The sequence below is a fragment of the Microbulbifer rhizosphaerae genome, from assembly GCF_014191725.1.
Taxonomy (GTDB): Bacteria; Pseudomonadota; Gammaproteobacteria; order Pseudomonadales; family Cellvibrionaceae; genus Microbulbifer; species Microbulbifer rhizosphaerae.
On sequence record NZ_JACHWZ010000013.1, the window covers coordinates 1 to 57,671 of the forward strand.

The 57,671-nt window shown below is 58.4% G+C and carries 36 protein-coding genes and 1 pseudogene (1 of these 37 running past the window's edge); 5 read left to right on the forward strand and 32 right to left on the reverse strand.

The annotated features are described in order from the left end of the window. A pseudogene (locus FHS09_RS22570) lies at positions 1 to 299 on the forward strand (hypothetical protein); the annotation flags it as partial. Positions 300 to 598: 299 nt separating this feature from the next. On the opposite strand, the gene FHS09_RS13945 reads toward FHS09_RS22570, so the two are convergent. From FHS09_RS13945 to FHS09_RS14000, 12 genes are all read right to left on the reverse strand, one after another. Next, positions 599 to 6,424: a DUF4011 domain-containing protein gene (locus FHS09_RS13945; RefSeq protein ID WP_183460936.1), complete on the reverse strand. Its 5,826-nt coding sequence runs from the start codon at positions 6,422 to 6,424 to the stop codon at positions 599 to 601. Positions 6,425 to 7,022: 598 nt separating this feature from the next. Beyond that, the gene (locus tag FHS09_RS13950) at positions 7,023 to 7,346 is read right to left on the reverse strand and encodes a hypothetical protein (protein ID WP_221192006.1); all 324 of its coding nucleotides are present in this window, start codon (positions 7,344 to 7,346) and stop codon (positions 7,023 to 7,025) included. Positions 7,347 to 7,794: 448 nt separating this feature from the next. Then, positions 7,795 to 10,317: a glycoside hydrolase family 3 protein gene (locus tag FHS09_RS13955; RefSeq protein WP_183460940.1), complete on the reverse strand. Its 2,523-nt coding sequence runs from the start codon at positions 10,315 to 10,317 to the stop codon at positions 7,795 to 7,797. Positions 10,318 to 10,470: 153 nt separating this feature from the next. After that, positions 10,471 to 11,487 (reverse strand): glycoside hydrolase family 16 protein, encoded by a 1,017-nt coding sequence (locus FHS09_RS13960; protein WP_183460942.1) that lies wholly within the window; start codon positions 11,485 to 11,487, stop codon positions 10,471 to 10,473. Between the two features lie 369 nt (positions 11,488 to 11,856). Then, positions 11,857 to 13,962: a di-heme oxidoreductase family protein gene (locus FHS09_RS13965; protein WP_246395036.1), complete on the reverse strand. Its 2,106-nt coding sequence runs from the start codon at positions 13,960 to 13,962 to the stop codon at positions 11,857 to 11,859. A 49-nt stretch (positions 13,963 to 14,011) separates the two neighbouring features. After that, entirely contained in the window at positions 14,012 to 15,505 is a 1,494-nt protein-coding gene (locus FHS09_RS13970; RefSeq protein ID WP_183460944.1) for a tryptophan halogenase family protein, read from the reverse strand. A gap of 241 nt (positions 15,506 to 15,746) precedes the next feature. Beyond that, complete coding sequence (locus FHS09_RS13975; RefSeq protein ID WP_183460946.1) at positions 15,747 to 16,754, reverse strand: cupin-like domain-containing protein; 1,008 nt, start codon at positions 16,752 to 16,754, stop codon at positions 15,747 to 15,749. Between the two features lie 325 nt (positions 16,755 to 17,079). After that, complete coding sequence (locus FHS09_RS13980; protein WP_183460948.1) at positions 17,080 to 20,013, reverse strand: TonB-dependent receptor; 2,934 nt, start codon at positions 20,011 to 20,013, stop codon at positions 17,080 to 17,082. Between the two features lie 616 nt (positions 20,014 to 20,629). Next, positions 20,630 to 22,141, reverse strand: a complete 1,512-nt coding sequence (locus FHS09_RS13985; protein WP_183460951.1) for a tryptophan halogenase family protein — start codon at positions 22,139 to 22,141, stop codon at positions 20,630 to 20,632. A gap of 29 nt (positions 22,142 to 22,170) precedes the next feature. Beyond that, positions 22,171 to 23,670 (reverse strand): tryptophan halogenase family protein, encoded by a 1,500-nt coding sequence (locus FHS09_RS13990; protein ID WP_183460953.1) that lies wholly within the window; start codon positions 23,668 to 23,670, stop codon positions 22,171 to 22,173. Positions 23,671 to 23,679: 9 nt separating this feature from the next. Beyond that, complete coding sequence (locus tag FHS09_RS13995; protein ID WP_183460955.1) at positions 23,680 to 25,182, reverse strand: tryptophan halogenase family protein; 1,503 nt, start codon at positions 25,180 to 25,182, stop codon at positions 23,680 to 23,682. Between the two features lie 179 nt (positions 25,183 to 25,361). After that, positions 25,362 to 28,631, reverse strand: a complete 3,270-nt coding sequence (locus FHS09_RS14000; RefSeq protein ID WP_183460957.1) for a TonB-dependent receptor — start codon at positions 28,629 to 28,631, stop codon at positions 25,362 to 25,364. Between the two features lie 433 nt (positions 28,632 to 29,064). Between FHS09_RS14000 and FHS09_RS14005 the strand changes: the two genes are divergently transcribed. Then, positions 29,065 to 30,405 (forward strand): glycoside hydrolase 5 family protein, encoded by a 1,341-nt coding sequence (locus FHS09_RS14005; RefSeq protein WP_183460959.1) that lies wholly within the window; start codon positions 29,065 to 29,067, stop codon positions 30,403 to 30,405. Between the two features lie 300 nt (positions 30,406 to 30,705). Here FHS09_RS14005 and FHS09_RS14010 read toward each other — a convergent pair whose 3' ends face one another. Genes FHS09_RS14010 through FHS09_RS14025 form a run of 4 tightly spaced genes read right to left on the reverse strand, consistent with a single transcriptional unit; the run spans position 30,706 to position 36,697 of the window. Then, entirely contained in the window at positions 30,706 to 32,313 is a 1,608-nt protein-coding gene (locus FHS09_RS14010; RefSeq protein ID WP_183460961.1) for a glycoside hydrolase 5 family protein, read from the reverse strand. After that, positions 32,297 to 33,604, reverse strand: coding sequence for an AGE family epimerase/isomerase (locus FHS09_RS14015; protein WP_183460963.1), 1,308 nt, complete (start codon positions 33,602 to 33,604; stop codon positions 32,297 to 32,299). The genes FHS09_RS14010 and FHS09_RS14015 overlap by 17 nt, the downstream gene beginning before the upstream one ends. Before the next feature lie 2 nt (positions 33,605 to 33,606). Then, a complete protein-coding gene (locus tag FHS09_RS14020; protein WP_183460965.1) occupies positions 33,607 to 34,788 on the reverse strand; it encodes a glycoside hydrolase family 130 protein in 1,182 nt (393 codons plus the stop codon). A gap of 40 nt (positions 34,789 to 34,828) precedes the next feature. Next, positions 34,829 to 36,697, reverse strand: coding sequence for a sodium:solute symporter family protein (locus FHS09_RS14025; RefSeq protein WP_183460968.1), 1,869 nt, complete (start codon positions 36,695 to 36,697; stop codon positions 34,829 to 34,831). Positions 36,698 to 36,924: 227 nt separating this feature from the next. Here FHS09_RS14025 and FHS09_RS14030 point away from each other — a divergent pair, with 227 nt between their 5' ends. Further along, positions 36,925 to 37,917, forward strand: coding sequence for a LacI family DNA-binding transcriptional regulator (locus FHS09_RS14030; RefSeq protein WP_183460969.1), 993 nt, complete (start codon positions 36,925 to 36,927; stop codon positions 37,915 to 37,917). Between the two features lie 99 nt (positions 37,918 to 38,016). Here FHS09_RS14030 and FHS09_RS14035 read toward each other — a convergent pair whose 3' ends face one another. Together FHS09_RS14035 and FHS09_RS14040 are read right to left on the reverse strand one after the other, a co-directional pair. Further along, a complete protein-coding gene (locus FHS09_RS14035) occupies positions 38,017 to 38,514 on the reverse strand; it encodes an NUDIX domain-containing protein (protein WP_183460971.1) in 498 nt (165 codons plus the stop codon). Positions 38,515 to 38,576: 62 nt separating this feature from the next. Next, entirely contained in the window at positions 38,577 to 38,891 is a 315-nt protein-coding gene (locus tag FHS09_RS14040; protein WP_183461172.1) for an ABC transporter permease subunit, read from the reverse strand. Positions 38,892 to 38,956: 65 nt separating this feature from the next. Between FHS09_RS14040 and FHS09_RS14045 the strand changes: the two genes are divergently transcribed. Further along, positions 38,957 to 39,286, forward strand: coding sequence for a hypothetical protein (locus FHS09_RS14045; protein WP_183460973.1), 330 nt, complete (start codon positions 38,957 to 38,959; stop codon positions 39,284 to 39,286). After that, positions 39,283 to 40,581 (forward strand): amidohydrolase, encoded by a 1,299-nt coding sequence (locus FHS09_RS14050; RefSeq protein ID WP_183460975.1) that lies wholly within the window; start codon positions 39,283 to 39,285, stop codon positions 40,579 to 40,581. Before FHS09_RS14045 ends, FHS09_RS14050 begins: the two co-directional genes overlap by 4 nt. A 66-nt stretch (positions 40,582 to 40,647) precedes the next feature. Here the strand turns inward: FHS09_RS14050 and FHS09_RS14055 are convergent, their stop codons facing one another. From FHS09_RS14055 to parE, 14 genes are all read right to left on the reverse strand, one after another. Further along, on the reverse strand, positions 40,648 to 42,291 hold the full coding sequence (locus FHS09_RS14055) for a Glu/Leu/Phe/Val dehydrogenase dimerization domain-containing protein (protein WP_221192007.1): 1,644 nt from the start codon (positions 42,289 to 42,291) through the stop codon (positions 40,648 to 40,650). A 47-nt stretch (positions 42,292 to 42,338) separates the two neighbouring features. Then, the gene (locus FHS09_RS14060) at positions 42,339 to 42,695 is read right to left on the reverse strand and encodes an Hpt domain-containing protein (protein ID WP_183460979.1); all 357 of its coding nucleotides are present in this window, start codon (positions 42,693 to 42,695) and stop codon (positions 42,339 to 42,341) included. Between the two features lie 14 nt (positions 42,696 to 42,709). Next, on the reverse strand, positions 42,710 to 45,418 hold the full coding sequence (locus FHS09_RS14065; protein WP_221192008.1) for a response regulator: 2,709 nt from the start codon (positions 45,416 to 45,418) through the stop codon (positions 42,710 to 42,712). A gap of 413 nt (positions 45,419 to 45,831) precedes the next feature. Then, positions 45,832 to 47,145, reverse strand: a complete 1,314-nt coding sequence (locus FHS09_RS14070; protein ID WP_183460983.1) for a DEAD/DEAH box helicase — start codon at positions 47,143 to 47,145, stop codon at positions 45,832 to 45,834. 292 nt (positions 47,146 to 47,437) lie between these two features. Beyond that, on the reverse strand, positions 47,438 to 47,647 hold the full coding sequence (locus tag FHS09_RS14075) for a hypothetical protein (protein ID WP_183460985.1): 210 nt from the start codon (positions 47,645 to 47,647) through the stop codon (positions 47,438 to 47,440). A gap of 51 nt (positions 47,648 to 47,698) precedes the next feature. After that, entirely contained in the window at positions 47,699 to 48,397 is a 699-nt protein-coding gene (locus FHS09_RS14080; protein WP_183460987.1) for a response regulator, read from the reverse strand. Beyond that, entirely contained in the window at positions 48,394 to 50,052 is a 1,659-nt protein-coding gene (locus tag FHS09_RS14085; protein ID WP_183460989.1) for a sensor histidine kinase, read from the reverse strand. Before FHS09_RS14085 ends, FHS09_RS14080 begins: the two co-directional genes overlap by 4 nt. Positions 50,053 to 50,192: 140 nt before the next feature. Next, positions 50,193 to 51,707, reverse strand: a complete 1,515-nt coding sequence (locus FHS09_RS14090; protein ID WP_183460991.1) for a tripartite tricarboxylate transporter permease — start codon at positions 51,705 to 51,707, stop codon at positions 50,193 to 50,195. Beyond that, a complete protein-coding gene (locus FHS09_RS14095; protein WP_183460993.1) occupies positions 51,707 to 52,159 on the reverse strand; it encodes a tripartite tricarboxylate transporter TctB family protein in 453 nt (150 codons plus the stop codon). Before FHS09_RS14095 ends, FHS09_RS14090 begins: the two co-directional genes overlap by 1 nt. Next, positions 52,159 to 53,145: a Bug family tripartite tricarboxylate transporter substrate binding protein gene (locus FHS09_RS14100; RefSeq protein ID WP_183460994.1), complete on the reverse strand. Its 987-nt coding sequence runs from the start codon at positions 53,143 to 53,145 to the stop codon at positions 52,159 to 52,161. The genes FHS09_RS14095 and FHS09_RS14100 overlap by 1 nt, the downstream gene beginning before the upstream one ends. Before the next feature lie 57 nt (positions 53,146 to 53,202). Beyond that, on the reverse strand, positions 53,203 to 54,465 hold the full coding sequence (locus tag FHS09_RS14105; RefSeq protein ID WP_183460996.1) for an OprO/OprP family phosphate-selective porin: 1,263 nt from the start codon (positions 54,463 to 54,465) through the stop codon (positions 53,203 to 53,205). 362 nt (positions 54,466 to 54,827) lie between these two features. Further along, on the reverse strand, positions 54,828 to 55,730 hold the full coding sequence (locus tag FHS09_RS14110; protein WP_281383151.1) for a carbon-nitrogen hydrolase: 903 nt from the start codon (positions 55,728 to 55,730) through the stop codon (positions 54,828 to 54,830). Next, positions 55,727 to 56,773 (reverse strand): agmatine deiminase family protein, encoded by a 1,047-nt coding sequence (locus FHS09_RS14115; protein ID WP_183460998.1) that lies wholly within the window; start codon positions 56,771 to 56,773, stop codon positions 55,727 to 55,729. Before FHS09_RS14115 ends, FHS09_RS14110 begins: the two co-directional genes overlap by 4 nt. Before the next feature lie 359 nt (positions 56,774 to 57,132). Then, on the reverse strand, positions 57,133 to 57,671 hold the 3' portion of the coding sequence (gene parE / locus FHS09_RS14120) for a DNA topoisomerase IV subunit B (RefSeq protein WP_183461000.1). Its footprint extends 1,348 nt past the window's final position; 539 of the gene's 1,887 nt are visible here — the last part of the coding sequence; its start codon lies beyond the right edge, outside the window — the gene reads right to left on this strand; it ends in the stop codon at positions 57,133 to 57,135.

Here is a 57,671-nt window from a genome sequence, read left to right on the forward strand (position 1 = left end):
CAGAGGCGGCGAGTCTGGCTGATATTGTTCCGCGCCAGTTGAGCTTCAAGCATAGCCTGCAACTCTGGCAGGCTTACCGTCAATGCCCATTCGATGCCAGTGATAGAGAATCTCTTCTGGAGCTGTTTCACATGATAGAAGAAAAGGTCGTCGGAAACCGGCCAGGAAGAATCGAGCCAAGAGCAGTGAAACGACGACCGAAGCCTTACCCACTATTGACGAAATCACGCGATAAGGCACGGGAACTCGTTAGGAGACATGGACACCCCAAAAAGCAGAGAATGGCGACGGCTGCGTAAAAATGTTCCGCAAATTCAAACACTTGCGCTTAAGTCAGCGCCATTCAGGCCTGACCCCATGACCAGAGACAAGCGTCCCGCCTTGTGGCCTTTCTCCTCCATTTCCACACTTCGCCGCCGAGCCATTCAACGCGCTGGGCGCCTGATTCGTCCCCAAGGGCGGCTCACGCTTTCCATGAGTGCCAATAAAGCCGTCAAACGAGAGATGTTGCAAACTCTTGAGGCCTTGAATGCGGCCGCTTAGCGCTTCCTGTTCCCGGTTTTTATGCAACGCTGGGGTAAACTGTCATCTTCAAAACCTATTCTTCAGTCAGTCTTATATTATCAACCCAAGACTGAAACTGCTCCAACGTTTTTTTATGTCGACGTTTAAGCTTGAAAACATTACAAATATAATCAACTGGGTCGTTGGTTGACTCCTCTACAGCCAGTCGAGCCAAACCCTTAGCTTCTGGATAGGGAATCACGCTCCAATCACGCTCATCGCCCCAAGGATCCAAGCCTCTCCAATCCATCTCATCTACGATATCTTCTGGACGTGACCAGACCACCGGCTTATGAACACCATCGCGTTTTATCCCGGCCCAAGGCTCTATTAGTGAAGTAAGATACTGGAGCTGCTTTTTACTTGTCCTCGACAAGCCATGTAAATTAGCAATTTCCAATGCCAACTCATGGAGGGTAATCCCGTTCTTTTCTTCAAGGATTCCCTTAGCAATTGCAATAAGTGTTGGTTTATAGTCATCATCAAAATAGCAAGAATGATCATATTCGGAAGAAAGTCTATTTTGAGGATCTTTCTCGACTTCAACACCAGCAGAGGCACTTTCAGTAAGAGCGACATCTATAATACTATCCGATTTAAAAATTCCAGAGGGATCATCATTGACATCCACACTCCTTTTTTTCAATTCAGATCTATTTCTATCTTCTTCAAGGATTTCATTCAGGCGGCCATGCATCTTGGATAACGCTTCTTCAGGATCCTGGAAATAATCTGTTGACCACAGGCGAACCAATCGCCACCCTAAGTTTTCTAAGATTCCATGACGAACGCGATCCCGATCCCTAGCGGACGGAGACCCGTGATAGGTAGCGCCATCACATTCGACACCAGCCAAATATACGCCGGGATGATCGGGGTGAATTATCCCAAGGTCGACCCTGAATTTACTAACACCAATTTGGGTCTGAACATTCCAACCTTTATCGCGTAGAGCCCAAGCAACTGCCTGCTCAAAATCACTATCGAACTGATCTACTCCATACGCTGCGGTAGATTGTTCGGACAATGCAATAGGCCCTTTCTCTGCAAACTCCAAATAGTGTTTAAGATGTTCTACTGCTAGAGCTGACGTCCGACTTAGATCGATCATTGATGAATCAAAGCTCGAAAATAACAATACCTCGCTCGTTGCCCTTGTTATTGCAACATTGAGTCTTCGTTCGCCCCCTGACTTATTTAAAGGACCAAAGTTCATACTCATGGTTCGACCGCCCGACTCTGTCGGTCCATAACTCAAACTAAGGATAATGATATCTCTCTCATCGCCCTGTACAGACTCAAGATTTTTTACAAACACTTCATCGTATGTGTCCGTAGATTGAAAATATGGTTCGATCTCAGGGTGCTGTCGACGTGCATCATCAAGTAAATCTTCAATAGTTCTCTTCTGCTCAGTGTTTAGAGTGACCACGCCAATACTTTGATGCTGTCGCTCTGGATCTGTAAGACGCTTAACGATTTCTTTAACAACAGCAGCTGCCTCTATCGGGTTATTCCTCCCCTTACCCTTAGAGTAAACCCCATCAACTCTGTGCAGCGTTACAGCTGACTCCTTAGTATCTGAAGAAGGGTATGTTACCAGTGAATTTTCATAATATTTGCTATTGGAGAAAGCGATTAGGGTTTCATGCCGACTCCGATAGTGACCTTTCAATCTAAGATGAGGCAAGCGTGCTGCTAACGCCTGATCAAGAATAGACTCCAGATCCTCTTCATCCGGATCGTCAACGTCCACAGCACCACTAAAGAAACTGGTTGGAGGCATCTGTTTAGGGTCTCCTACCACAATTACATTTTTACCTCTTGCGATAGCCCCCACTGAGTCCCAAGTTGTCATCTGGGAGGCCTCATCAAAAATAACCAAATCAAATCCATTAAAATCAGAAGGTAAAAATTGGGCAACAGAAAGAGGTGACATCATCATGCAGGGGCACAAATCCATCAGGCGGGACCCCATTTCATTAAATAGCGATCGTACTGGTTTGTGGCGAGTTTTCTTCTGAAGCTCCCTAGCCAAAACGCCAAACTCTTTGGGACTATCCTTCGCGAAGGGGTCGGGAACCTTTTGCGCCGCAATAGCAGCCACATATTGGCTAGTAGTATGGGCCACATTAGCGTCTAACTCTCTAAACTCACGAATCAATTGCTCATGGCTTGACGCTTTAAACAGTCGAAGGTCATCACTTTTATCTATCAGCTGTGGCGCTATCCATCGACAGAAAGCTGTTAATGCTTGATCTTCGGCGTCGTCAGGCAAGATAGTTCGGGCCTCCAACCCTTGTGTCAACTTGCCGAGCTGATAAGCATCAATCGATTCTTTTGCTGCAAGCCATTCACTCCAAGCTTTGAATTTTGACGCGCTGGCTATTAACTCATCAATTGCAAGATCAATAGTTTCAAGGGAAGAGCTTTCATCAAATTCCAGCTGTAGACTTTTGGCTTCATCAGCCACAGCAATATAAGTGTCCCAATGCTGTTTAAACTTATTTTTCTGGGCAACAACCATGGAGCTATCGAGAAAATCACGACCATCAATAAGCTTGGACTTAACTGCGGTAAGTACTATAGAAAGATCATCTGTCAAACCTATAACTTCTGCCAGCGCCTTATGGGCAGCCTTTCCCCTTATCATTGCCGCACTTAAGCTTTCAGCGGTTGTATCCCAACCTTGCCATATTTTGTCTTCTTCAAACGGGGCCGCCAATGACACTATTGACTCTTGTAAATGAGCGGCCTTTTCTATTTCAGATAGCACACCCATGTCTTTGAATTTTTCATAACCAAGCTTTTTAGCAGAAGAATTAATTTTTAATTTCGCAAAGAAGCGTTTAAACCAGCTTTCTTTTACTCCATCATAAATATCCACCCATTCAGCAATAGGGCTATTGGCAAGTATTTCTGGTGAAACATTATGCCCAACATTGTTAAGCGCTTGATCAAACTCTCGCTTTATTACGCTCAATTTATCAAGACTTTCTAATAAATCTCTAGCCCCTTTCGCAACAAGGTAGCTTAATGGATTAGATTGAGCAGATGCAATCAATTCCGCCAAAGCATTTACACGCGTAATATTAGCTATAGTATTCTCTTTCATATCAACATTGAAATTGGATGCTAGTATTGCGGCGCAAGGATAGAGATCATTAAGTACCGATTTATAACGAGTTAGACAGTCAATGACTTGGCTCTGCCAAGCATTAGACCAACGTCTAGCCTTAAGAATTCGGAACTGAGTAGGATTAAGGTGAGATATATCGTTATACGCTAGCGCTGCCAACTTAACAGCCATAAGCATCTCATTCAGCTTTTCAGCGGAGTTAACAGGAGCCGACTCCAAACCCAGTGGCCACGTTAAGGATAAGGAATGCGTGTCCTTATAGAGAACATCGCGAGCTATAGCATCACGTGCAGACAAATCAAAAATAGATTTCTCATGTAAAGCTTGCACAAAATTGTTAAGGCGGTCTCGCTTATCTTTTAACGCTCGAACAGAATCAACCCAATCAGTACTCTGTGCCTCATCGCGCCTAACGGTCGCCACTCTAAGCTGCTCAAGAACAGCTTTTTTATTCGCCTTATTACTGTGCAGCTCTAAACATAAATGATCGAGACCAACTTTTTCCATGCGTCGGTAAACAACATGGAGCGCAGCCATTTTCTCAGCGACAAATAACACTTTTCTACCGAGAGCCATGTTATGGCATATGATGTTTGCTATTGTTTCTGACTTTCCTGTGCCTGGCGGCCCCTCTAATACAAAATCTTGCGGCCTACCCGACGCCTCTACAGCCACTAGCTGTGAACTGTCACAGTTCAGGGGCGTAAAAACCTTTTCTGGATCGATCTTTTCGTCTACTTCATCACGCAATACAAAACTGACATCCTGAACATACGCATTCTGAGGATGATCAACTAAATGCTTAACGAAAAGATTTTCCTTCAAATCGTCAATTCGATCTTTAAGGTCCTTCCACATTAAATATTTAGCAAAGGAAAAAGATGCTAGAACTAGTTCTTCCACTACCTCAAAGCCTGGTTGCTCTGCTATGGCAGACCGGACGATGCTCCATATAAGATTCACATCAATGCCAGACTCATCTTCAGGTAACGACTCACGAAACTGATTGAGGTCTATATTGTGTTCCGTGTATAGGAACTCGATCAAGGTCATATTAAAAAGGGGACTCTCATCTGGCAGTTTACGCACTTTAACCGGGGCCCTGGCGCTGCTTCTGGTAAGCTCGGCGGGTATTAGTATTAAGGGCGCACGGTAGGAACGATCATCTCCTGGATTTTCCTTCCAGCGCAACATCCCTAAAGCCAGATATAATGTGTTCGACCCGCCTTCCTCCAGGTCATTTTTGGCCTTTCGTAAAAGATTTATAGCATTCTGCTCGAGCTTTTTACTGGACATATTCGCCAGAAGAACCTGTTTGTTAAGCTGCTCTAGCGCGTACTCTTTATGTAGATCTGATCCAGCTTGTAATCTGAAAGTTTCCTCGCTGCGCTCGCTATCATTTAATGGGCTTTCTTCTGCGGATAAAAATCTAAATGAAGCACCATCTGCCAAGCTATCTTCCATAGAACCGATATCAGGGCAATACAACTTAATTGCTATCGCTCTGTCTTTAAGCGCCAGTAGTGAATTTCTTTTGGTCAAATCTAATAGCTTGCGCTGCCAAGCGTCGATACGAGTATCTGGCGTATCAGGTACAACCTGTTCCTCAGCCCGAACAGGCGGTAATGGAGGGACAACCGGCAGGCTTAATTCGTTAGTAGCATCCGGACCCTTTTCTTCTGGCTTCTCCTCAATAGTTGATATGGGCCTAATCTTACGGGCTCTAGCTTGCTTAATATCTATCACATAGACAAAGTCGTCTTCCTTATCTTCACTAATCAAGTCTCTCGCGTGTGCTTTTGCCTGCTCAAATGTCACTGGAGTGTCGTTTGTAACTAAAGTACTTTCGAATAGCACAAGATCACGTGCATCAACCCGTTTTCTTAGATCCATGGGGTCATCATTGGCTAGTACGGGAAAACGCTCATCAATTAACCAAACCCCAACAAAAGCGTGCTCCTTCCCCAAAGCAATAACGGGATTAAGCCCCATTAATTCAATACAACTAGCAAATAGGAGAGATGTATCGAGACAAGCGCCAATCTTCGATGCACTTATATCAGCAGCTAATCGAATTCGTTGACCTTTTCGAGCAAAATATTGAGGAGGATTAACATAAGCAATGCGTTGAGCGAATATGACATTCCAGAGTGCTGCGGCCATCAAAAACGGTTTTTCACGGGTATTGGACTGATACCCATCAACACTTCGCCCGTGACCGCCTTTCTCAAGCATTTCTGCTACTTGACGGACTAAAGATTCCACATAAACGCCATTAGGCTTGACGAATGCTGCCAAAAGATCCGGCTGCCGACTTTCCCCGCCCCAAAAGTTGGCAGGAAGTACTGCTATTGAGATATCTTTTTTTGTTAGTGTGGCATCGGGCTCATCAAGCGAGAATACAGCTATAGTTATCGATACCTTAATTTCTTCAGTCAGATTGAAGAGGAGATCATGAGAAACATTCAGGGGGCGCTGCTGTAATAAAATGCCCTGACCAGGGCGGATTTCATCAACTGGCCATTCTTCAGGAGAAAATATTTCAGGGTCGGAAGATAATTTAACAACCAAATGCCTAAAAGGGTACAGTTCTTCCAATAAAGCTTCATCAAAAATTGGGTAACTTAAGCTTAGATTCCGAAACAGGGGATAAGAATTTTGCTGAGAAGCCAATGAAAATGTAGAAAGATGATCGGCTTTGATTTTTAATTGTGATTTCATTTTCCTAAAATTCCTATGCTCAGAATCTATCAATACTTTACTGTCCATATTACTTATAACATTTATATAGTGGCCCTCAAGGCCACTTCGTCCCAGGCCGATATCTCCTGGTGAAATTTCACACAGAATGCCGGCAACCCCCGTCACGTCAAGGTTGTAGGGGGATTCATGCGGCGGCAGCGCGAAGCGACGCCGTCCGCTGGAACGCCTGGTTGGGCATCACTGTTTTCAGCTACACACGTTTTGCCAATGACCATTGACTTGCTTGTACTCGCATTTGGTCGTACCGAGAGGCGGGAGTTCCAGCGACGGGAGAGGTTTGAGGTCTGTGGATGGCAACGGCTTTAGTGGATCAACTTCGATAGAGGGAAGGTCCAGTGTGCTGTCACAAATCTGCCGTACTTGGCAGTTCCTGCCGTAGTCATCGCAGACCTGTGCCTTGCGACACTCTGCCCCTGCCGTAGTGATTACACAAAAAGAAGCTACAACTATGGCCAAGAACCTGTTTGTAATGCTCATGATGTACTCCTAATGTGATGCCCAACGCCGCAGTTCACGGGCGTGGCGAAGCCGCGTCCCGTGGAACTGCTGGTTGTGCCTACTTGCCAAGCAGAGCACAGTTCTTTTCGCGGTACATGTTCTGCTTTTTCATCTTCCATAGCTCCTCATCAGAGGAGAAATTCTCGTACACATCGTCCGCTCGATTCGCGTAGATCTGCCCCAGGATGAAATCCGGAGATGGGCCACTGGTCATGTTCCAAAGAATAGCCACCTTTGGCTTAAAGTCCTTCGCATACGTTTCTTGATGGGTCTGCACGTAGGCGATGAAGCCTCGCCCAACCTTTAGGCCAAGCATGAATAGGCGCTCTGCTTCCGCATCGTTAGGCGCGACCACGGCGCATTCGAATGCACTTAGGGTCAAATAGGAGTTCCGTATCTGTGTCTCCACCGCGGTGTCCGCCAAAGCGACGGCCCCGCTCATCCAAAGGAGAAGCGCGCTAAGTACCCTCATCGTCGACTCCTGTGTACAACATTTATATAGCAGCCCCCAAGACCACTCCGCCCCAGGCCGATATCTCCTGGTTAAATTTCACACAGAATGCCCGCACCCCCCCGTCACGTCAAGGTTGTAGGGGATTCATGTGTGACCGCTTTTGGCAAAGTAATCACCGCGCCTCCTATCCCATTTCCAGGGGAGAGCTGTAACCATTTGTTTCCATTGCGATTTCCGGCCTCTCTGGATTCTGCGCAGAGATATCGGCCTCGATGATCGTTTTTCAGGTAGGAAATATCCGGCAGGAAATAGAGAATCGGCACTGACTGCGGTGAAAGTAAGGAACGGCAGCCCCGGCAAAGGGCTACCGTAGCTGTCAGCCGCAACTAATATCCGCGTCGATATTTTCCACCACGCGAATATGGTGCAGGGAGATATCCAGCTCGCCGTCGCTGGACAGGTAGAAAGGAGACAACACCATATCCAGTTGTGCGCCCTCGGCGGCGAGGCATTGCAGGGCTACGGATATGGTGCGCCACTGGCCGGGTTCGGCGTTCTTCAATAATTCGTTGATGGGTTGGGTGGCGCCGCAGTCGGTGCCGCAGTTGATGCCCAGTTGCACCCGGCCCGCGGGCGGGCGGTCCACTTTTATGTCGAACACCAGGGCGCCGCGCTTTTGCAGGTAGCCGGAAAGGTCGGTACGGCGGTTGGCATAGAAGCCGGCGCTGCCGGGGGTGCGCCATTGAAGGCGGCGGCTGTCTTCCTGCATGTCGCGGTCCACGGCGCGCACGCTGATGCCGTTCAGTTTTGCCACGCTGCTGGTTACCGCGAGACGGTTGTTCTGCGCATCGGCGATTTCCAGGCTCCAGGGGTCCAGGGGGCGGCCGTCGAAGATGTCGAGTTGCTGCGCGGTGTCGCGGGGGGTGAGTCCGCTCTCTTCCGGCAGCTGTGCCAGGGCGCCTTCGTCGGCGTAGCCGAGGCCGTGCCCGAGTGTGAACAGGGCTTCCCCGCCCGCCGCCAGGGGTTGGGTGTCCTTGGGCCAGGTGAAAGGCAGGCGGCCGACGAAGTCGTATTGAATGCCGCCCTCGAGGTCGCGGAACAGTACGTCGGCCACGCCGCCGCCTTCGGTACCCGGTTGCCAGATGGCGACGAAGGCGTCGGAGGCGTTGATCTCCCGGTTGACCCACAGGGGGCGGCCGGAGATGAACAGGGATACCACGGGGATGCTCTGCGCTTTCAGTTGCCGCAGCAGTTGCAGGTCGGCTTCGGAGTCGTAGGCCAGGTTGGGAATATCTCCCTGCATTTCCGCGTAGGGGTCTTCGCCGAATACGACGATGGCGACGTCCGGGGCTGTATCGGGATCGTCCTCGAAGCTGCCGTCTTCGCTCAGCGCCGCGTGCCCGCCGGCACTCTGTACCGTTGCGGCAATGCCCTGGTAGATAGAGGTAGCGCCGGGGAAATCGCTGTTGCTGTTGCCGGTGCCCTGCCAGGAGATACTCCAGCCGCCGGATTGCTTACCGATATTGTGGGCGCCGTCGCCGGCCACCAGCACCCGGCTGTTGCGCGCAAGCGGCAGCAGCTCGCCGTTGTTTTTAAGCAATACCAGGGATTCGCGCACTGCCCGACGGGCGATGGCCCGGTGTTCCTGGGCGCCGACCACGCTGCGGTCTCCGGCCAGCGGGCGCGCGGAGGGCGGGCCGGCTTCGAACAGGCCGGCGCGCAGCTTGACGCGCAGGATGCGGCGCACGGCATCGTCCAGCCGCGCGCGGGGGATTTCACCGCTTTTCACTTGCGCGAGGGTATTCGCGTACAGTTGCTTCCAACTGGCGTCCGGGGCCATAAACATGTCCAGGCCGGCGTTGATGGACTGCGGGCAGCTCACCCGCGAGCAGCCGCTGACAAATTCGTGACCGTTCCAGTCCCCCACTACGAAGCCGTCGAAGCCCATTTTGTTCTTAAGCACTTCGGTGAGCAGGTAGCGGTGGCCGTGCAGCTTTTCGCCCTGCCAACTGCTGAAGGAGGCCATCACTGTCTGCACGCCCGCTTCGATGGCGGCGAAGTAGCCGGGGGCGTGGATTTCCAGCAGTTCCTGTTCGCTAATGGCGGCATCGCCGCGGTCTACGCCGTCCAGGGTACCGCCGTCGGCGATGAAATGTTTGGCGGTGGCGATGATGTGCCCCGCGCGCAGGAAGTCTTCACTTTTCGCCGCGCCCTGCAAACCCTCCACCGCGGCGGCGCCGAATCGGGCCACCAGTTGCGGATCTTCGCTGTAGGCTTCGTAGCTGCGGCCCCAGCGGATGTCCCGCGCCACCGCAAGGGTGGGGGAGAAGTTCCAGTCGATGCCGGTGGCCGCCACTTCACGGGCGGTGGCACGGGTGATCTCACGCACCAGTTGCGGATTGCGGGTGGCGCCGAGTCCGATGTTGTGGGGGAAGAGAGTGGCCCCGACCACGTTGTTGTGGCCGTGCACCGCGTCCGTGCCCCAGATCACCGGGATGGGCAGGCCGCCGTCGCCGGTGTCCATGGAGGCGTGGTAGAAGGTATCGGCCAGCGCCACCCAGTCTTCCACTTCGGCGTATTTGTTGTTGCCGGGGAAGGCGCCCCCGCCGTTCAGGATCGCTCCCAGGTGGTAGTTTTTGACATCTTCCGGGGTAACTTCCTTGAGCTCCGCCTGAATCAGCTGGCCCACTTTGTGCTCCGCGGTCATGCGCGCGAGCAGGGCTTCTATTCGCTGCTCCAGCGCTTCGTCGCGGGCGGCGCGGCTGGCGATCTTCGGCCAGGGGACCGGTGCCTGCCCTTGCGCCAACCGCATTTCCTGGGCCGGCTTTTCGCCGCAGCCCCCCAGGCCCGCCGCCAGCAACAGGCCGGCGCAGGCGCTCCACAATCGATTCATGGTCATCACGTAAACCCCCGCTGACTTTTATTGGTTTTCATCAGCGGGAGTCTCAACTGTCCCCTCTCATCAGTCGTCCCACTTTGATGCGGGGCGGCAAGGTGGCGCATTTCACCTTCTGCCCCGGGCGGACGGGAAATGGGACTCCCGGGGAGATCACTAAGGGGAAGCGACGCGCTTAGCTTCCAGGCCGGGGTTGTGCACGAAAGCGCCATCGGTGCTGGCGCAGCCCTTGCCGGTGGCGAAATCGATGGTGCATTGATAGACGCGCACATAGTCGATTTCGAATTGTTGCGGGAAGACGCTCTCGTCGATGCCGGTGTCGTTGACATTGCTCGGCCAGTCGCCGCCCACCGCGAAGTTCAGGATCAGGTGAAATGCCTGGTCGAAGGGTGCGTTGGAATTGCCCGGAGCCGTGGTGGAGTACCAGCCGTCGCTGGTCTGGGTGGCGTAGTGGTCGCCGTCCAGGTACCAGCGGATTTCTCCTTCTTCCCATTCGACGGCATATTCGTGAAAGCCGTCCGCGGGATTGATGCCGCCGGGCAGGCGGTAAGCTTCGCCGGAATAGACGTTGCCGGGCCAGGGACCGCCGTAGTGCAGGGTGCCGTGTATCTGATCTTCACCACCCACTTTCAGGTTGACCGCTTCCATGATGTCGATTTCGCCGGAGCCCGCCCAGCCGCCGTAGACCCATTCGCTGGGCAGCATCCAGAATGCCGGCCAGGTGCCCTGCCCCTGTGGCAGTTTTGCCCGCATTTCGAAGCGGCCGTATTTCCAGTCACCCAGTCCCTTGGTGCGCAGACGCGCGGAAGTATAGGTACCACTGGCTGAGGTGTCGTCGGGATCGTAATTCGGGTCGTCGTCCGTGACACCGGGGCCTACGGCATCCTTGCGAATGGCCTTGATGTGCAGCAGGTCGCCGGCAACCCAGGAGTTTTCCGGATCGTCCACATAGCACTGGGCTTCATTGTTGCCGCCACCCATGCAGTTGCGCTCGTGAGTCCATTTTTCGCTGTCGATGGCATCGCCGGAAAATTCGTCCTGCCACACCAGGCAGTAACCGGAACTGAGCGGGTCTTCCAGGCAGCGTTCGGGGCGGGTGTTTATCGGCGGATCTACCGGACCGGTGTCGTCGTTATCCGAGCCGCCATCACCGCCACAAGCGGCTGCAGCCATTGCTAATCCGAGTGCAGTTGTTCTGAATAGGAATCTGGACATCGCTGTATTCTCATTGCATGGTTATTGTTTTTCGATCTCTCGCGTCTCGCATCTCCCGCGCTCTTGGGAGAGCAGTTTTTTGGTAACTGCTCCCCCTGTAGGAGCCTGCTTGCAGGCGAAAAATGGTGAGCCTTGCCCCACCGGTTATTCGCCTGCAAGCAGGCTCCTACAGGGGATCATCAGGGCTCCTGGTTTCGAGGGGCGAGTAGCTACGTTTTTTTAACTGTGAAGCACAAAAATGTCGCCCCACATTGGGAAATCACTCAAGGTGGGCCGCAATTTCCAGTTTGTAGATTTGGTACAGGATGAGACGATTACAGGTAGAAATTATAGAGAGCCGAGAAAGTTCAACAGATCCTGCTTTTCGGAAGCCGACAATCCCTGATAGCCGTCATTGGCAGCTTGCCCTTCACCGCCGTGCCACAAAATGGCCTCTTCGATGGAGCGCGCGCGGCCGTCATGGAGATAGCTGTGCTCCGGCGTACAGATTTCATTCCCTTGCCCGCCGATCGGGTTTTCCACCCCACCGGTGACACAGGCGGAAAGCCCCAGCCCCCACAGCGGCGGTGTACGCCACTCGGCACCGCTGGCCTCGCCTTCACCGAGGTTATCCGCGAGTCCGGGGCCCATGTCGTGCAGCAACAGGTCAGTATACGGGTGAATGGTCTGATTGCGCAGTTCCGCCAGGGGATGGTGTTCGCTGGTCTGGTGGGTTGGTGTATGGCAGTCGGCGCAACCGACATTCGTGAATAATTGCTCACCGTTTTGCACCGAAGGACTGTCGTAATCACGCTGCGGGCGGACTCCCAGCAGAGAAATGTACTTGGTCAGATCCGCCAGATGTTGATCGGCGAGTTCCGCGCCGCTCGTACCGCAATCGTTTTGGCTGCTGCCACAATCCGGTTCGGGAAAAACGGAAGTGAGTATCCCCATATCGGTATTAAAAGCGCGAGCCAGTTGGTGTCGAATACTTGCTGTTCCGGCTTTCCAGCCGAAGCGGCCGAGTCGGGTGTCCCCGGTCTCCGGATCCAGAACGCGATTGGCCCGCCCGGAAATACCGTCCCCATCGCTGTCCTCCGGGTCTGCCTGCGCCAGAATCGCGGATTCCCGAATAGCCTCCAGCAGGCCCATGCCTACTAAATTGGGGGCAATGCGTGCGGAGAAACGCTCGGGTGTCACGCCGGTAAAGGCGTAATTCGGCGAGCGCAGTCCGTTCTGCTCGGTCCAGTAGACGATGGATACACTGCCCTCGCTGACGGCGCCGTCTCTCGCCTTGGGCTGCAGTACAGAGCCGAGGTAGGGATCGGGATTACCATTGGTATCGGCCACCTTGAACACCCACTTGTCCAGTGGCTCGCCCACGGGCGCTGCTGCCGCGCGACCGTTGCGCTCGTGGCAGCTGGCACAACTGCTGTTGATATGGTGCGGGCCGGCCAATCCCACCATTTCCGTAAACACGGGATTCTCGATCGGGCGCTCATCGTGTCGGCCATCCACTGCGGAGCTGTGCAATACGCGGCGACCGAGAACAAATGGCTGGGCATTTTCGTACCCCAGGTTGGTCGCCATCTGCATAAAGTGGTTGTCGGTCTCTCCTGACGTCAGTGCGTGAATGGTGGTATCCCCACCCAACCAGGCGCGCTCCGGAATCTTGAAGGAATCCTTGATGCCGCCAAATGGCGTTGTGCCACCGACATCCCAGGGCACCAGTCCCTCACCGACAATGTACAGGGAAGTCGTACCGTAATAATTGGCGCGCCCGTTGGGTACGCTGGGGTCCAGGAACTGGCTGAGTTCAAATTCCAGTTTGTCGCCAATCTGAATGGAACGATTCTCCCGGCAATTGAAACTGCGGACCTTGTAATAATTGAAATCGTCGATCACTTGCATGACGCCGTTGTCACAGTACTCGGCGACGGTGCCGACACCGCGGTAGAACCAGCGATTCTCCGCCTCGGTGTCACTCAATCGAAATTGAGTGCGCACATTCATTCTCACCGTGTCACCGCCTTTGGCGACTTCGTCGATAATTTCAATGGAAGCCGTTCGGTCTTCCCAGTAAAAGCTCAGGTAATGATCGTATGCCTGAAAGTGATCTTCCTTCGCATGACGGTCCCGGGCGCGATCAGAGAAGCGGGTGATCAAAGCGGTTTCGGTCTCGTACTGGATGGCCGGTTCAAGCGGTGTGCTTCCGTCGTACAGGGGAACGATATTGCCCAGATCGGGCGAGCCACCGGAAGGTGAGCTGCTGCTGGACGAACCACCTGAAGAACTGCTGGAACTACTGGAGCTGCTCGCGCCGTCGGAACTGCCAGAGCCGCTCGCCGGGGCTGGTGAAGCGGCCTGAGGCGCTTCCTGTCCCCCGGACGTCTCCTGGCGACCGCAGCCCATCGCCAGCGCGGCTATAAGCAATGCAACGGTCATTGTTTTCATTATCGATACTTCTCCGAAAGCCTTTCTTACCCGATGCAGCTCCGGATACTTATCCGGTCCGCCGTACACTGTCGGGCAACAGGCCGGCCAGATAGGCGTTATGGTCCTTGAGGCGGGCCATCTTGCTGTCCACTTCCGCCTTGACCTGGCCGATAAAATCCGCGAGCTCCCGCTCGGGCATGGTGTCCACCAGTGAGTGGTAGCGCTCGGGCATCAGTCCCTGGCCCAACATCACCTGCTGCCAGGAATCCACGAACAATTCGTTATCCGCGCGGAATACGTGGCCGGTTTCGCGGAACATATCGATTTTGGTGGCGAGGCTGTCGGGGATGCTCATCTGCCGGCAGTGGCGCCAGAAGTCGGTGTCCGTCCGCTCGGTTACCTTGTAGTGCAGGATGATGAAATCGCGGATGCGCTCCATATCGAAATCCGCCTGGCGGTTGAATTCGTCCACCTCCACCTGGCGGATCTCGGTCTGCGGAAAGAAGCGCAGGAAGCGCACTATGTTCTGCTGGATCAGGTGGATACTGGTGGATTCCAGCGGTTCCAGGAAACCGCTGGACAGGCCGACGGCGAGGCAGTTCCTGTGCCACTGTTTGCGCCGGCGGCCGGTCTGGAATTTGATCAGCAGGGGATCGGTGAGCTGGTCACCTTCAATGTTGGTCAGCAGTTGTTCGCGCGCCGATTCGTCGTTTTGATAACTGCTGGCGTAGACCAGGCCGTTGCCCACCCGGTGCTGCAGGGGAATGCGCCACTGCCAGGCGCTCTCCCGCGCGATGGAGCGGGTGAAGGGAACCGGTGGCTCAACGGCCTTGGTCTGCACCGCCACCGCGCTGTCGCAGGGCAGCCAGTGGGACCAGGATTCGAAGCCCGTGTGCAGGGCTTTTTCGATCAGCAGCGCGCGCATGCCCGTGCAGTCGATAAAAAAGTCGCCGTCCAGCTCCCGACCCGAGTCCAGTTTGAGCGCGCGGATATAGCCGGTGTCCGGGTGCAGATTTACCTCGGAGATTTTTCCCTCCACCCGCTTGACACCGAAGCCTTCACTGAATTCGCGCAGAAAAACCGCGTAGCGGCTGGCGTCCAGATGGAAGGCGTAGTTAAGGCCGTTGTTGGGCAGGTGGGAAAATTTGTGGGCCTCGGCGGCGCGCCGCTCCAGGCAATATTCACCGAAATCGCCGGCCAGCCCCAGTTGCCGCGCGCGTAGCCAGAAGTGCTGGAAACCGCAGGCCCAGCAGTCCCGGCCGGTGACGCCGAAGGCGTGCATATAGTTCTCGCCCCGATCGCGCCAGTTCTCGAAGCGAATGCCCAGCTTGTAGGTGCCCTGGGTGGCGGCGAGGAATTCCGCCTCGTCGATGCCCAGCAGCCGGTGAAAAAATACCAGGGTGGGAATGGTGGCCTCGCCGACGCCGATGGTACCGATGGACTCGGATTCCACCAGGGTGATCTCCAGTTCCCCGCCCATCAGTTTCGACAGGGCCGCGGCGGTCATCCAGCCGGCGGTGCCACCGCCGGCGATCACGATTTTTTTTATGGTTCGACTCATCGCTACTCCCCTTTCGTCATCTGGCCATTCCGTGGCTTATTACTCAAGTTTCGGGGTTCGGAGATGAGGCCGGGGGCTGGTACTTGGTAATGGGTGGCCAGCTGTGGGAGCCAGCCCTGCTGGCGAATAATGGCGTTGCCGTTTAGCACCGTCTTTTCGCCTGCGGGGCAGGCTCCCACAGCAGACACAGTGCACGACCGGACGGCATGGTGCCTCGATCTGAACCCCGAAACTTGAGTCATTACATCCGTTGCAGTTTATCTATTAATAATTTTTTCAGCCTTGCGGCCGCATCCCGGTCGAGATCGGCCAGGGGGCCGCGCCGCTCCGGCGGTATCTGCGCCGCGGCCTGCTCGCGTTTGACCACGAAGTGGTCGAACAGTTGCCCCCAGGCCTGCCTTTGCGCCTGCGGCAGGCCGCCGATGGCCAGCAGCGCGTGCATCAGCGCATCCTGCGGCAGGCCGGTCCAGGCCGGGGTGGAGCGCCACCAATAGTTCACCAGCAGGTTCAACTCGTCCAGCCCCTCCACCTGGTGCCACCACATGCTGGGCAGGTAGAGCAGGTCGCCGGGTGCCATCTCGGCCACCTGGGCCGCTTCGAGTGCCTCGCGGTAGCGCGGGAAGCGTTCGAAATCCGGCGCATGGAAGTCCACCAGGCTGACGACTTGGCCGGCGGGGGTGAAATCCAGCGGTCCCGGGTACAGGTTGGCCACCTGCTCCGGCGGGAACAGGGTGAAGCGGCGGCGCCCGGCCACCACGCAGGCCAGGTTGTTGGGCAGGTCGAAGTGCGCGGGGATCAGCGAGCGGTTGCCGAACCACAGGGATACCAGCGGCTGGCAGTCCGGCAGCTCCAGGTCGTTGTGCGCCCGCAGGCCGGGCAGGTGGTGGTCGACGGGCCTCGAGCCCACGTAGCAGTGGTCGCCGCCGGTGGCCCTGCGCTCCAGTTCTTGCAGCGTCGGCAACAGCCGGCCGGTGGTGCGCTCGAAGTTGAAGCCATCCATGGCGTCGTTGTAGAAGATGCGGCCCCGGGTTTCGACCTCGGCTCGAAATACCACCAGCGGGCGGCCCTGATCAAAGGGGGCCAGGTAGTCGCCCAGGCGCCCTGCTTTTGCCGCTTGCACCACGGGCCAGTGGGCCACGGCGCCCTTCATCAGCAAGGGTGTGGTGCGGTCGGCGATGGCGTCGGGCAGGCCGGTCTGGGTCACGTCGTCCCGGATTTCCACCGCGGGAATGAAATCCGGGTAGTTCATCCGGCCCGGTTCCGCTCGCCGGTCGGCACTGGAATTGATTTTGGTGATGAAGCCTGCTGCATTGCAGATCCTCTCTCTCAACAAATGCAAAAGGCGTGATCGCTCACGCCTTTTGCTTCCTGCAAGGTGGATGGCGGTTAACCGCAATGCTGTTGAGGTAAGGCCCGGCACCCTGTAGGAGCCTGTTTGTGACCGCCATGGATGGCGGAAATGCAGATTTTGCAGGAGCAAAAATCTGCCAAGCGAACAAGAACGGAACTCCGTAGCTGTTCGCCTGCAAGCAGGCTCCTACAAAAGAGGCCTGCGGCCAGTCCCCGACGACACCTCAGAAGCTGTAGCGCACGCCCAGATTGTACCGGGCACCGGTTTGAATGGCGCCGATCATCATATTTTCATGGCGACCGTACAAACGCTGGGTTTCGTTGGTGACGTTGATACCTTCCACGAACACGGAGAGGTCTTCGTTGACGTCGTAACTCGCGTTGAGGTCCCACTGTCCGTAGGCCTCGGTGTACACCGGGTTGCGCTCGCCGTTGCCGTCGAAGGTGCCGGTCAGGAAGTCGTCGCGCCAGTTGTAGGCGATACGCGCCTGGATGCCGTTCTTGTCGTAGAAGCCCACGACGTTGAACGAATCGCTCAGGCCCAGCAGCGCAAACTGGTTCTCGACACCTTCGCCCTTGTTGGTGTTGAAGTTGTCGTAGGCGATGTCGCCATCGACGGTGGTGAAGTTGACGATGCCCCCAAAGCCGGATTCACCGAACATGTGCTGCACGGCCACTTCAAAGCCATCGATCTTGGCGGTTTCCGCGTTGACCGGGGTGATCATGGTAAACACGGCGGCCGGGTCGCCTTCGGCCGCCGAGCCCATCACGGGCGCGCCGTACAGCTCTTCCATATATTCGCGCACCGCACCCGGATCGTCGGTGCCCAGTTCCGCGACGGCCTCCTCGTAGCGCGCCCCCTGGGCCGGGTGTGCCAGGTTGAACACCGGCTCAGTTACCGACGTGGAGCCTATGAAATTGTCCACGTCCTTCTTGTAGTAGCCCACGGACAGGTAGCTGCCCTCCGCGTAGTACCACTCCACGGACAGGTCAAAGTTGGTGGACTCGAAGGGGGCCAGGTCGGGGTTGCCCCGCGCTCCGGTGCCGCCGTTGAAGCGCAGCAGGGAATCGATGGTCTGGCCGCCCTGGATGTCCTGATAGCCGGGGCGCGTGATGGTCTCACTGAGGGAGGCGCGGGCGACCAGGTCCTCGGTCAGCGAAATATCGAAGTCGATATTGGGCAACCAGTTGCTATAGCCGCCCTCCAGCTCGGTAAATCCGGTGCCGCTGGACTGCGCCACGAATTCGTTATCGGCGACCCAGGCGATCGAATCGTATAAGGGGACCAGCGCCTTGGAATTCACCTGGGTGTCCTCGTAGCGCAGGCCCACGGCCAGGTGCATCGGCATGGCGGCCTCTTCCCAGGCCAGGTTCACCTGCGTGTAGGCTCCGGTCTGCTCCTCGACCGCGGTGCGGTCGGTGGTGAATTCGTCGCTGGCGCAGAGCACCGTCCCACAGGGGCTGATGGTCTCGCCGTTGGCCGCAGCAATGGCCGAAATGGCGTCGATCATGCCCTGGAAGTCCGCCGCGTAGTAGTAGGGCGTCATCTCCGCGCTGTCGGCGCTGTCGAACTGGTCCAGCGCGTCGGCCATGCTCTTCCGCACGAAGATGTCGTCCGGATAGTCGGCGGCGGTGCCGTAGCCACCCCAGCTATCGCGCTGGGCGTTGGCGAAGGCGGAGCGGTTTGTGGATTCCAGGTAGGCCAGGCCGAAGTCGATGCTCTTCACGGCGCCGGCATCGAACTCGAAGCTGCCGTCGAACTTCGCCTGCTCTATCTCGTGTTTCATGTAGCTGTTGCGGAAGCTGCTGCCGGAGGTGAGCATCTGCGCCGGATCGAATTCCTGGCCGTCGATAAATTCGAAACTGGTGGCGGGCAGGTCGTAACCGTAGTTCACCCGCGTGGCGGCGCGGTTGTACTGGACACCGGCGATATTGTTGTTGGTGCCGCGGCCGTCCTTCGCGCCGTTCTCCGCAGTGGAGTTGTGGTAGTCGAAGGCCAGGCTCAACCGATCGCTGGGGCGCCAGGCCAGGTTCACGCCCACGGAATTGTTCTCGTTGACGCTGCCCCACTCGCCGGCGTTGAAGGTCACGTCGGTACCCGTGCCGTCGACGTAGATCACCGGCGCCACCACGCTGCCGCTGCCGGATCCTTCGGTGAACTCGCCTTCCAAGGGCACGCCATTGAACCAGGCGCCCATGGCGTTGTACTGCTGTTCTACGTCCTGCTCGGCGTAGGTGTAGTCCACGATGGCTTCAAAATTGTCGGACGGGGCCCACTGCAGGGTCAATTGGGCATTGGTGCGCTCGCGCTGTACCTCGGTGAAGTTGTAGCCGATGCCCCGCGGCACCGAGTAGATATCGCCTTCCTGGGGCGCGTTCACGAAGTTGGGGTTGTCCGGCGCGATGGAGCCCCAGTCCCCCTGGCCGCCCTGGATGGTGTACCAGCCGGGGCCCGTCTCCGACTTGGCGAAACCGCTGTGGCGCTCGGAATAGGAGCCGGTCAGGGCCACGCCGATGGTGTCGTCGGCGAATTTGGTGCTGAAGATGCCCGACACCTCCGGGGTCCAGTCATCCCCCTCCTGATTGGAGGTATCGTGGGTGGTCTTGGCGCTCAGGTTCAGCACCAGGTCGTCCTGCTCCAGGGGGCGCGCGGTGCGGATATTGATAACCGAGCCTATGCCGCCGGTGGACAGGTCGGCCCTGCCGGTCTTGTAGATTTCCACCGCGCTGACGCTCTCGGCGGCCAGGTTGGCGAAATCGTAGGAGCGGGAGGCTGAAGCAGTGGTGGCCTCGATGTTGGCCGCCGGCATCTGCCGGCCGTTCAGGGTCACCACGTTGTAGTCGGGGCCGAAGCCGCGCACCGTGACCCGGCTGCCCTCGCCATTCTGCCGGTCTATGGATACGCCGGTGATACGCTGCAGCGACTCCGCCAGGTTGGTGTCCGGCATCTTGCCGATGTCCTCGGCGGAGATGGCATCCACCACGCCCCGGGCATCGCGCTTGACGTCCATGGCGCGCTGCAGACTGCCGCGGATACCCACCACGACTACTTCTTCCAGCGCGGTTTTCTCCTGGCCCTGCGCCAGGGGTACGCCGGAGAGGGCGCAGGCGATGGCCGCGGCTATGGATTTCTTCCTAAACCCGGTTTGATTGTTCATGAAGTTCTCTCCCCATCATCACGTCGCTATTTTTTGTTTATGCGGATGCCTCCCCCCGGGGAAGCCCGAAGGATAGCGCTATCTGGTGCCAGCTTATACTCCTCCCACGGCAGCCCGCCGTCGTCCCACCTTGGCAAATAGGCGCAAGGTGGCCCGGTCCCACCTTGCTTCCGGTGGAAACTGGAACTGAGAAAGATCAATAGAAACAATAAGTTATAGAAACAGCACAGAAATGCGCCAGCATGTCGGAACGCGGCGGTGGAAAGGAAAAAAAGCAGGCGGGGAACAGGCCCCCGCCTCAAGCTTGCACCACAAAGTTGTTTCCGATAGCGAAGGGCGAACTACCGGTCAGAGCCTCACAAATCTGTCTGGAACAGATTTGGACGCCGAAGGCGCCCCACCCGGAACTCGCGGAACCACCCTTAAAAGCTGTTGAGTCATGAGACCGCATCCCGTGGGAGCCAGCCTTGCTGGCGAATAATGGCGTTGCCATTTAGCACTGTCTTTTCGCCTGCAGGGCAGGCTCCCACAGCAGACACATGCACAAAACGCAGCGGGATCACACTGTGAGCGGGGTCCAGCGCCCGCCCGGTACTGCCTCGTTCCCCGGATTCGGTTACCGTGACACACCGCCCTGCGAAGCACAGTGCCGCGCGATAAATTCTCCGTGGGAGGGCATCATCTCAAGGCGCTTGCGAACACCGTCCCGAACTTTGACCATGCGCAGGTTGAGCTCATCGGACGTTATGGCATCGGCCACCGGGTGATACGACTGCGGCACCATCCCCTGCCCAACCAGCACAGAAAACCAACTGTTCTCCTTGAACAACTCCGTCTGCCGGACAAACACCTCGCCCCGGCTCCTGAACAGATGAAGCCGCTCCGAGAGCGCGGCGGGAATCTCCATGGAGCGGACATAGCGCCAAAACTCACTGTCCTCGCGCTCGGTTACGTAGTAATGGGCAATCAGAAAATCCTTGATGTTTTCGTACTCATCCGCCATCTCAGTATTAAACCGGCGAACGACGGCATCACATATGTGCGTTCCGGGAAACATGGCCAGCAACTTGGAAATGGCCACTTGCACAAGGTGAATACTGGTGGACTCCAGTGGCTCCAGAAACCCACCGGAAAGACCGATGGCCAAGCAGTTTTTAATCCAGCACTTTTTGCGCTTTCCGGTCACAAATTTCAGTACTTTCGGATCGGCCAGTAATTGTCCGTCCAGATTGTCCAGCAATACCTGCGTGGCCTCATCGTCGCTAATGTACTGATCACAGTACACATAGCCGTTTCCCGTTCTGTGTTGCAACGGGATGCGCCACTGCCATCCGGCCTCCAGTGCGGTTGACCGGGTATAAGGCGTTGGCTCCCTGACTTTTTCGCAGGGTGCGGCAACCGCCTTGTTGACCGGCAACCAGTGGCTCCAATCATCGTAGCCGGCCCGGTATACCCCTTCGATCAGAAGCCCTCTAAAGCCCGAGCAGTCAATGAAAAAGTCACCGCTAATAGACTCGCCGCTTTCCAGCTGCACCGAAGCGATATTGCCGGTATCAGGGTCCTGCTGAACGTGAACAATCTTGCCCTCAATACGCTCAACACCCTGTTTAATGGAGCGCTTTTTCAAGTATTCGGCATATTTTCCGGCATCGAAGTGATAGGCGTAGTTGACGTCCGGCATCAGTTTCGGCCCGGCTTCGTGCATGGTCCGCATAAACTGGTTCGATCTGGCCGCTTCGGTTTCGACATTGAAATGGGAGAAATCCAGCGTGCCCCCCTCGCACTGCCACCGCATCCAGAAATGGGAGAAGCTAATGCCATCCATATCGACCCCATAGAGGCCAAAGGGGTGAAAATAACTGTGGCCGACCTTTCTCCAATTCCTGAATTCAATACCCAGCTTGAAGGTGGCGTTGGTTTCCCTGACAAATTCGTTTTCATCGATACCCAACACGTTGTTGTAAAGAGCAATCATAGGAATGGTCGCTTCCCCTACGCCCACCGTACCGATCTGTTCTGACTCGATCAGACGGAAGCGATAGTGCTTATCGCCAAGTACGTTGCTCAGAGCAGACGCCGTCATCCAACCCGCGGTACCACCTCCAACAATAATAATATCTTTGATCATAGGGAAAGCTTCCGCGCTTTGAATAGCGTTTAAAATAAACCCTTGGAATAGCTCCCTGCGTCATGCACCTGGACAAACGTCTCCATGTCCGGCATTTGCTCCGCCCGTTCAGCGACAAAGGACAGCATACGTTGAAATTGCTGAATCTGATGATCTTCCGGTATTTTATCCACCAGCGGATCGTAGCTGTCGGGCACTATGCCACAACCCGTCAGAAGCGCATTCCAACTTTCCTCCTGGAAGGTTTCACTTTCGCTCATGGCAATAACACCCCGCGCTTTGAACAGCTCTATTTTCTCTTTTAGCGCTTCAGGCAGCTCGACCGCCGCACAAGCGCGCCAGAAGGGATCAGAATGCCGCCCATTCAAACTGTAGTGCGCCAATTGGAAATCACGTAATCTCTCTATATGACCGGACAAACGCGTATTGTAGGTGTTGCGCTCCAGATCGTAGTCCGCCGTTACAGGCAAAAGCGTCAGTAGATAGGACAATGCAGTGTGCAACACATGCAGTTGCACACCCTCCAGGCCATCCATGCGGGCGGCGGTGTTACCTACCGCAATACAATTACCCACCCAGGGCTTTGTGCGCACGCCGACTTCAAGCGCCAGGAGCTTCGGCTCCTGCACCGGCTGCCCCACCGCGGCATTCATCACCCCTAGCGCCTCATCATTGTTTATATGACGGGAGCAAAACTGCATAGTGACACCTGTGCGGGAAGCCAGTGGGTAAAGTCCCAGCCAGCCGGCGTGTACGGCCGATAACTGATTAAAGGAGGCTACGGGCCTCAACCTTTCGGCACTGGCCACAATGGCGCGGTCACATAAAAACCACTGATCCCATCGCCTAAACCCTTCATTCAACTGGCTGATTAACTCACCGTCACCACTGGCATCAATAAACAGGTCCGCCTCTAAACTCTGACCACCCTTTAGCAACACCGACTCAATGCGCTCTTCCTTGACCCGAATCCTTTCAACCTCTGCCACAATATGCTTTACACCGGCGGCCAAAGCCACCTTGGCAATGCCTTTGAGGTATGACAGCGCCGACAGGTTGTAACCATGATTCGCGTGACTGTAGGCGGACGTTTGATCATTGAGCATGATCATTTTCCCGCGTCGAGCCGCTGCCGCCGCGAGAGAGAACTCATCCAGCGCGACATTTAGTCCCCTGTGTCGGGCTTTTGTCCAGAACTGCAGAAAATCAATACCGTCAAGCGACGTGCCGGCCGTATCGTACACATGAAAAAACGCCGACGAATCCCCGGTCCAGCCGGAGTAGCGGTAACCCAGCGACTGCACGCCCCGGCCTGCCGACAACACATTGCCTTCAGACAACCCCAACAACTCGTGAAACGCACGTTGCGAGGGAATAGTCGCGTAAAAATCCTGCGCGCCAACGTTGGACGGCAGCTCCACCAGCGTAACCTCAACCGGTTGCACGGACTTTCCCAGGCTCAATTGCAGCATAAGCGCCGTCAGCCAGGCGTCTTCATCTCGTCCTACAACGGCAATGGTTTTAATCATTGACGGCACCTATGTACCGGCCGGGCAGTAGCCGGCGATAAATGCTTCATGATCCTGCATTTGCGCCACCTTCCGGTCGATGGCGGTCTTCAGGCTGGAGAGCTCGTCTCTCACTCTTTCTTCAGTCACAACACCCACCAGGGGCTCGACGTTCTCCGGCATCAACCCTTGCCCCATATAAACGCCGAGCCAGCTGGGAGGGGCGAAAAGTCCATGGCGATACTGTTCGATGTAACCGCGCCTTCCAAATAGTTCTATCTTCTCGCGCAAGCTGTCTGGCACCGCCATACGCTGGCAGTACCGCCACAGTACGGAGTCGTCCCTGCGATTCAGGTGGTAGTGGAGGATGAGGAAATCCCGTACGCGCTCGTATTCGAGATCAATCAACCGGTTATATTCGCGAATCACACGAGGATCAGCGACCTTGCCGGGCATGAGCTTAAGGAAATTGATAATGGCGATCTGTATCAGGTAGATACTGGTGGATTCCAAAGGCTCCAGAAAACCACCGGACAATCCTATCGCAATACAGTTCTTATCCCAGGCGCAGGCCCTTTTCCCCGCTTCGAACCGAAGCGTACGGGGCTCAGTGATCGCCGGCTCATCCAGCCCGGAAAGCAGCGAGACGGTGGCTTCATCATTACTGATAATGTCGCTTGAGTATACGTAACCATTTCCGGTCCTGTGCTGCAGGGGAATACGCCACTGCCAGCCGGCGCCCTTTGCCGTAGCGCGGGTACAGGGTGGGAAAAACGCTCCGCGCTCACTCGCCACGGCAACTGCACTATCACAGGCCAGCCAATGTTTCCAACTCTCAAATGCCACTCCCAGTGTTTCGCCCAGCAGTAGAGACCGGAAACCCGAGCAGTCGATAAAGTAATCGCCGCTGACTTTCTCACCCGATTCAAGAAGCAGGGAATGAACGTGTCCGCTGTCAGGGCTGGTCTGCACCTGGACGACTTTTCCCTCCAGGCGTTTTACCCCTTTTCGTTCGGAAAAATCTCTCAGGTATCGGGCGTAGAGACCGGCATCAAAATGGTAGGCATAGGAATAGGCGGCATCGATTGCTGTTTTATTCTCTGCCGGGAAATCGAACTTTCCGGCCCGGCAGGCGTTGACCGCAAAGGAGAATGCTTCGAGTGGCGGGACCTGATGTGCCCTGGCAAGCCGCAGCCAATGTTGATGAAAATCCGTGCCCGCTATGGTTTTTCCATAGGTTCCGAACGGATGAATGTAGGAAGTTCCCCTTTCTCCCCAGTCGACAAATTCAATGCCCAACTTGAAGGTGGCGTGGGTTTTTCGCATCATTTCAGGCTCGGGAATGCCCAGCCTGTCGTTAAACTCCCTGATCGCCGGGATGGTCGCCTCTCCCACCCCTACGGTGCCAATTTCCTCGGACTCTATCAGCACCACTTCGCAGACTTTGTCCGTTGCCACGCCGGCCAATGCCGCCGCGGACATCCAGCCCGCCGTACCGCCCCCTAAGACAACTATTTTTATTTTTTTTGACATAGTCTGCTTCCGCCCGAAAGGGCAGTTTTGGAAAATGCACTGCCACTCCGCAACTACTACCTTGGGGATAACAGCAACGTCGATATTTCCCTGTAGGAGCGGCCGTCGGCCTCTCCTACAGGGAAAGAGTCGTTACGCCACTCCCACAGCAGTGCATTTCCGGTCACCACAAGTGCGCATCAGAACTGGTAGCGCAGACCCAGCGTATAACGGCGATCGTTGACAAACCGGGCGTTGGGAAGGCGCAAACCACCATCGTCAGCATTGGTCACCTGCTGCTCAAGCACGGTTTCCTCACTCAAGAGGTTACTTCCCTGGAAGGTAATATCAAGATTGTCGGTCAGACTGTATTTTATGGAACCATCCAGAGACCCGTAGGGCTCGTTCCAGACCGGGTAGGCGACGCAGCAGTCGATGGCAGTAACCATATACTCGTCGCGCCAGCTGTACGCCAAACGGGCCTGCCAATCGCCTTTTTCATACATGCCGACGATGTTATAGGCGTGATCGCTCAGGCCCTCGAGCCGGTTGACGCCGATGGTATCCGGTGCCTGACCGGTGACAGTGCTGCCATCGGCTTGCTGGCTCTGAACATTGGTGTTGGTAATACCCTTGTTGTCGATATAGGTATAGTTGGCCTGCATACCCAGGCCGTTGAACGGTTCCGGCAGGAAATCGAAGAAGCGCTGGAAGGCGAATTCGAATCCCTTGATCTCGGCACCGTCGCCGTTGAGCGGCCGGCGCACCTCTACCGTACGGGTTACCCCGTTGTTGGTAAATTCAATGTTCTGGGCCCCAAACTGAATGTAATTGTCAAACTCCTTCTGGAAGACGGTGAAGGTCATAGAACCCACGTCCGCAAAATAATATTCCAATGCCAGATCAAACTGGGTTGCCTCAATCGGCTCCAGGAAGGGGTTTTGCGCCCCACTGGTGTAGCGGACATTGGCCCCGACGATCTCGCCCTGATCGTTCTTTATCCACAGCGGATCATTGGCATCTTCGATGTCCGGCAGGGTAGCCCTGATGCCGGTGTAGTTACGCAGGTTGCCGATATCCGGACGGGCTATAGCCTTGGAGGCGGCGAATCGCAACAGTACTTCGTCGGTCAGGTCGAACTTGATATTGAAGCTCGGCAGCAGATGGTGATGGGTTTTCTCGGTCTGATTGGTACGGCTGGCCCCGTTCATGAAGGCTATATCTTCCTCCGAAAGGTAGCACCCCACTGAATTGGGCACAGGCGGCTCTGGCTCTCCATCCGCAACCTCTACGGGTCTACACTCAGGATCCTGGTCCGGAGTCGGGTAGGCTATACCACCGGAGCCGGTATTGACGGTTTTTACATATCGCACACCGATATTCCCGGAGTAAGGCACCCCGAATACCTCGGCCTCCGAACCGCCGAAGTTGAACTGCACATAGGCCGCCTGGGTCTCTTCGTTGACATCCGCGATTTCCGCCGGGGTAAAACAGGTGCCGGGCACTTCTTCACTGCGATCGCCCATATTGGAACATATGGGGTCCCAGAAGACTTGGTTACCAACGATATCGAAACCGAGCGCGCTCGCACCGAGCGCGTTTGCCATACGCCGGCGGTCCTGAAGCAGGTCCATATCGGCAAATACAAACTGGTTTACGTTGATGTCGTGATAGCTGGAGGTGCCGAAATCACGTATTTCGTAAAATCCCTCCGGGTAGCCGGTGAACCCCGGCTGGGCGCCCTCGCCATTGGCCGGGTCGTGTTGATCCAGGTTGTAATAGGGCGCCTGCCCACCCGCCCAGTTGTTGGCCATGCCCGTCCAATTATAAGTGCTCCAGCGCACATTCTGGTCGCGCTCGGCCCAGCGCACGCCGGTCTTGATCGATTCCATCCAGCCGTTGTCGATATCGAACTCGAAGTCACCGCGCAGGGCAAGCTGGTCGCCTTCACTGTCCTCGACGTGATCCATGATCGAATTGATGCGGTAGTTATTGGGGTTGGACCAGTTGCCCGGGGACATATTCACGTTGGCGGGGTCCTGCAACGTCATCACCGGGCGATCGCCGCGCAGGTCCAGGTCGAGATTGGTGTAGGCGCCAAAATCCATTGTAATATCGTAGTTTTGCACTTCGGAGTCCACGTACTGGACATCGAACTGCGAGCGGATGCGATCGGTAAGTGCCCACTTCAGGTTGACCGCAAAATCCTGGGTCATGTTTTCATTGTTGTTGGAGCGGGTGGAGGTGGTCATATCCACGCCGCGCCTGCTCGGCGTACTACATCCAGCCCAGTCGTAACAGGGGTCGATAAAGGGGGCGCCGGCCGCATTGAAAGCGAATCCATCGCCCACAAAGTTGCCATTATTGGCGGTCATGACTCCGGCCTGGAACAACCCCCCTCTATTGAAGGTAAAAGGATCGGTTCCCTCTGCAGGTTGCGGGGCGCTGGCGGAATCCTCAATTTCATAGAACACACTCTGCCCGTAGGACAGATCAGCGGGAGCCACCTCTACGACGTACTCCTCCCAGGCATTCTTGTATTCCGAGCGGTTGTACTGGGTGGTGAGAACAACAGTTTCATCCGGGTTCTGGAACTGAAGCGCCAACGCTACACCGTTGCGTTCACGCTCGTAAACGTTTTCCCGCATATTGACCTTAGCGGGGATGTAATAGAGGCTGTCCTCTTCGTACACATCGCGGAACCGGTTCATCCGGTACAGCTGGGAACCCTCTGTTTTGGTTTCCACGTCCGAATGGGCAAAGTTGGCGAGAAAACCGAACTCACCCACGCCGGTTTCCCAGCGGTTGCTGTACAGACCGGACACCTCGGGGGTTACCTCTTCCGACAGGTCGCCGTAGTTGCTGTTGATCGTCAGGGCGATCATCTCGCCTTCCTGGTCGAAGGGCACGCGGGTGCGCATATTCACGGTGCCGGCAATACCGCCTTCAATCAGTTCGGCCATCTGGTTTTTGTAGGTATCCACACCGGACATCAATTCCGGAGAGACATCGCTCCAGCTAAGTCCGCGGGATGAATTGGCACTGAACGAGGTGCGGCCATTGAATTCGGTGCGCACCTGATTCAGGCCGCGCACCACCACACCCGAAGGCTCGGCCGAAAAGTGGGCGGTGTCCGACGAAGCGGCAAAACGGTTGACGGTAATACCGGCAACCCGTTGCAGCGCTTCGGCGACGGACTTATCGGGGAAAGATCCCAGATCCTTGGCGGTAATCGAATCCACCACCGTAGGGGCGTTGCGTTTAAGGTCCTGAGCGTTTTCCAGTGACTGGCGCATGCCCTGGACGACGATCTCTTCCAGGAGAGTGGCTTCCAGAATAGAACTCTCTTCCGCAGCGTCTTCGGTGGATTCAGCCTCCTGGGCCGACACAGCCGGAACTCCAAGCAGCCCATAGGCTGCAATACTGGTGGCCAGGACTGCCCGGGCAAATGGAAGTTTATTAGACAGCATATTGTTTTCCCTCAAGTAATTATTATTTGTTGTTCGGTCGCTCTCCGCAGAGCACGGCCTATTGAGGCGCTACTGCATTACCACGGCGCCCACACTGCGACGCTCCCGCCGTACCCAAAATGAATGTAACCGGTTACACACTTCAACCCAGAAACCCCGACTGAGCCTACTCCCTCCGGCGGTATCATATGGTTTACTCCGCCCACATGTAACCGGTTCCATTCCGAGATTATTACAAGCACCAGGCCAGTGCAAACTTTTTATGGCCCGGCGCCATTTTGAGGCAAAAAGGTAACGCTCAGGCCTGTAACCGGTTACAAACCTGTGGTTGAATGGTGGAGCTTCGGCGGCTCTCATGCCCCTCTACCGGCACAGACCGCTTAGAACATAAGCCCTCATCGAGTCACAAAATAAAAAACAGGGAGAAGCTGAAATGCCGAACCGCAGAGATCTCGCCATATTCCTGGCTGTCCTGATAACCGCCATTTTCGGCAGCCTCGCAGAGGCCCGGGCCCCCGCAGGCTTTGTCACCGTCGAGAATGGCCACTTCAGTATCGACGGCCAGACCTACGCCTATGCCGGAACCAATTACTGGCATGGGGCCTACCTGGGACATACTGATCCGGAAAGGCTGGTGCGGGAGCTGGATTTCCTGCGGGACAACGGGATTACCAATCTTCGGGTACTGGCGCTGTCCGAACTGAGCGAGCTGAGCCGCAGCGTGAAGCCCGCCTTTATCACCAGCCCGGGGACATACAACGAGAAGCTGCTGCACGGCCTCGACCGCCTTCTGGTGGAAATGGCCAAGCGGGACATGAAGGCGGTGCTCTACTTGACCAACTTCTGGCAGTGGTCCGGCGGTATGTCCCAATATCTGGCCTGGCACAACGGTGGGAAAATTCACGATCCGGACGTGGATGGGGAATGGAATCAGTTCATGGATAAGTCCGCGGGTTTCTATCGCTGCGCGCCCTGCCAGAAACAGTACCTGCAAGCCATCGCCGAATTGACGTCGCGCACCAATCACCTCACCGGCAAGAAGTACCGCGACGATCCGACCATCATGTCCTGGCAACTCGCCAACGAACCCCGGCCCGGCAGCGATGCCTCCTATAGCGAGAAGAGAGCGCAAAGCTATATAGGCTGGATAAACGACACCGCCAAAGCCATCAAACAGCTCGCCCCCAGGCAGCTGGTGAGCAGTGGCAGCGAGGGCATCATGGGCAGCCAGCAGCGCGCCGATCTATACACTGCGGCTCACGATACTCCTTACATCGACTACCTGACCGTACACCTGTGGATCAAGAACTGGAGCTGGTTCGACATCAAAGAGGCGGATTCCACCTATTCCGAAGCACTGCGGAAATCCCGCGACTACCTGCAACAGCATATAGAGATCGCCGGGCGTCTCGACAAACCGCTGGTGCTGGAGGAATTCGGTGTGGAACGGGATGGCGGAAGCTACTCTCCCGAGGCGAGCACTAAATACCGGGACCGCTTTCTCGGGGAGATATACGGACTGATCGAGAAGAACCGCAAAGAGAAGGGTCCGTTTAGTGGCTCGAATTTCTGGACCTTCGCCGGCTATGGCCGCGCGGCCTCTGCGGACGCGACCTGGAAGACCGGTGACCCCTTCCTCGGTGATCCACCCCAGGAGCCGCAGGGGCTCAATTCCGTCTTCGACAGCGATACGAGCACCCTGGCGATTATCAGCGGCCATGCCGACAGGATTGCGGAAATAACCACGCTGGCGCAGAAATCAAACGCCGAATAAAGCGCTTAAATGGCAGTTTCGCTCTTGTAGGGTGCGTCGTGCGCACCAGAAGGCGCCGGGGCCCGCATCAGTTCTGAAATGGTGCGCACGGCGCACCCTACCGCCCAGTACTTTGTAGGAGCCTGCTTGCAGGCGAAAAGATCAGCGCTCCGTAGCCGTTCGCCTGCAAGCAGGCTCCTACAGGTGTACCTGTAGCCGATGCGGAGTGGATTCAAGTTCGATCGCGGCCGTGGGCGGATGGCCGCCCCGCCGCTCCTACAGGGTGCCAAGTCTTCACTCAACAGTATTGATGGCCGGCAATCAGCGATCCGCCACACCACGGTTTTCGGCACACAACGTCTGTATATTGGATGGCTCCGACTTCCCGGATTCGTTCACAGCCACCAGGCGATAACTGAAACAGCCGTTTTTCGGCGGCTGGGGTTCACGATAAAGGGACCGGCTCTGCGGATTCCAGAAATTCTCCCCGTCCACAAGATCATCGGCCTGTAATTTCCAGCTTGCCCCACCGTCTTCCGAGCGGTAGAGCCGATAGTGCTCACCCGCGGGAGCCCCCATCCAGTTTATCTCCCCATTGGCTTTTACCGGGTGCAGCCAGGGCGCTTCCGGAGCCGGTAGTTTTCGCGCAAACCCGATCGCCCGGGGATCACTGGATATTTCCGCCTGGGTTCGGCGCAAAAGATCAACGACCCGGCGCTCGTTGTTGTCGTCATTGACGGAAAAACCCGGCAGGTGGTAGCTCAAGTGCCCATCGAACTCCCTGTGCCAGTAAAAGCCGCCGGCCTCGCGGTGTCCGCGAAAGCCCCAGAGTAAAGCGCCGGCGATGGCGGGCTCCTCCGCCAGGGCCCGGGTAACCTCCTCTATGCGCGCAAACGGTTGCAGGCCGTATTCGCCGACGAACAGTGGTTTGTTGTATTTCCGGGCCAGTTTCGCCTGATGCCTGACCACCTCCGGGTCCATATAAGAGCCGTAGAAATGGTTCGACTGAATGTCCACGTTTTTATCCAACAAGCCGAGGAACTCTCCGTTCCCCACCTCTTCCTGCCGACCGCTGCTGACATTGTCGGCCTGCTGATCCCCATCCACCACCAATTGGTTGGGGGCCAGCCGCTTGATCAATGCCGCCGTCTCGGCCAGAAAACGTTTGTTGGTTCCACGCAGCTCATTGCCGGTCTCCCACGCCATTATCGCTTTTTCTTCGCGGTACTCCCGGCCGGTGCAGCTGTTTTTGTGGCTCAGCAGCTGCTCGATAATACCCCGGTAGGCGGCATAGGTTTTGCTGTCCACATCGTACAGGGGGCCCAATTCCTTGGTCTCCAGATGGCCCTCGCCAACCATGATGGCCAGCTCCCGCTTGCCACCCCACCAGCTCCAGTGGTCGATCACCGGCACGATCAGGCGCAGGCCGTGCAGGTCAGCGAGATACACCATCCGGTCGAACACCTGCATGGCGTCGGGGTTCAATTCCACCCTGCCGGTGGACGGGTTCTTGACCACATGGGCGGGCATGTTTTCCCCGACCGCATCGGGAAGCGACATATCGTCGACGGAAAGCGTGTATATCCTGCTAACGGAGTGCCCGCTTCTTACAAGCGCCTTTATCCAATTCTCCTGCTCCCGGGCACTGGGCCAGCGAAAATGGTCCGCCTTGCCGATCTCGCTGTTTTTCGAGGCCACGTCATCCTCTATCCGATGCAACTCGGTGGCGTGCAGGCCGATAAAGCGCAGCGGCCTGTCGCCGTCAAATAATCTATAGCCGTCCCTGGTAACAAAATTGTGAAACCCCGAAAAATCACTTTCCCCGCCCGGAACAGTACAGTGATCCGGCAGGTCGGCCTTCGCGTACGAACAACCCAGCAGCACGGTATTCAGAGCTGCCAGAAGAAGAGTATTAATCAGCGATTTCATAATTCCGATCCGCTCTGTTTTTATTCCCGTATAAGCTCAGACTTTTTATTCGCCGGCACACTTCCATCATCGCACGGCCATTGTGATAAGGCCCTTTCCAAAACCCCGCCTTGTAATTCTGATCTTCTTCCCGGCGATCCAGTGTTGAATGGTAGAGCCATTCCCCATCTTCCCAGTCTATCTGGTGGTCCTTGACAAATTGCCACACCCTCAGGAAGGCCTTCCAGTAACGCTCTTCTCCAGTTGATTGCCAGGCGTTCAAAAATCCAACCAAGGCCTCGGCCTGAACCCACCACTCCGAATCCGTGTGGCGTGTTTGCAGTGAAAAGTCATAGGTATCCAGAACCTGGCCGTACTCTCCAATTCCTTCGCGCAAACAGCTACCTGAAAGTGTGTGTATGCAGGGAGAAAACTCAGACTCAAGATGCGGATTTCCCAGGTTCTCCAGGGCCTCCGCCAGCAACCAGCTGGCTTCGATATCGTGACCGTATGAGAAACTTGTGGAAATATCCGTCCAATCCCTGTTTAGGAACAGGCGTAGGTGTCCGCTTTTCTTATCAAGAATCTTTTCACAGAACCATTGGATACTTTTTGTTAACGCGCCTTTCACCTCCCGCTTCTTGCTTGTCCTGTATAACCCTGTATAAGCCTCCATGACGTGCAGGTGATTATTCATGGTTTTGGGAGCATTCATATCCTTATCACTAAGGCGCACGTCTTCAATAGGAAGCCAGTCTCTCCCCACCGCCTCCCAATAGCCGCCCAACTCCCTGTCAACACAGTTTTTCTCTATTAACTCAAAATAGGAAAGCGCCTTATCCAGGGCCAGTCTGTCCTTGCTAAGACGGTAATAACTCGACAAGGCATAAATGGAAAATGCCTGGGCGTAGGTCTTTTTTGTCCCATCGACTATCTTTCCCTGATAGTCTACAGACCAGACAGCGCCACCGTGCACTTTGTCATCGAAGCGTTCCACGAAATAGCGAAATGCCCGGTCGGCAAGGTGGCGGTACTTTGCTATATATTCGGGGCTTTCCAGGTACAGGCACAGTTCGCTGAAGAACCAGAGTATTCTCGCATTGAGGACAACCCCCTTATCCGCCTGCAAATCCGGGGTCCCGCGGACGGAAACTTCACCAAAGAACCCCCCAAGATTTCTATCAAGCGCATTCTCCAGCCACCAATCGGCAATAGACAGCAGTTGCCGGCTGAATTCCTCCTGCAGCTCAGCGCAGAAAGCCGGGCCCGGTAATCGCGCGGCCGAGCCGTCCTTTATTGGCAGAATATCCATATTCAAAGATCCCGCAAAACCGCTGCATTGCGTTCGATCAGGTCAATTCTGCTGGTGACCGATGTGGCGGAGCGCAAACCATCGCCAGGCGTGTTGATACAGTAGTCAATCAACTGATCAACGGTACTGGTGGCGACATGCAGGCGGGTATCGGAAGAGGCGTAGTAGATAAACACCTCTCCGCTGTCGTCGGCTATCCAACCATTGCTGAATAGCACGTTGGATACATCCCCCAGCCGCTCGCCGCCTTCCGGCGCCAGCAGGTGTCCGGCGGGGCGGTGGATGACCTCCCAGGGGCGCTCCAGGTCCGTCATGAACATGTACAGAACATAGCGAAGCCCCGCAGCGGTGTTGCGCACGCCGTGGGCCAGGTGCAGCCAGCCTTGGGCTGTCTTTATCGGTGCGGGGCCCAGGCCGTTTTTTACTTCCTTGATGGTGTGGTACACCTTGGTATCAACCAATACCTCTTCGGTGACTTCCGCAGACTCCATGCTATCGGTCAGCCCCCAACCGATACCACCTCCACTGCCAACGCTGATGAAACCGTCCTGTGGTCGGGTATATAGGGCGTATTTTCCGTCGACAAACTCCGGGTGGAGCACCACATTGCGCTGCTGGCCCGAATAGGTGACCAGATCCGGGAGCCGCTCCCAGCTGCGCAGGTCCCTGGTACGGGCTATGCCGCACTGGGCTTCGGCTGCGCTGATATCCTGCGGGCGGCTTTCGTCCTTGCGTTCCGTACAGAAAAGGCCATAGATCCAGCCATCCTGATGCCTGGTGAGGCGCATATCGTAGACATTGGTGTCCGGCCGCTCGGTTTCCGGCATGACGATCGGCTTATCCCAGAAACGGAAACCGTCCACACCATTGCCGCTCTCTGCAATCGCAAAGAATGATTTTCTGTCGACTCCCTCGACACGAACAGCCACAAGGTATTTGTCATCGAATTTTATCGCGCCCGCATTGAACGTGGCGTTGATCCCCTGCCGCTCCATCAGCCACGGATTGCTGGACTCGTTGAAGTCATAACGCCAGGAAACCGGCACATGGTGACGGCTGACAACGGGATTCTTCCACCGTTGAAATATCCCATTACCAGTGCCGCTATCAGGCTCGTTTTTTCTGGAAAGAAAACCTTCCTGCTGCGCGACAAGTGCCCGCACCTTTCCAATAAAATCACTCATAGATCACTCTTATAATCCATATAACTCGTACATATAAATATCAGGCGGACGTCAAAGCTCTTCGACCACCTTCAGATGCCTCCGCATCTTCCACTGCCGCATCCGGGTCATTGCGCATCAGGACATACCAGTTGCGCCACAGAAACAGGCTGGTAACCACAACCACTGCCGTGGCTACAAAGAATTCAGGCCAGCGGCGAATCACAAGAAATATAGGTGCGGCGGTCAAAGCCGTATGCCAGAAAATACCAACAGTGCAGTTGACCATATCCCGAAGGCAGTCCCCGTTCCTGCGCAGGCCAGGATGGCTCTCTTCCAGGGCCTCGTGTACCGGACGCCAGAATCCCCAGGGGCGTGTTTTGAAATAAAACCTCTTTAGAGTCTCCATATCATCCGGCTTGGTGAGCAGCGAGCCCGCGATACTGGCCACTACACAGAGTCCAAACAGTGCCGGAAAGGCGTAGAGGGGGGACAGGTCGGTGAACATCAGCGGAATGGCGACCAGCAGCCCGGCGAGCATTCCATAGAAATAGCCGAATCCGTTCATCCGCCACCAATACCACTTGAGGATGTTGGCCGCGGTATAGCCGCCATAAAGCGCACTGACAATCCACAGGATGATGTCGTTCAGGGAAGGGGCAAATAAACCGATCGCAGTTCCAAGCACCACAAATGTCACGGAGACCAGGTAGCTCATGCGCACGTAGGTTTTCTGCGACCCGTTGGGGTTGAAATAGCGTTTGTAGATATCATTCACCACATAGGCGGGCGCCGAGTTGGTGGTCGCGGCGAACGTGGACATAAAGGTGGCCAGCAGGCCAGCAATCACCAGGCCAAGAAGGCCCGCAGGCACATAATTGGCCAGCGCAAAAGGCAATATCTGCTCGAAGTCGACAGCCGCACCCATCGCACGCAGATCGCCCATAAAGAACACCAACGCCAGTATGGTGAGGCCGGTGATCATCATGTAGCGCGGGAACAGCAAGACCAGGCTTACCAGCCAGCTCATCTTGGCTGCCTCCACCGGCGTGCGCGCCGAGAGGATGCGCTGCATGTCATAGTTCGGCGCCGGACCGGCAATACTCTGCAGAATTCCCTTGAGCAGCACCAACATAAAAAACACGGAAAACAGCGACCAGCCGTCCTCGACAATACGCTGGTTGGCACTTTCCAGAATTCCACTCCAGTCCAGTGCCAAAGTCCGGCCAAAACCCATACTGAACCAGCCCTCAGGAACTGCGGCTTCGAGCATCTCCGGCGACACCTGCACCATGGCGATGACACCGATCGCAATGCAGGCCACGGTCATGATGACGAACTGCATCACCTCCGTAAGCACCACACCGAACATACCGCCCTTCACCACATAGACAGCGGTGACCGCGGTCAGAATCAGCCCATAGAGGATCTCGTTGGTATGTACATCCGCCGAGAGCTGCCAGGGCATAAACGCCGCCGCAAACTTACCGATGCCGACAAATCCGTAGGCCAGGTAGCCGAGTACCACCAGTAACGCAAAGGCCACGATCACCAGGTGGGACAGCTCCGCCCCGCGCCCCTCGCCAAAACGAAAGCGTATCCACTCCGCCCCGGTCATCACGCCGGAGCGGCGCAGCCAGATAGACAGGAAGACCATCAGAAAAACCTGGTTGAAGGCGGGCCACAGCCAGGGGATATAGACGCTCTTCAAGCCGTAGATGAAGAGCAGATAGACCATCCACATGGTCCCCGAGATGTCGAACTGCCCGGAAGCATTGGATAGTCCCAGGTAGTACCAGGGCAGCTTGTTACCTCCCAGAAAATAACTCTGAATATTCTGCGAGGCCTTTCTGGAGACCCAGAAGCCGATAAACAGCGAGGCAGACAGGTAGAGACCGATCACCAGCAAGTCGACGGGGGCGAGGTTCATGCAACACTCTCTCATCATTATCAGCGCCTGCCGCGTTTGCGCTGCGGCGCTTATTATCGTTTTGGCATCCGGAGTCGGACTCAAACCCCTACCCATAGAGGGGTCCAGTCGGTATAATGTAACCGGTTACACTCAAATTTGCTAGAGCTTCTCAACAATTTGCGGTAAGTTGCCTTCGCTTTAACGCAGGCACCAGCCGTGCCACCCAGCTTGTTACGGTCGCCATAATGTCGAATATCAGGGAAGTGTCACGAGTTGCCGGGGTTTCAATTGCCACGGTATCCCGGGCGCTCAGCCATCCGGAAAAAGTCTCGAAAGAGGCGCTGGCCAAGGTCAACGCTGCGATCGAGAAGGTAAAGTACCGGCCCAACATGATGGCCCGTAACTTTCGTGCCGTACGCGCCTACTCGATCGTTGTCCTGGTGCCCAATATCTCCAACCTGTTTTTCGCCACCGTTATCCGGGGAATAGAGGACGCCGCCCAGCAAAAGGGCTATAGCGTCCTGCTGGGAGACACCAGGGACTCCATCGCCCGCGAGCGCGATTACACCAAACTGGTGGAGACCCGCCAGGCGGACGGCATACTGCAGTTACGCCCCCATGTTCCCGGCGAGTCCCTGGAGCCAGAGGCGGACATCCCCATGGTTTCGACCTGCGGCTGCGAGGATACTCCCTACCCGTCGGTGCGCATCGATAACGCCGGCGCCGCAGGCGAGATCGTTCAATATTTAATCGGACAAGGCCACCGCAGGATCGGCGTCCTCGCCGGCCTGCGCGACAACCCCCACTCCCGCGACCGCCTGCGCGGTTATCGGGAGGCCCTGCACAAGGCAGATATCCCCTATGACCCCGACCTGCTGGTCAATGGCGATTTCACCATGGGGTCGGGACTGATGGCGGCCAGCCATTTTGCCCGCATGAAAAACCGCCCCACGGCCATATTCTCGATGAACGATGAAATGGCCATCGGCTGTATCCAGGGCCTCAAGTCCGCGGGTATTCGCGTACCGGAGGATATGTCCATCACCGGTTTCGACGATATCGAGTTCGCCCGCTACAGCGACCCGCCCCTGACGACGGTTGCCCAACCCGCCGAAGAGCTGGGCCGCATCGGGTTCAATACCCTGCTGGAACTGATCGAAGGCCAGGAGTTGCAGCAGACCGAAACGGTCCTGCCCTACGAATTTATAGTACGCAAAAGCACCCCAGCCCTCTCCTGAGCCAGGCTTCCCAATGGTCCGAGCGGCTGCCGAGCTGGATGATGGACTCCGCCATCTCCTATGGATCAGCGGGGGATTTGATTCCGCCACCGGCAGCGCCTAAGCCTTTTCGAGGCCATATTCCAGGACTTCAATATATTCCTGCTCGTCGCCCACACCGCCACCGCCGGAGACCCGCATTTCATCCGAATACTCGGCAGTAAAAAAATGCAAAATCTCAGTAACCGAGCCTGGAGACATATAAGCTTCAAATACTTTTTTCACCTCCCCCACCCGGTAACCCGTCTCCTCCTCAATTTCACGAAGTATGCAGACATACGGGTCATCCCCATCCAAAGCCCCTGCGCAGGCTTCAACCAGCATTCCATTGCTGTTTCCATTCAGGAAAGTCGGCAGGCGAAACTGGCGGGTTAAGATTACCGTCCCCCTGCGGGGACTGAACAACAACACGGCAGCGCCATCTCCGCGATCATAGACTTCCCTTTGCTGGGTCTCCCAAGCGCCGTCCTCCCTGCGGAAATCAAATGTATATTTTTCGAGCCTCGACCACGACTGGTAGAGAGATTCCTTTTTGATGTTTTTGATAAATTTGGTCACACAATCTTCCTTATACACTTCCAAGCAATTCGCCAAAAGATAGGCCATGCAGCGGTATTTTTCTAACCTTTGACCGCTCCGGAAGAAAGTCCCAAAACCAGAAAACGCTGCAGCACAATAAATAACGCAATCACCGGCAGGGAAACCAGTATGGAGCCGGCGGCGAAGAAGTCCCACTCGGAGGCGTAGTCGTTGACGAAGAAGCGCAGTCCTACCGGCACCGTGTACAGGGATTCGTCGTCCATAAAAATGGAGGCGAGGATAAATTCGTTCCAGGCGGTCATAAATGAGAACAGCCCGGTCACGGCGATGGCCGGGCGCGCCAGGGGCAGGATGATTTTGCGGAAAATCTGCGGGCGCGATGTCCCCTCCAGCAGCGCGGACTTGTTGGCCGGAAAATGCCAGGCTCACAACCCATAAGCAGGGGTAAATTACAATCGCGGTGGCGAACAACAACATCGCAAAGCGCCAGGAAAAGATATCCCGCAAGATTTTTCCCGCACGGCTCGTAGAATGGGCAAAGGAGCGCGGCGACGTGCCCATCACTTCGGACCTGATGGGCACGCTGCGCTTTGCTCAGGGCTTTGGAGAAACGCATCTGCCACAGGGTATAGCAGAACAGCAGCGCCAGGTTGATAACGCCGAACTGGGGGTGAAACATGCCCTTCCACACCAGCGCGGTGATGTGTTGGGAAAGGCCAATTGCCGGACTGGCGTGAAAACTGCGTTAGAATCCAGCGACAATCACGAAAAACAAGGAACACCACCGTGAAAAGAGTATTCCTGCCTTTCGCCCTGGGGACGGCCCTGCTGGGCGCCGGACCGGCGACAGCCGCCGACGCGGACCAGTTGCTGAACAAAACTGAATCCAAAGTCATCGAATGGCGCCGCCATATCCACCGCAACCCGGAACTGGGCAACCGCGAGTTCGAAACCGCCAAGTACATCGCCAGCCACCTGAAATCCTTGGGCATGCAGGTGGAGACCGGCGTGGCCCATACCGGCGTGGTCGCCCTGCTCAAGGGCGGCAAACCCGGCCCCACGGTGGCCCTGCGCGCGGATATGGATGCGCTGCCGGTGTCCGAGCGGGTGGACGTGCCATTCGCCTCCAAGGTGAAGACCACCTACAACGGCGAGGAAGTGGGCGTGATGCACGCCTGCGGCCACGACACCCATGTGGCCATGCTGATGGGTGCGGCGGAGATACTCGCCGGCATGCGCGAGCAATTGCATGGCAATGTGCTGTTCGTGTTCCAACCCGCCGAGGAGGGCGCACCGGACGGCGAGGAGGGCGGCGCCGCGCTGATGCTGAAAGAGGGGCTGTTCAAGAAATACAAGCCGGACGTGGCCTTCGGCCAGCATGTCACCTCCAACCTGCCCGCCGGCGTGATCGGCTATCGCACCGGCCCGCTGATGGCCAGCTCCGACGAGTTCCGCATCACCGTGCACGGCCGCCAGACCCACGGCTCCCGCCCCTGGGGCGGCGTGGACCCGATTACCACCGCCGCGCAGATCGTGCTCGGCACCCAGACCATCATCAGCCGCCAGATCGATATCACCAGGGAACCGGCGGTGGTGTCCTTTGGCAAGATCGACGGCGGGGTGCGCAACAACATCATCCCCGATTCGGTGTTTTTGAACGGCACCATCCGCAACTTCGATATGGACAACCGCCGGCAGATCTTCGAGAAGCTGCAGACCACGGTGAAACATATCGCCGAGAGCGCCGGCGCCAGGGCGGAAGTGGAGATCCTCGAAGGTTACCCGGTCACCGTCAACGATCCGGCGCTGACCCAGGCGGTACTACCGACCCTGCGGGCCGCCGCCGGCGAGAAGCGCGTGATTGAAGTGCCCAAGATCACCGGCGCCGAGGATTTCTCCTATTTCGCCAACGAGGTGCCCGGCTTCTACTATTTCCTGGGCGTAACCCCCGCGGGCGAAGACCCGGCCACCGCCGCCAGCAATCACTCACCGGAGTTCTATGTGGACGAGAGCGCACTCAAGGTGGGCACCAGGGCGATCACCCAACTGGCGCTGGACTATATGGACAACCACAAAACCCTGTAACCTCGGGATCATTATCAGGCGCGGGATAGTTGTTGCCCTTCTTCTTATTGAGCACAGGCATTTCCTTCAAGGGAACAGTCCCCGCAACAGTTCCGCCTGCCTGACCCGGTCGAGCGCCTCGATGAGCGCGGCAGTGCGCATGTCCGTGCCTTCCCTTTCCGCCCGGGTCAGGGTGCGACGGAAGGCGTCGGTCATAATTGCGTGGAGCCGGGTATTGACCTCCTCCAGCGTCCACATGAAGTTCTGCATGCCCTGCACCCATTCAAAGTAGGAAACGGTGACGCCACCCGCGTTGGCGAGGATGTCCGGCAGCACGAAGATGCCCTTTTCACTCAGTACTTCGTCGGCTTCCAGGGTGGTGGGGCCGTTGGCGCCCTCGGCGAGGATCTTGCAATTGATGCGCTGCACATTGTCGATGGTGACCTGATTTTGCAGGGCCGCCAGCGCGAGAATGTCGCAGGGCAGTTCCAGCAGTTCGCTGTTGGTGATGTGCTCGCCACCGGGGTAGCCTTCCAGAAAGCGGCGCTTGGCGACGTGGGCCTCCAGGTCGTCGATGTCGAGCCCTCCCGGATTGTGTACCGCAGTGCTCACATCGCTGACGGCGATCACCTTGACGCCGTTTTCCTCCAAGAAACGGGCGGTGTGGGCGCCGACGTTGCCAAAACCCTGGACCGCCGCGGTGCACTGCCTGAGATCGAGCCCGAGGTGGCGGGCGGCTTCGACGATGCAGTACATCAGGCCGCGCCCGGTGGCTTCGGTGCGCCCCTGGGAGCCGCCGAGCACCACCGGTTTACCAGTGACCACCGCGGGCACGGTGTAACCGACGCGCCGGCTGTAGGTGTCCATGATCCAGGCCATCACCTGTTCGTTGGTGCCCATGTCGGGGGCCGGGATATCCATGTCCGGGCCGATAATGTCGATAAACGAGAGGGTGTAGCGCCGTGTCAGGCGCTGCAACTCGGTGCGCGACAGATCCAGCGGGTTGATGCGGATGCCACCCTTGGCGCCGCCGAAGGGCAGCCGCATCAGGGCGCACTTCCAGGTCATCCACATCGCCAGTGCCGCGACCTCGCCCAGATCAACCCCCTGATGATAGCGGATCCCCCCCTTGGTGGGCCCCATGGCCAGCACGTGCTGCACCCGGTAGCCGAACACGGTTTCCACCTGGCCGTGTTGGTCGCGCCGGAAGGACAGGGCCGCCACCTGGGCCCGCTCTGGAAACAGCAGTCGCTGGCGCACGTTGTCATCGAGTTCGACGATGTAGGCGGCCTTGAGGAACTGCTGTTGGGCGAGGTGGAACATACCGGAGGCCCACTCCGCGCTGCGGGCCCGCATCCGCTCCACCGCGTAGCGGATCGAGCGCACCAGGCCAACCCGCCCGATGCGGTCCTTGATCAGGTAATCCTGGGCGCCGCCCTCCACCGCCTTCGAGGCCAGGGTGACGTCGTCGAATCCCGTCTGGATGACGATGGCGGTGTCCGGCGCCCGGCCGCGCAGGCGGAAGAAGGTTTCGTGGGGCTCGCTGTCCGGCAGCAGGAGATCGAGCAGCACCACGTCGAACGCCTGCCGGTCGAGGCTGTCGAACGCGGCCGACAAGCGGTCGACGGAGGTGACGTCGAAAGAGGGGTATTGGCTGCCGGCGAGCAGCTTTTCGATCAGGCGCCGGTAAACCGGGTTGTCTTCCACCAGCAATACCCTGAGCGGGCGCATCTCCAAGGTCTGTTCCTCCCGTGTCGGGCCCGGCCAGCTGTCGGGGGTCAGCTGGCCGGGGGGGGTTCGTTTTGCAGGTGATTCCCGAGTTCCCTGCACAGACGGCCGACTTCCTCTTCCAGCTTAGCCAGGGCCCGGTCCGCGCCCTGGAAGTTGGCGTCGCGACCCAGCGTTTCCAGATGAAAGGCGGCGGCGGCGGCGGCATCTGCGTGAAACACGCGCACCGCGCCCTTCAGGCTGTGGGCGGAGCGGCGCAGTTCGGCTGCGTGCTGCCACTCCACAGCGTTGCGGACGGCATCCGTCATGGCATCGGCTTCAGCGAGAAAGACCTCCGCCAGATCGCGCAGGATCTCCTCGTCGCCGTCCAGGTCGGCCAGCGCTTTGTGCCATTCGAAAGTGCTCATGGTGCCCTCCTGTTTCACTGTGGTTCCCCCGGTTCGGGCCCTTCGGGGGAGCCGGCGGCGCCGGGTATCACCCTGGCGATTTCCTCCTCCAATACCCGGATCCGCAGCGGCTTGGCGACGTAGCCGTCCATGCCCGCCTTCAGGCAGCGCTCCCGGTCCCCCGCCAGGGCATGGGCAGTCATGGCAATGATGGGAATGTGGCTGTCCGTATCCTGTTCCCTTGCGCGGATCTCGCGGGTGGCGTCCAGTCCGTCAATTTCAGGCATTTCCACGTCCATCAGGATCAGATCGAAACCGCCGGATTCCCAGGCGGTCACGGCCTGTTGGCCGTCGTCCACCAGCACCACCCGGTGACCCTGTTTGCCGAGGCTCTTGCTGGCGACGGCCTGGTTGACCTTATTGTCCTCGGCCACCAGGATGCGCAGCGGCCGGAGGCGAGGGGCTTCCGCGCCAGTCGGGGCCGCCTCGGGCTCTTCCCGGCCCGCCAGCCCCATGACCTCGACGATGGCATTCAACAGGGCCGACTGGCGCACCGGCTTGGTGAGCCAGGCCGCTACCTGTCCGCCGGCGTCCAGGTAGCGGCCCCCGCCGGTGTCGGCGGAGGACAGCAGGATGACCCCGGGCAGGTGGGGCAGGCCGAGCTGGCCGATATGGCGTGCCAGTTCGACGCCGTCCATTTCCGGCATCCGCAGATCACTGATCACCAGAGCAATGTCCTCGCCGGACCGGCGCAGTACCTCCAGGGCCTCTTCGCCATCGGCCACCGCCGTGGGCGCCATTTGCCAGCTTTGCAGTATCTCTTCGAGAACGGTGCGGTTGGTCTGGTTGTCGTCGACCACCAGCACCCCCAGGTCGTGCAGGTGCACCGGTTCCCGTTCGATGCCGCTGTCCGCTCGGTCCGCCGCCAACGGGAAAGGCAGGCTGAAATGGAAATTGGCCCCCTTGCCCTCCTCGCTTTCCAGGGCGATCTCGCCGCCCATCAGGTGGACGAGTTGGGCCGCTATGCTGAGACCGAGACCGCTGCCGCCGTAGCGCCGTGAGACACCGACACCGGCCTGCTCGAAGACTTCGAAGATGGATTTCTGGAATTCCCGGGGGATGCCCGGCCCGGTGTCGCACACGGAAAAGCGGAGGCGCACCCACGCGTTGTCCTGGGACTCGACGGAAATGTCCACGACCACTTCGCCGTGCTCGGTGAATTTGATGGCATTGCCCACAAGGTTCAGCAGCACCTGCCGCAACCGACCCGGATCACCCAGCAGCCGGTCCGGCACCTCGGGCGGTATGTGGTAGACCAGCTCCAGGTCCTTGATGGCGGCCTTCACCGCCAGGGTTTGCAGCATGTCCACCAGGGTGTCGCGCAGCGCGAAGGGCATGGACTCCAGCTCGATCTTGCCGGCTTCGATCTTGGAGAAATCCAGGATCTCGTTGATGACCCGCAGCAGCAAGTCCGCCGACTGGTCGATAACCCGCAGGTAATCCCGCTGTTGGGGCGTCAGCTTGGTGTCCATCATCAGTTCGGCCATGCCGATGATGCCGTTCATGGGGGTGCGGATTTCGTGGCTCATGTTGGCCAGAAACTGACTCTTAGCCTGCGTTGCCGCCTCCGCCTGTTCCTTGGCGGTTTTCAGGTTGTCCCCCATCTCGAGCAGATCGACGGTCTGCTGTTCAAGCCGCTGGTTGGCGGACTGGAGGTCGGCCGTGCGCTCTTTAACGAGCTGCTCCACCCGGCTGGTCTGTCGCATCAGCAGCATCAGGTAGGCGACGATCAGACCGGTGCTCAGCAGACCTACGGCGAGGGCGATATCGGGGGCCCGGATCCAACCGGGCTCGAAGGGTTCCAGCGCGTTTACCTCAACCAGCCAGGGGTGTCCCGCAACGGTCAGCAAACGGGTATAGCTGAGCGATCCCCGATGGTCTTTTGGGGCGGTTTCCTGGGGAACACGCCTGTACACCGGGATTGACAGGGAGCCACTGGCGTCCAAGAGGACGATCTCGAACTCCCAGTCGGGAAGGTAGGCCAATGCCCTCTCGACAATCTCATCGAGACGCAGAATGGCGACGACGAACCCGATCAGGTCCTGTCGGCGTTCGTCCACGGAATCCGTGGCGGAAGGTCTCCCGTAAATGGGCAGGACGGCCAGGATGCGCGGTGTTGCCGCGTCTTTCAGGCCGGGCAAGGCGACCGGGGGCGTAGTAGCAGGCCTGCCGGTATCACGGGCTCGGATCATGGCCTGGCGAACCAGCGGCAGGGATGCCAGGTCCAGGCCCAGCAAGCCCCTGAATTCCGGCTGCGCGGCCTCCAGAAAGAATACCGGAAAGTGGGACTGAAGCCCGTTTTGCGAAGCGCCGTTTTCCCCGGGGGGGGGCTGCCAGATCCGGTACTGGTCATTCAGTTCCTGCCGGCCGAGCGTTTCATGGGCTGCCCGCCCGTCCGCCTCCGTTCTGGGGGCCCAAAACACCGACTCCAGGCTGGGAAAGGTATCGATAAAAGGGACGGCGAAATCGGCGAATTCGTGCCGTTCGACCAGCTCCGATGCCCGGTAGAACCCCCCGAAAAATTCGAGAATAGCGAGGCGGGTTTCGAAACTACGGCCGATGTCGTCGATGAGTACTTCGCTGGACAGCTCGAATCGAGTCCGTGCAATGGTCTGCTCAGTGGTGTAGAGCCAGTACCAGACCCCAAAGGTGAGCAGCAGACACAGCAGACCCACTGCCAGCACGGCCCACGCCCTTGGGTGCAGACCGAGCAGCGCCGGGTGGCGTCGCCTTTTCTTTGACCTGGGGGATCTTTGATCATCGCCGGCATCGACCATGGGTGGGCCTCGCACAGGGCGTTGCTTCCCTATCACTGAGAGTGATAAAGGGCTCACAACCTGTTAACGAGGATAGCTTATTTTCTCAGGGTGCAGCCGGTGGGGAGACTGCGTGAGTGATCTGGAGGAGGCCCTGGAAAGGGCCTGGACAGGCGCAGCATGGGCCGCCCTAAAACTTGCTTTTGTCGTTCCAGCGCAGGAAAGTCATGCCGGACTTGATCCGGTACCGGAACCCAGTACCACTACGCTGGATACCGGCTTGCGCCGGTACGACAAGTCAGTAAGAGCTTGATTCGAGACAGAGTATCTGCAATGGGTTCTTATGCGGATTCCGTGCGCGCCGGCCGCCTTCTGCGCCGTTGCGGACGCTGTGCATCGCCGCGCGGCTGCCCGTCGCGTCGCTGCCCATTATTGCCGTTCCCACGCCCCGGTCCGGCGCCCTGCCTGCCTCGCCCGCCGTCACCGTGGCCGCGGTTTGCCGCGCCGGAAGCCGGCAGCGAGTGACCCGGCTCAAAGCCATCGATCTCTTCCCGCGGAATCGGTTTCTTGATCAGCCGCTCGATATCCTTCAACTGCTTGATTTCATCCGCGCTCACCAGGGATACCGCCTGCCCGCGGGCGCCAGCGCGGCCGGTGCGGCCGATGCGGTGCACATAGTCCTCGGGCACATTGGGTAAATCGAAATTCACCACCTGGGGCAGCTGGTCGATATCGATACCCCGCGCGGCGATATCCGTGGCCACCAGTATCTGCACCCTGCCGGCCTTGAAATCCGCCAGGGCCTTGGTGCGCTGATTCTGGCTCTTGTTGCCGTGGATCGCCGCGGCGCGGATACGGTCCGCCTCCAGCTGTTTGACCAGCTTGTTGGCGCCGTGCTTGGTGCGGCTGAACACCAGCGCCTGGTGCCAGCCGTTCTCGCGGATCAGGTGGCTGAGCAGCGCCGACTTGCGGGTCTTGTCCACCGGGTGCAGCTTCTGCTGCACAGTTTCCGTGGCGGTATTGCGCGGGCTCACATCGATCTCCACCGGGTCCTGCACCAGGCCCTTGGCCAGTTGGCGGATTTCCGGGGAAAAGGTCGCGGAGAACATCAGGTTCTGGCGGTTTTTCGGCAGGCGCGCGAGGATCTTTTTGATATCGTGGATAAAGCCCATATCCAGCATACGGTCGGCTTCATCCAGTACCAGCACTTCCAGTTTTTCAAAATTGATCGCGCGCTGGTTGTACAGATCCAACAGGCGACCCGGCGTAGCAACCAACAGGTCCACGCCGCCGCGCAACTTCATCATCTGCGGATTGATCTTCACTCCGCCGAATACCACTGCAGAACGCAGCGGCAGGAACTTGCCGTAACCCTGCACATTGTCGTGCACCTGGGCCGCCAGCTCGCGGGTGGGGGTCAGCACCAGCGCGCGCACTTCGTTATTGCGCGCCGGCTTGCCGCCCTTCAGTCGGTGTAGCAGCGGCAGGGTAAAACCGGCGGTCTTGCCGGTACCGGTCTGCGCCGCAGCCATCACGTCGCCGCCGCGCATTACCACGGGGATGGCCTGGGCCTGGATAGGCGTGGGTTTGTCGTAGCCCTGTTCAGCTACCGCACGGGCCAGCTCCGGAGCCAGTCCTAAATCTTCAAATAACATAAAGTATGTCCCAACCGCCCGAGGGCAGCAGTGTAAATTTCGCAGGGGTCAATTTGCCGCTGTCGTAACATGCCGGCGCAGTTCTTGACTGCACGGGCCCGGTGCGGCATTCAGTAGGGGAATTCAGAGGAAGCTCGGAAGAGTTCCGGAAAGGTGCCGACGGCTCGCCGGCCTACAGATGACGCAGCTGGCGTTGCCACCAGCCGCGGCACTATAACACACCTGCAGTGACTGGGTAGTTTTATTTCCCGGCAGTGGGCAGGCCTCTATTTAAGCCTCTACTCAAGCGAACTTAAACCAGCCCATTGAAGAACAGTATTTTATCAACATGCCCGTGCACATCAGCACGACCAAGCCCCTTAAATACAAAAGATTGATTCTGTATAAAAAATGAGAGCCCACAGCACCGGCAAAAGCGGAAAAAATCAGCGGCCGGTTTTCCTTCAGGTTTATTTTCTTTTTTCTCACCAACATAAATGTCGAGGTAACGGTACCAGCGCATCTGCTGTTACTGGTGCTGCCGGGCCTCTGGTCCTTCCTTGAGACCAGGAGGCTAGCCGGGCACCGGCCGGTAGCGGCGCTCGGGTCGGCCGATGCTGCCGTAGGCGTGGTCGGCCTCCAGTTCATGGCGCTGCAACAGATATTCCAGGTAGCGACGGGCGGTGGAGCGGCTGACACCGGCGCGCTGGCCGACTTCCTGGGCACTGAGGAAATCCCGCGGCGATTCGGCCAGCGCTTCGCGCAGCCGGGACAGGGTGAGGGCATCGATGCCCTTGGGCAGGCGTGCCTGCCTGGGGGCGGCGGCCTCCCCCGAATCTCCCTCCCGGGAAAACAGGGCGTCGGCGACGGACTGGGTCACCGACGGCGCCTGGCGCAGGCGGTGTTGGCGTTGCAGGAAGGTATTCAAGGCACGGTCCAGGCGCTGCAACAGCACCGGCTTGACCAGGAAATCGAAGGCTCCCAGTTGCAGCGCACGCTCCAGGGACGCCACCTCGGAGGCGGCGGTGATCATCATGACCTCGCAGCCGTGGCCGGCGGCGCGCAGCTCCGCCAGCAGGTCCAGGCCGCTGCCGTCGGGCAGGTAGACGTCCAGCAATAGCAAATCCGGCTGGTATCGCTCAAGCAGCGCGCGACCGCCGGCCAGATCCCCCACCACGGCGGTGACCCGGAAATCGTCGCCGCGCTGCAGGTATTCCGCCAGCAGGCTCGCCACCTCGTTTTCGTCTTCGACGATCACCACCGAATAGGTCATGGCGCTGTCTCCTCATCCTCCGGCGGGCGGGGCAGGTAAACGGTAAAACGGGCGCCGCCCAGATCCGCCTGACCCACTTCCAGGGTGCCCTCGAGAGCACTCACGTAGGTTTTCACCAGATAGAGTCCGACCCCGTGCTCGCGCCCGGATTTGGAGGAATAGTCCGGGCGGAACAGAGCCTCAAGCCGCTCCGGATGCAGACCGGTGCCGCTGTCCTCCACGTCGAAGACCAGATTATCCCCCAGGTCGTCGAAGGTTACCCGTACCCGGGGTGGTCGCCGCGGCCCGCTGCGCGCCGCCTCTATGGCATTGTCGATCAGGTTGCCGAGGATGGACACCAGGCGGTCCAGCAGGACCTCGGGCAAAGCCCCGTCCAGTGTGCTCTCCTCGGCCACCTCGAACACCACGCCCTGCTCCTTGGCCTTGTGGTATTTGCCCAGCAGCAGCCCCGCCAGCAGCGGCTCGCCGGCGCTTTCCAGCAGTTGGTTGACCACCGCCTGGTGCCCCCGGCTCTCCAGGCCGATCAGATCCACCGCCTTGTCGTAGGCGCCCATCTGGACCAGGGCGCCCAGAGTATTGAGTTTGTTGGAGTAGTCATGGGTCTGCACCCGCAGGAGTTCGGCGAACGCTTCCACCTGGGCCAGCTGCCGACTCACCTGAGCCACCTCGTCCTTGGGGCGGAAGCTCAGGAAGAGGCCGCGCACCTCGCCGGCCACCCGCAGCGGCCGGCGGAACAGCACCAGCTCCTGGCCGGCGGCGTAGACCTCCACGCCGTCCAGCACCTGCTCCCGGTTCTCGAGCAGGAATTCCGACTGGTCGGGGAACAGGTCGCGCAGGTGCAGGCCGCCCGCCGCGGGCGCCTTCACCTCCAGCAGCTCTCGCGCCCGGCGGTTGCTCTTCTGCACCCAGCCGTCCGGGTCCAGGGCGACGATACCCGAGCGCACCGTATCGAGAATGGCATTCTGTTCGGCGAACAGGCGGGCGATTTCGTGGGGCTGCCAGCCAAACAGGGCAGCGCGCAGCCGCCGGGCCATCCACAGGGAGGACAGCACGCCCACCAGAAGCACCGCCAGCACCGCGGGCAGCCACTGCAGGTAGCGGCCGGCGAGCACGGATTCCACCGAGCGGTCGAGAAAACCCACGGACACCAGGCCGATTACCCTGCCGTCGGCATCGCGCACCGGCGCCTTGCCGCGCACCGAAAAGCCCAGGGAACCCCGGGCGGAGGAAATAATGGAACGGCCGGCGAGCACTTCCTGGCTGTCGCCGCCCTGCATGGTCTTGCCCAGGCGATCGGGCTTCGGGTGGGCCAAGCGCCGCAGCCGGGTGTCGCCGACGACGATAAAGTCCGCGTCCGTCTGCCGCCGCAATCCCTCGATGAAACCCGCCAGGGCATCGCCGCGGCTCGAGCCCACCCCGGCCTCCAGGGCCTCGCGCACCTGCGGCAACTCGGCCACCAGTTGCGCCAGGTTCAGCGCCTTGCGCCCGGCCTCCTCGCGCACGCTGCGCTCGAGCAGGTACTGGCCGGCGCCGGCAAAGAGCAGCACCTGCAGCAGGCTGAACAGCAGCACCCACAGGATCAGCCGGGATTCCAGCCGCTGAATACGCCAGCGACCCAGCCTCCCGACAACCGGGGTTGGGAAATCTCTGATCATCACCATATTGCGCTGCCCTTCTGGGCGGGGCTCGAAACGGACATCTGTCGCATTCTAAGTCCTGCTCAATATTTGTGCAGCAGCGTTATTGAGCGCCCGTTTGAAGCCTTCATAAATTCAACCTCGGTGCGGGCCCAGCATCATGCGGCGACGCCCACCTGCTGACGCATTCGGCGACGCAGGATGGGGCCGACGATAGTCGGCAGGAGCAACCCCACGATAGCGAAGGTCCACAGGCCGATGGCCAGGCCGCTGCTCCACAGCACCGTCCAGTCGCCGTCGGAGATCTCCAAGGCATGTCCCAGGTTCTTTTCCATCTCCGGCCCCAACAGCAGGCCGAGGATAATCGGCACCAAGGGGATCTCCAGCTTGCGGAACACATAGCCGGCCACCCCGAAGGCCACCATGAAGTACAGGTCGAAGGTGGTGTTACTGATCGAGTAGATGCCGACGAAGGCGACCATGGTCACGATCGGCAGCAAATACATCGGCGGCACCGACAGCAGCCGGACGAAGATCCCCACCAGCGGGATGTTGAGCACCAGCAACAGGAAGTTGCCGACCAGCAGTGCCGCAATCACGCCCCACACGATATCCGCATTCTGGGTGAACATCAGCGGCCCCGGTGTAATGTTCAATGAGATCAACAGCGCCAGCAACACGGCGGTGGTCCCGCTGCCCGGCACGCCGAGCGTCAGCATGGGCACCAGGGCCCCGCTGGAGGCCCCATTGTTGCCCGCTTCGGGAGCGGCGACACCACGCGGATCGCCCTCGCCGAAGTTGCCCTTGCGCCCCAGCACCCGCTTCTCCAGGGTATAACTGATGAAACTGCCCAATGAGGCGCCCGCGCCCGGCAGCACCCCGGCGATGAAGCCAAGGACCCCACCGCGGATACTCGAGGGCATGATGTCGCGGATGTCCTTCCACGACAGCTTCAGCTTGTTGACGACCATCTTCGCCTTGCCGCCGCCGGCCCGCTCCTCGATGAAGAACAGCAGCTCAGAGACCGCGAACAGGCCGACGATAGCGATGATGAAGTCCACCCCCTCGTAGAGCTCCAGGATTTCGAAGGTGAAGCGCTGGACGCCGGTGTTATCGATGCCGACGGTGGCGATCATCAGGCCGATGGCCGCGGCGACCACCGTCTTCATGGGATTCTTGCCAGTGATCCCGCCCAGGGTGGCGAAGGCCAGCAGGAAGAGCGCGAAATACTCCGCCGGCCCGAAGGTCAGCGCGAACCTGGCCAACAGCGGCGCCAGCAGAATCAAGCCGACCGTGGCAATCAAGCTGCCCATGAACGAGGCGACCGCGGAGATCGCCAGGGCCTCGGCGGCCTTGCCCTTCTGCGCCATGGGATAACCGTCCAGACAGGTCATCATGGCCGGCTCGTCACCGGGGATGTTCAACAGGATCGACGAAATGCGTCCGCCATACATGGCACCGGCATAAACCGCGGTGAGCATGATCAGCGCGGTCTCCGGCGCCAGGCCCAGGCTGAACGCCAGCGGAATCAGGATCGCCACGCCATTGGCCGGCCCCAGCCCCGGAAGCCCCCCGATCAGGGTGCCGAGGAAGGCCCCCAGCAGGGCGAACATCAGATTGTGCGGGGCCAGCGCCACGCCGAACCCGTCGATCAGAAAGCTCATGGTTTCCATCAGCTCACCTCCAGGAACGCGAGCAGACCCAACGGCAGCGACAGGTCGAGCGCGAAATTAAACAGCAGGAACACCACCACGCCGGCGACGGCTCCGGCGACATACGACTTGGCCGGACGCGCCCCCATACGCCAGCACAGCGTGCCTACCGCCAGGGTGGTACTGAGGATAAAGCCCAACGGCTGCAGCAGCATGGCGTAGAGCACCAGCACCACCACGGCGATGATCAGCTCCAGCCCGGTGCGGCTCCACGGCCAGGCATTATCCGGATCGGGGCGCACGACCATATACAGGCTCGAGAGCGCCAGTACCACCGCCAATAGCCTGGGAAAGGTATCGGGACCGACGGCTTCGCTCCCGCCGAAGGGCTCCGGGAATTGACTGGCGCCCCAGCCGTATGCGACGGCCAGGACGATCATCAGGACCCCGAAGATGCGGTCGTTGATTGCCATTACCGAATCAACCCTATGTCTTTGGACAGGTCTTCGATGGATTGAATCTGCGACTTGACGAAGTTCTCGAACTCGTCAGCGCTCATATGGAAGGGCATCAATCCGTTCCGGGTCATGACGCTCTGCCACTCCTCGCTGTCGTAGACGGTATCCATGGCATCGATCCAGTACTGCTTGGCCTCATCCGAGACATCCGCCGGCATGTAGAAGCCACGCCAGTTGGGGCCCAGCGCATCGATCCCTTGCTCGCGGGCGGTGGGGATGTCGGAGAAATCGCCGGGCAGGCGCTTTTCGGAGAGTACGGCCAGCACACGCAAATCGCCGGATTTCATGAAGCCTTGGGCCTCGGAGATGTCGCCGGTAAAGGCATCCACATGGCCGCCGACCACCTGGGTCATGGCCTCACCGCCGTTGTTGTACGACAGGTAGGAAATACGCGGCAGCTTCTCGACGCCCGCCGCCTTGGCGGCAATCAGCACCTTGAGGTGATCCCAGCCACCCTTGGCGCTGCCACCGGCAAACTTGACGCTGCGCGGGTCTTTCTTGAGTGCATCCATCAGTGCCGGCAGGTCCCGGTACTTGGAATCCTTAGACACAGCGATGATCCCGTAATCGGCTCCCACGGCGCCGATCCAGTTGACCATGTCGGCGTTCATCCCGTGGAACTGCCCCTGGGCAAGACGCGTGGTGGTCGCGGTGGAGGCGGCGACCAGCAGTTGCTCGTCACCGGCCCGCTTGCTCACAGTGTGGGCATAGGCGACCCCGCCACCGGCCCCCGCCATGTTGATGGTCTGGACATTGCGCGGCACCAGATGGAGATCCTCAAGCACCTTGCCGATACTGCGACACGTGAAATCCCAGCCGCCACCGGGATCGGCGGGCGCCAGACATTCGACCTTGCCCTGCGGCTCAAAGGCCATGGCCATGCTGGAAACCAGCGTCAGGGCCGCAGCGGCGAACAGCTTGAGTGGCATTCTTATCGGCATTGTTGTTTTCCCGTTAATGGTCCTTGCCGGACTCGGAAATAAAATCATGACTGCCTCCTAGAACAGATACTGGGCGCGCAGCACCAGGGAATTGCCATCGCGCTCGTCGCCCACCAGCGCGAATGCGCCGGGGCCGCTGACCCGGGAGCGCACCAGGTTGAGCGCGAATTTGATACTGGGGTCGTAGTAGTAGGAAACGCCCAGGGTGTGGGTGGTGACGTCGGTCCCCTGGGTGGCACTGCTGGCGTTTACCCGCGAACTGCGGGTCGCCAGCTCCCAGGCATTGCGCACCCCGGCGGGCTGCTTGAAGACGCCCTGACCCGCGCTGTATTCCCGGCTCTCGCCGGTGAGGAAGTGGCTCAGGGTCAGGGAGTAGCCGTCGAAGTCCTCTCCATCCAGCGGCGATGACCTGTCGGTGGTATTCAGCTCGCGGCGGCCGTACTCCGCCTGCAACAGCGTGCCCTGCCACTGGGCCGCCAGTTCCAGGCCCTGCTGGGTCAGGTGATCCACTGCCACGGGGGTGCCGCCAGCGGCGTAATCCACCAGCCGCACCGGCGTCTCGCGCACCTCGCCCCTGGCCCAGGCGGGACTCAGTTCGTCGCCGGACATTTCCCGGTAGGAGCCCCAGAGTCCCAGGTGCAGCACCCTGCCCGGATCGCGCCAGGGCGCCCAGGTCAGGCGGCCGCTGCCGGCGTAGTCGAGGTCTTCGTAGTCGTCCTCGCCGCTGCCGCCGAAGGCGTCGTTCTTGTACACGCCGAAGGAATAGCGCAGGCCGCTGGAAGGGAAATACTGGTAGGCCGAGGCGCCCCAGCGGAAATAGGGGGACACGGTGTTTGCCAGACTGTTGCGCTCGATCATCACCAGGTACTTGCTGCTGGACAGGGCCTCCAGGGAGATGTCCTCGCGCAGCTTGCCGAGCTGGATTGTGGGGCCGCCATCGAAGCCGCTGTAGCGCAGCCGCGCCATAACGACCTCCGCCTCTTCGGCGAAGTCCATCAGCAGCTTGTAGTCCCAGTCGCCCTGCTCGGATTCGATATAAGCCCGCACCCGCCGGGGGAAGAGATTGGAACCGGTACGGCCCTCGTTAGTGGCGTTATAGGCGCCGTCGAATTGGTTGTAATCCAATTGCACGCGGCCGCCCATTTCCAGGTTTTCCCAGAACGCGGGCACGGCTTCGCCCTGGCTGGGCACTTCGGCCTTGCTATTGAATTCACTGTTTGGTTGGTTGAGCTGGTTCTGGTTATCGTCGCTGGCTTGCGCACTGCTGGCCAGCCACAGGCTGGCACAGACCAGCCCCACGGAGGTGGAGATTCTCATCATATTCGCCTTTTTATAGTTTTAGGTGTACGCGCCGCAGCGCGCCGGTCAGCTGGCGGAAGCTACTTGCACCGGCTATCCGGACAACAGAAGTTAACCCCCAACCGCGGGGTGGGAAATGTAAAGGCGATATTGATCGTTTTGTTCATATTGATCACGGGGCCTAAGACAGAGCCCCTATTCGCTAGCGGTTGTAAACTCTGCGCATAGGTGATGATTCTCCGGTGTTCAGGCAAGGCCTTCTACACCGACACCAAGACAGTGGCCGCTTGCTGGTTCGATACAGATATCCGGTTGTGGCGCTGGCAGCAGTTGCAAAGGCTCGGGCACCCTCGCTGTCTGCCCCCACAACGCCCGCAAACCGATTAATCGCGATAGCGCTTGGTCAGATCCCCATAGGCCTCGATCCGCCGGTCGCGCAGGAAGGGCCACCAGCGCCGCACATTCTCGCTGCGCGCCAGATCCACATCCGCCACCAGCACTTGCGCGCTCTCGTCGGCAGTCGCGATAAATTCGCCCTGGGGACCGGCGACAAAGCTGTGGCCCCAGAACTGCGAACCCTGGGTCTGCGTCGATGGGTCCGCCTCGAAACCGACCCGGTTGGCCACCAGCACCGGCAGGCCGTTGGCCACTGCGTGGGCGCGCTGGATGGTGATCCAGGCATCGCGCTGCCGCGCCTGTTCGGCCGCGTCATCCACCGGATTCCAGCCGATGGCGGTGGGGTAGAGCAGCAGGTCGGCGCCCGCCAGTGCCATCATGCGCGCCGCCTCCGGGTACCACTGGTCCCAGCACACCAGCAGGCCGAGCTTGCCGACGCTGGTCTCGATCGGCTGGAAGCCCAGGTCCCCGGGAGTGAAATAAAACTTCTCGTAGTAGCCCGGGTCATCCGGAATATGCATCTTGCGGTAAATGCCCGCGATGCTGCCATCCCGCTCCAGCACCACCGCGGTGTTGTGGTACAGGCCCGCCGCGCGCCGCTCGAACAGGGAGATGACGAGCACTATACCCAGTTCCTTCGCCAGCGCGCCGAACTGCTCGGTGGACGGGCCGGGAATCGGCTCGGCCAAATCGAACAGGTCCGTGCTCTCGTGTTGGCAGAAATACAGGCTGGTGTGCAGCTCCTGCAGCAGCACCAGCTGCGCGCCGCGCGCGGCGGCCTCGCGGATGCCGGCGATGGTCGCCTGCACCGTCTGCTCGCGGTTGTCGGAACACGCCTGCTGCACCAGGCCGACGCGCAGGATTTTCTGGTTCGGTTTTTTTGAGGTCATAGTGCCTCCGGGATTTGCGGTATTTGCCCACTCGGTATCTGCATCGTTACACAGTGCAGGCTGCCGTACTGCTCGATCAGCGCGCGGCAGTCGATGCCGATCACTTCACGGCCCGGGAAGCAGGGGCGCAGGCGCGCCAGGGCTTCCTCGTCGTTGTTGTCTCCATAGACGGGCACCAGCACCGCGCCGTTGATAATCAGAAAGTTGGCATAGCCCGCCGGCAGGCGCCCGCCGTCCTCGTCGTAAATCGGCGTCGGCAGCGGCAGCGGCACCAGCTTGTAGGGCTGGTCGTCCGCACGGCGGAAAGCGGCCAGCTCAGCGGCCATGGCCCGCAGGTCCGCGAAATGCGCATCATCCCGATCCTCGCAGGCCTGGTAGGCGATGGTCCCGGCGTCGCAGAAGCGGGCGATGGTGTCGATGTGGCCGTCGGTGTCGTCGCCGAGCAGGTCCCCGTGGCGCAGCCAGAGCACTCGCTCCACCCCGAACAGCGGCTTGAGGAAATCCTCTATCTGCGTCTTGTTCAAGTGCGGATTACGCGTGGGCGCCAGCAGGCAGCGCTCGGTGGTGAGCAGGGTGCCGGCGCCGTCCACCTCGATGGCACCACCCTCCAGCACGAAATCCAGTGTTTCGACTTCCGCCCCCAGCGCGCCCTGCTCCGCCAGCTTGCGCGTGACCTGGTTGTCGCGACCGGCCGCGAACTTGCCGCCCCAGCCGTTGAACACGAAATCCAGATGCCGCGGGCGCCCGCCGCGGAACACGGTAATGGGCCCGTGATCCCGCACCCACACATCGTCACTCTCCACCCGGCACACATGGAGACGCTCCGGCCGGGCCCCGGCCAACACCAGGCGGTCGCGCAGAAGGGCCGGCTCCAAGCCGTAGTTGATATGCACATTCTGGTAGCGGCTGATGGTCGCGGCTATCTCCACGAAGCAGCGCTCCACCGCATCAAAGTGCCGCGCGAAGTCACCGTCGGCGCGCGGCCAGGTCAGCATCACTGCCGATTGCGGCGCCCATTCGGGCGGGAGGAATGATGGGCTCATAATCTGGCGCACCGGGAATAACTCAGGGTGCTGGATTCTAGCCGCTTTGGGTGTTCTTTGCCTGCTAGTGTTGTAGGAGCCTGCTCGCAGGCGAACAGCTACGGAGCACCCTGTAGAAAAGGAAAACGGCCAGATGCCCTATCACCGTATAGTAGTACTCACCAGCGCCGGCATCTCGGCAGAGCCCGCGATAGCTTTTTCCGAGTCGAATCAGCCGAGCAGCCTACCCCAAGCATGAATCCCTTATATCTATAAATATGGAGTCAAAGAAAGCCTATACCCGGAGAAGCAAATTTCGGGTGGGCCTGCTGCCCGCAAATAAAAACAGCTGACTCATAAAGGCCTGCGTTCACTCCTCATCAGCTCACTTCCGCCAGATTACCCTTGCTCTCCAGCCACTGCTTGCGATCCCCCGCACGCTTCTTGGCCAGCAGCATATCCAACAACTGGTTGCTGTCATCCCCAACGTCGATATACAGCTGCACCAAGCGGCGGGTATCCGGGTCCATGGTGGTTTCGCGCAGTTGCAGGGGGTTCATTTCTCCCAGGCCCTTGAAGCGGGTGACCTGGATTTTTCCCTTTTTGTTTTCCGCGGCGATGCGGTCGAGGATGCCCTGTTTTTCCGCTTCGTCCAGCGCGTAGTAGACGTCCTTGCCGATATCCACGCGGAACAGCGGCGGCATGGCGACATAGACGTGGCCTTCAGTGACCAAGGGGCGGAAGTGGCGCAGGAAGAGTGCGCACAATAATGTAGCGATGTGCAGACCGTCGGAGTCGGCGTCGGCGAGGATGCAGATTTTGTTGTAGCGCAGGCCTTCCAGGTTGTCGCTGCCCGGATCTACGCCCAGGGCTACGGCGATGTCGTGCACTTCCTGGCTGGCGAGGATTTCCGTGGAGT

Coding starts and splice junctions, on each gene's coding strand:
- FHS09_RS13945 (WP_183460936.1), bottom strand. CDS start 6,424: ATGAAATCACAATTAAAAATCAAAGCCGATCATCTTTCTACATTTTCA.
- FHS09_RS13955 (WP_183460940.1), bottom strand. CDS start 10,317: ATGACCATGAATCGATTGTGGAGCGCCTGCGCCGGCCTGTTGCTGGCG.
- FHS09_RS13960 (WP_183460942.1), bottom strand. CDS start 11,487: ATGGCTGCAGCCGCTTGTGGCGGTGATGGCGGCTCGGATAACGACGAC.
- FHS09_RS13965 (WP_246395036.1), bottom strand. CDS start 13,962: ATGAAAACAATGACCGTTGCATTGCTTATAGCCGCGCTGGCGATGGGC.
- FHS09_RS13970 (WP_183460944.1), bottom strand. CDS start 15,505: ATGAGTCGAACCATAAAAAAAATCGTGATCGCCGGCGGTGGCACCGCC.
- FHS09_RS13975 (WP_183460946.1), bottom strand. CDS start 16,754: ATGAACTACCCGGATTTCATTCCCGCGGTGGAAATCCGGGACGACGTG.
- FHS09_RS13980 (WP_183460948.1), bottom strand. CDS start 20,013: ATGAACAATCAAACCGGGTTTAGGAAGAAATCCATAGCCGCGGCCATC.
- FHS09_RS13985 (WP_183460951.1), bottom strand. CDS start 22,141: ATGATCAAAGATATTATTATTGTTGGAGGTGGTACCGCGGGTTGGATG.
- FHS09_RS13990 (WP_183460953.1), bottom strand. CDS start 23,670: ATGATTAAAACCATTGCCGTTGTAGGACGAGATGAAGACGCCTGGCTG.
- FHS09_RS13995 (WP_183460955.1), bottom strand. CDS start 25,182: ATGTCAAAAAAAATAAAAATAGTTGTCTTAGGGGGCGGTACGGCGGGC.
- FHS09_RS14000 (WP_183460957.1), bottom strand. CDS start 28,631: ATGCTGTCTAATAAACTTCCATTTGCCCGGGCAGTCCTGGCCACCAGT.
- FHS09_RS14005 (WP_183460959.1), top strand. CDS start 29,065: ATGCCGAACCGCAGAGATCTCGCCATATTCCTGGCTGTCCTGATAACC.
- FHS09_RS14010 (WP_183460961.1), bottom strand. CDS start 32,313: ATGAAATCGCTGATTAATACTCTTCTTCTGGCAGCTCTGAATACCGTG.
- FHS09_RS14015 (WP_183460963.1), bottom strand. CDS start 33,604: ATGGATATTCTGCCAATAAAGGACGGCTCGGCCGCGCGATTACCGGGC.
- FHS09_RS14020 (WP_183460965.1), bottom strand. CDS start 34,788: ATGAGTGATTTTATTGGAAAGGTGCGGGCACTTGTCGCGCAGCAGGAA.
- FHS09_RS14025 (WP_183460968.1), bottom strand. CDS start 36,697: ATGAACCTCGCCCCCGTCGACTTGCTGGTGATCGGTCTCTACCTGTCT.
- FHS09_RS14030 (WP_183460969.1), top strand. CDS start 36,925: ATGTCGAATATCAGGGAAGTGTCACGAGTTGCCGGGGTTTCAATTGCC.
- FHS09_RS14055 (WP_221192007.1), bottom strand. CDS start 42,291: ATGCGCCCGCTCAGGGTATTGCTGGTGGAAGACAACCCGGTTTACCGG.
- FHS09_RS14060 (WP_183460979.1), bottom strand. CDS start 42,695: ATGAGCACTTTCGAATGGCACAAAGCGCTGGCCGACCTGGACGGCGAC.
- FHS09_RS14070 (WP_183460983.1), bottom strand. CDS start 47,145: ATGTTATTTGAAGATTTAGGACTGGCTCCGGAGCTGGCCCGTGCGGTA.
- FHS09_RS14075 (WP_183460985.1), bottom strand. CDS start 47,647: ATGCGCTGGTACCGTTACCTCGACATTTATGTTGGTGAGAAAAAAGAA.
- FHS09_RS14080 (WP_183460987.1), bottom strand. CDS start 48,397: ATGACCTATTCGGTGGTGATCGTCGAAGACGAAAACGAGGTGGCGAGC.
- FHS09_RS14085 (WP_183460989.1), bottom strand. CDS start 50,052: ATGATCAGAGATTTCCCAACCCCGGTTGTCGGGAGGCTGGGTCGCTGG.
- FHS09_RS14090 (WP_183460991.1), bottom strand. CDS start 51,707: ATGGAAACCATGAGCTTTCTGATCGACGGGTTCGGCGTGGCGCTGGCC.
- FHS09_RS14095 (WP_183460993.1), bottom strand. CDS start 52,159: ATGGCAATCAACGACCGCATCTTCGGGGTCCTGATGATCGTCCTGGCC.
- FHS09_RS14100 (WP_183460994.1), bottom strand. CDS start 53,145: ATGCCGATAAGAATGCCACTCAAGCTGTTCGCCGCTGCGGCCCTGACG.
- FHS09_RS14105 (WP_183460996.1), bottom strand. CDS start 54,465: ATGATGAGAATCTCCACCTCCGTGGGGCTGGTCTGTGCCAGCCTGTGG.
- FHS09_RS14110 (WP_281383151.1), bottom strand. CDS start 55,730: ATGACCTCAAAAAAACCGAACCAGAAAATCCTGCGCGTCGGCCTGGTG.
- FHS09_RS14115 (WP_183460998.1), bottom strand. CDS start 56,773: ATGAGCCCATCATTCCTCCCGCCCGAATGGGCGCCGCAATCGGCAGTG.